At 69.9% G+C, this 57671-nt stretch carries 50 protein-coding genes, 1 pseudogene and 1 riboswitch (1 of these 52 cut by a window edge); of the genes and pseudogenes, 24 read left to right on the top strand and 27 right to left on the bottom strand.

Annotation, left to right across the window (positions count from 1 at the left end; genetic code table 11):
- Positions 1–16 precede the first annotated feature (16 nt).
- The 3 genes from pheA (at position 17) to ACIGJO_RS11075 (ending at position 3652) form a co-directional block, all read left to right on the top strand.
- The gene (gene pheA, locus ACIGJO_RS11085) at positions 17–952 is read left to right on the top strand and encodes a prephenate dehydratase (protein WP_399955343.1); all 936 of its coding nucleotides are present in this window, start codon (positions 17–19) and stop codon (positions 950–952) included.
- Between the two features lie 613 nt (positions 953–1565).
- A complete protein-coding gene (gene serS, locus ACIGJO_RS11080; protein ID WP_399955339.1) occupies positions 1566–2843 on the top strand; it encodes a serine--tRNA ligase in 1278 nt (425 codons plus the stop codon).
- Positions 2840–3652 carry an HAD family hydrolase gene (locus ACIGJO_RS11075; RefSeq protein WP_399955337.1) on the top strand — a complete coding sequence of 271 codons (813 nt, stop codon included), beginning with the start codon at positions 2840–2842 and terminating at the stop codon, positions 3650–3652. The genes serS and ACIGJO_RS11075 overlap by 4 nt, the downstream gene beginning before the upstream one ends.
- Before the next feature lie 177 nt (positions 3653–3829).
- On the opposite strand, the gene ACIGJO_RS11070 is transcribed toward ACIGJO_RS11075, so the two are convergent.
- From ACIGJO_RS11070 to ACIGJO_RS11050, 5 genes are all read right to left on the bottom strand, one after another.
- A complete protein-coding gene (locus ACIGJO_RS11070; RefSeq protein ID WP_399955334.1) occupies positions 3830–4525 on the bottom strand; it encodes a hypothetical protein in 696 nt (231 codons plus the stop codon).
- Positions 4526–4873: 348 nt separating this feature from the next.
- The gene (locus tag ACIGJO_RS11065) at positions 4874–5593 is read right to left on the bottom strand and encodes an ABC transporter permease (RefSeq protein WP_399955331.1); all 720 of its coding nucleotides are present in this window, start codon (positions 5591–5593) and stop codon (positions 4874–4876) included.
- A gap of 30 nt (positions 5594–5623) precedes the next feature.
- A complete protein-coding gene (locus tag ACIGJO_RS11060; RefSeq protein WP_399955328.1) occupies positions 5624–6535 on the bottom strand; it encodes an ABC transporter ATP-binding protein in 912 nt (303 codons plus the stop codon).
- The gene (locus ACIGJO_RS11055) at positions 6532–7443 is read right to left on the bottom strand and encodes an ABC transporter permease (RefSeq protein WP_399955325.1); all 912 of its coding nucleotides are present in this window, start codon (positions 7441–7443) and stop codon (positions 6532–6534) included. Before ACIGJO_RS11055 ends, ACIGJO_RS11060 begins: the two co-directional genes overlap by 4 nt.
- Positions 7430–8461, bottom strand: coding sequence for an ABC transporter ATP-binding protein (locus ACIGJO_RS11050; RefSeq protein ID WP_399955692.1), 1032 nt, complete (start codon positions 8459–8461; stop codon positions 7430–7432). The genes ACIGJO_RS11055 and ACIGJO_RS11050 overlap by 14 nt, the downstream gene beginning before the upstream one ends.
- 234 nt (positions 8462–8695) lie before the next feature.
- Between ACIGJO_RS11050 and ACIGJO_RS11045 the strand changes: the two genes are divergently transcribed.
- From ACIGJO_RS11045 to ACIGJO_RS11030, 4 genes are all read left to right on the top strand, one after another.
- Positions 8696–9547 (top strand): M24 family metallopeptidase, encoded by an 852-nt coding sequence (locus tag ACIGJO_RS11045; RefSeq protein ID WP_399955322.1) that lies wholly within the window; start codon positions 8696–8698, stop codon positions 9545–9547.
- On the top strand, positions 9544–11316 hold the full coding sequence (locus ACIGJO_RS11040; protein WP_399955319.1) for an SDR family oxidoreductase: 1773 nt from the start codon (positions 9544–9546) through the stop codon (positions 11314–11316). The genes ACIGJO_RS11045 and ACIGJO_RS11040 overlap by 4 nt, the downstream gene beginning before the upstream one ends.
- Complete coding sequence (locus ACIGJO_RS11035) at positions 11313–12263, top strand: MerR family transcriptional regulator (protein ID WP_399955316.1); 951 nt, start codon at positions 11313–11315, stop codon at positions 12261–12263. Before ACIGJO_RS11040 ends, ACIGJO_RS11035 begins: the two co-directional genes overlap by 4 nt.
- A gap of 165 nt (positions 12264–12428) precedes the next feature.
- On the top strand, positions 12429–12971 hold the full coding sequence (locus ACIGJO_RS11030; RefSeq protein ID WP_399955313.1) for an RNA 2'-phosphotransferase: 543 nt from the start codon (positions 12429–12431) through the stop codon (positions 12969–12971).
- 84 nt (positions 12972–13055) lie between these two features.
- Here the strand turns inward: ACIGJO_RS11030 and ACIGJO_RS11025 are convergent, their stop codons facing one another.
- Positions 13056–13346 carry a hypothetical protein gene (locus ACIGJO_RS11025; protein ID WP_399955310.1) on the bottom strand — a complete coding sequence of 97 codons (291 nt, stop codon included), beginning with the start codon at positions 13344–13346 and terminating at the stop codon, positions 13056–13058.
- A gap of 218 nt (positions 13347–13564) precedes the next feature.
- On the opposite strand from ACIGJO_RS11025, the gene ACIGJO_RS11020 reads away from it, so the two are divergent.
- The gene (locus tag ACIGJO_RS11020) at positions 13565–14461 is read left to right on the top strand and encodes an LLM class flavin-dependent oxidoreductase (protein ID WP_399955307.1); all 897 of its coding nucleotides are present in this window, start codon (positions 13565–13567) and stop codon (positions 14459–14461) included.
- 122 nt (positions 14462–14583) lie between these two features.
- Positions 14584–15429 (top strand): Cof-type HAD-IIB family hydrolase, encoded by an 846-nt coding sequence (locus tag ACIGJO_RS11015; RefSeq protein ID WP_399955304.1) that lies wholly within the window; start codon positions 14584–14586, stop codon positions 15427–15429.
- 37 nt (positions 15430–15466) lie between these two features.
- Here ACIGJO_RS11015 and ACIGJO_RS11010 read toward each other — a convergent pair whose 3' ends face one another.
- From ACIGJO_RS11010 to hisC, 6 genes are all read right to left on the bottom strand, one after another.
- Positions 15467–16504 carry a M23 family metallopeptidase gene (locus tag ACIGJO_RS11010; RefSeq protein WP_399955301.1) on the bottom strand — a complete coding sequence of 346 codons (1038 nt, stop codon included), beginning with the start codon at positions 16502–16504 and terminating at the stop codon, positions 15467–15469.
- 238 nt (positions 16505–16742) lie between these two features.
- Entirely contained in the window at positions 16743–18449 is a 1707-nt protein-coding gene (locus ACIGJO_RS11005; RefSeq protein ID WP_399955298.1) for a GAF domain-containing sensor histidine kinase, read from the bottom strand.
- 159 nt (positions 18450–18608) lie between these two features.
- Positions 18609–22244, bottom strand: coding sequence for a thiol reductant ABC exporter subunit CydD (gene cydD / locus ACIGJO_RS11000; RefSeq protein WP_399955295.1), 3636 nt, complete (start codon positions 22242–22244; stop codon positions 18609–18611).
- Positions 22245–22339: 95 nt separating this feature from the next.
- Positions 22340–23341 (bottom strand): cytochrome d ubiquinol oxidase subunit II, encoded by a 1002-nt coding sequence (gene cydB, locus ACIGJO_RS10995; protein ID WP_399955292.1) that lies wholly within the window; start codon positions 23339–23341, stop codon positions 22340–22342.
- Positions 23342–23359: 18 nt separating this feature from the next.
- A complete protein-coding gene (locus ACIGJO_RS10990; RefSeq protein WP_399955289.1) occupies positions 23360–24871 on the bottom strand; it encodes a cytochrome ubiquinol oxidase subunit I in 1512 nt (503 codons plus the stop codon).
- Between the two features lie 478 nt (positions 24872–25349).
- Complete coding sequence (hisC, locus tag ACIGJO_RS10985; RefSeq protein ID WP_399955286.1) at positions 25350–26429, bottom strand: histidinol-phosphate transaminase; 1080 nt, start codon at positions 26427–26429, stop codon at positions 25350–25352.
- A gap of 357 nt (positions 26430–26786) precedes the next feature.
- On the opposite strand from hisC, the gene ACIGJO_RS10980 reads away from it, so the two are divergent.
- The 3 genes from ACIGJO_RS10980 (at position 26787) to ACIGJO_RS10970 (ending at position 30166) form a co-directional block, all read left to right on the top strand.
- On the top strand, positions 26787–27899 hold the full coding sequence (locus ACIGJO_RS10980) for a LacI family DNA-binding transcriptional regulator (RefSeq protein ID WP_399955283.1): 1113 nt from the start codon (positions 26787–26789) through the stop codon (positions 27897–27899).
- A 159-nt stretch (positions 27900–28058) separates the two neighbouring features.
- A complete protein-coding gene (locus tag ACIGJO_RS10975; RefSeq protein ID WP_399955689.1) occupies positions 28059–29132 on the top strand; it encodes a metallophosphoesterase in 1074 nt (357 codons plus the stop codon).
- Between the two features lie 182 nt (positions 29133–29314).
- The gene (locus ACIGJO_RS10970) at positions 29315–30166 is read left to right on the top strand and encodes a hypothetical protein (protein WP_399955279.1); all 852 of its coding nucleotides are present in this window, start codon (positions 29315–29317) and stop codon (positions 30164–30166) included.
- A 144-nt stretch (positions 30167–30310) separates the two neighbouring features.
- Here ACIGJO_RS10970 and ACIGJO_RS10965 read toward each other — a convergent pair whose 3' ends face one another.
- Both ACIGJO_RS10965 and thiC read right to left on the bottom strand, forming a co-directional pair.
- Positions 30311–30667, bottom strand: a complete 357-nt coding sequence (locus tag ACIGJO_RS10965; protein ID WP_399955276.1) for a DUF805 domain-containing protein — start codon at positions 30665–30667, stop codon at positions 30311–30313.
- A 324-nt stretch (positions 30668–30991) separates the two neighbouring features.
- Positions 30992–32812 (bottom strand): phosphomethylpyrimidine synthase ThiC, encoded by a 1821-nt coding sequence (gene thiC / locus ACIGJO_RS10960; RefSeq protein WP_399955273.1) that lies wholly within the window; start codon positions 32810–32812, stop codon positions 30992–30994.
- Positions 32805–32938: riboswitch (TPP riboswitch) on the bottom strand. Its footprint overlaps the gene before it by 8 nt.
- A 71-nt stretch (positions 32939–33009) precedes the next feature.
- On the opposite strand from thiC, the gene ACIGJO_RS10955 reads away from it, so the two are divergent.
- Positions 33010–34341 carry a YibE/F family protein gene (locus tag ACIGJO_RS10955; protein WP_399955270.1) on the top strand — a complete coding sequence of 444 codons (1332 nt, stop codon included), beginning with the start codon at positions 33010–33012 and terminating at the stop codon, positions 34339–34341.
- A 164-nt stretch (positions 34342–34505) separates the two neighbouring features.
- Here ACIGJO_RS10955 and ACIGJO_RS10950 read toward each other — a convergent pair whose 3' ends face one another.
- From ACIGJO_RS10950 to ACIGJO_RS10935, 4 genes are all read right to left on the bottom strand, one after another.
- A complete protein-coding gene (locus ACIGJO_RS10950; protein WP_266922139.1) occupies positions 34506–34943 on the bottom strand; it encodes an SsgA family sporulation/cell division regulator in 438 nt (145 codons plus the stop codon).
- 101 nt (positions 34944–35044) lie between these two features.
- The gene (locus ACIGJO_RS10945; protein ID WP_399955267.1) at positions 35045–35815 is read right to left on the bottom strand and encodes an IclR family transcriptional regulator; all 771 of its coding nucleotides are present in this window, start codon (positions 35813–35815) and stop codon (positions 35045–35047) included.
- Positions 35816–36101: 286 nt separating this feature from the next.
- Positions 36102–36314 carry a DUF5326 family protein gene (locus tag ACIGJO_RS10940; RefSeq protein ID WP_266927630.1) on the bottom strand — a complete coding sequence of 71 codons (213 nt, stop codon included), beginning with the start codon at positions 36312–36314 and terminating at the stop codon, positions 36102–36104.
- 126 nt (positions 36315–36440) lie between these two features.
- Positions 36441–36758: a cupin domain-containing protein gene (locus ACIGJO_RS10935; RefSeq protein ID WP_399955263.1), complete on the bottom strand. Its 318-nt coding sequence runs from the start codon at positions 36756–36758 to the stop codon at positions 36441–36443.
- A 69-nt stretch (positions 36759–36827) separates the two neighbouring features.
- On the opposite strand from ACIGJO_RS10935, the gene ACIGJO_RS10930 reads away from it, so the two are divergent.
- From ACIGJO_RS10930 to ACIGJO_RS10915, 4 genes are all read left to right on the top strand, one after another.
- A complete protein-coding gene (locus ACIGJO_RS10930) occupies positions 36828–37205 on the top strand; it encodes a phage holin family protein (protein ID WP_399955260.1) in 378 nt (125 codons plus the stop codon).
- Between the two features lie 87 nt (positions 37206–37292).
- Positions 37293–38417: a cystathionine gamma-lyase gene (locus ACIGJO_RS10925; protein ID WP_399955257.1), complete on the top strand. Its 1125-nt coding sequence runs from the start codon at positions 37293–37295 to the stop codon at positions 38415–38417.
- A 197-nt stretch (positions 38418–38614) separates the two neighbouring features.
- Positions 38615–39511 (top strand): LysR family transcriptional regulator, encoded by an 897-nt coding sequence (locus ACIGJO_RS10920; protein WP_399955254.1) that lies wholly within the window; start codon positions 38615–38617, stop codon positions 39509–39511.
- A gap of 52 nt (positions 39512–39563) precedes the next feature.
- On the top strand, positions 39564–40043 hold the full coding sequence (locus ACIGJO_RS10915; protein WP_399955251.1) for an NUDIX domain-containing protein: 480 nt from the start codon (positions 39564–39566) through the stop codon (positions 40041–40043).
- Between the two features lie 116 nt (positions 40044–40159).
- Here the strand turns inward: ACIGJO_RS10915 and ACIGJO_RS10910 are convergent, their stop codons facing one another.
- Positions 40160–41521: an FAD-binding oxidoreductase gene (locus tag ACIGJO_RS10910; protein WP_399955686.1), complete on the bottom strand. Its 1362-nt coding sequence runs from the start codon at positions 41519–41521 to the stop codon at positions 40160–40162.
- A gap of 58 nt (positions 41522–41579) precedes the next feature.
- Here ACIGJO_RS10910 and ACIGJO_RS10905 point away from each other — a divergent pair, with 58 nt between their 5' ends.
- Both ACIGJO_RS10905 and ACIGJO_RS10900 read left to right on the top strand, forming a co-directional pair.
- Positions 41580–42107 carry a DUF2269 domain-containing protein gene (locus ACIGJO_RS10905; RefSeq protein WP_399955248.1) on the top strand — a complete coding sequence of 176 codons (528 nt, stop codon included), beginning with the start codon at positions 41580–41582 and terminating at the stop codon, positions 42105–42107.
- Positions 42108–42112: 5 nt separating this feature from the next.
- Positions 42113–42997 (top strand): GNAT family N-acetyltransferase, encoded by an 885-nt coding sequence (locus ACIGJO_RS10900; protein WP_399955245.1) that lies wholly within the window; start codon positions 42113–42115, stop codon positions 42995–42997.
- A gap of 59 nt (positions 42998–43056) precedes the next feature.
- Here the strand turns inward: ACIGJO_RS10900 and ACIGJO_RS10895 are convergent, their stop codons facing one another.
- Complete coding sequence (locus ACIGJO_RS10895) at positions 43057–44268, bottom strand: MFS transporter (RefSeq protein ID WP_399955242.1); 1212 nt, start codon at positions 44266–44268, stop codon at positions 43057–43059.
- A gap of 139 nt (positions 44269–44407) precedes the next feature.
- Between ACIGJO_RS10895 and ACIGJO_RS10890 the strand changes: the two genes are divergently transcribed.
- Both ACIGJO_RS10890 and ACIGJO_RS10885 read left to right on the top strand, forming a co-directional pair.
- The gene (locus ACIGJO_RS10890) at positions 44408–44866 is read left to right on the top strand and encodes a MarR family winged helix-turn-helix transcriptional regulator (protein ID WP_399955239.1); all 459 of its coding nucleotides are present in this window, start codon (positions 44408–44410) and stop codon (positions 44864–44866) included.
- 28 nt (positions 44867–44894) lie between these two features.
- Positions 44895–45347, top strand: coding sequence for a GNAT family N-acetyltransferase (locus ACIGJO_RS10885; RefSeq protein WP_399955236.1), 453 nt, complete (start codon positions 44895–44897; stop codon positions 45345–45347).
- A 106-nt stretch (positions 45348–45453) separates the two neighbouring features.
- Here the strand turns inward: ACIGJO_RS10885 and ACIGJO_RS10880 are convergent, their stop codons facing one another.
- Entirely contained in the window at positions 45454–46836 is a 1383-nt protein-coding gene (locus ACIGJO_RS10880; protein ID WP_399955233.1) for a serine hydrolase domain-containing protein, read from the bottom strand.
- Between the two features lie 151 nt (positions 46837–46987).
- On the bottom strand, positions 46988–47572 hold the full coding sequence (locus ACIGJO_RS10875) for a dihydrofolate reductase family protein (RefSeq protein WP_399955230.1): 585 nt from the start codon (positions 47570–47572) through the stop codon (positions 46988–46990).
- Positions 47573–47741: 169 nt separating this feature from the next.
- Between ACIGJO_RS10875 and ACIGJO_RS10870 the strand changes: the two genes are divergently transcribed.
- Positions 47742–48317, top strand: coding sequence for a TetR/AcrR family transcriptional regulator (locus ACIGJO_RS10870; protein ID WP_399955227.1), 576 nt, complete (start codon positions 47742–47744; stop codon positions 48315–48317).
- Positions 48318–48614: 297 nt separating this feature from the next.
- Positions 48615–50762, top strand: a complete 2148-nt coding sequence (gene helR / locus ACIGJO_RS10865; RefSeq protein ID WP_399955224.1) for an RNA polymerase recycling motor ATPase HelR — start codon at positions 48615–48617, stop codon at positions 50760–50762.
- A gap of 62 nt (positions 50763–50824) precedes the next feature.
- Here the strand turns inward: helR and ACIGJO_RS10860 are convergent, their stop codons facing one another.
- Together ACIGJO_RS10860 and ACIGJO_RS10855 are read right to left on the bottom strand one after the other, a co-directional pair.
- Positions 50825–51199, bottom strand: a complete 375-nt coding sequence (locus ACIGJO_RS10860) for a DUF4259 domain-containing protein (RefSeq protein WP_399955221.1) — start codon at positions 51197–51199, stop codon at positions 50825–50827.
- Between the two features lie 104 nt (positions 51200–51303).
- Positions 51304–51786, bottom strand: coding sequence for a MarR family winged helix-turn-helix transcriptional regulator (locus tag ACIGJO_RS10855; protein WP_399955218.1), 483 nt, complete (start codon positions 51784–51786; stop codon positions 51304–51306).
- A gap of 109 nt (positions 51787–51895) precedes the next feature.
- Between ACIGJO_RS10855 and ACIGJO_RS10850 the strand changes: the two genes are divergently transcribed.
- A complete protein-coding gene (locus tag ACIGJO_RS10850) occupies positions 51896–52645 on the top strand; it encodes a dienelactone hydrolase family protein (RefSeq protein ID WP_399955215.1) in 750 nt (249 codons plus the stop codon).
- 183 nt (positions 52646–52828) lie between these two features.
- On the opposite strand, the gene ACIGJO_RS10845 is transcribed toward ACIGJO_RS10850, so the two are convergent.
- The 3 genes and pseudogenes from ACIGJO_RS10845 to dnaB form a co-directional block, all read right to left on the bottom strand.
- Positions 52829–55090 (bottom strand): PQQ-binding-like beta-propeller repeat protein, encoded by a 2262-nt coding sequence (locus tag ACIGJO_RS10845; RefSeq protein WP_399955212.1) that lies wholly within the window; start codon positions 55088–55090, stop codon positions 52829–52831.
- Between the two features lie 456 nt (positions 55091–55546).
- A pseudogene (locus ACIGJO_RS10840) lies at positions 55547–56058 on the bottom strand (MFS transporter); the annotation flags it as partial.
- A gap of 255 nt (positions 56059–56313) precedes the next feature.
- A protein-coding gene (gene dnaB, locus ACIGJO_RS10835; RefSeq protein ID WP_266922157.1) for a replicative DNA helicase crosses the window boundary here: on the bottom strand, positions 56314–57671 show its 3' portion. Its footprint extends 118 nt past the window's final position; the window shows 1358 of its 1476 coding nt (coding positions 119–1476); its start codon lies off the right edge, out of view; it ends in the stop codon at positions 56314–56316.

Genomic DNA, 57671 nt, shown 5'->3' with positions numbered 1-57671 from the left:
GCATTAGGGTGACCGTATGTCAGCCACGCGCTACGCCTATCTCGGCCCCGAAGGCACCTTCACCGAGGTCGCCCTCCGCACGCTCCCGGAAGCCGCCACCCGGGAGCTCGTCCCGATGGTCTCCGTACCGGCCGCCCTGGACGCCGTACGCAGCGGTGAGGCGGCGGCAGCGCTCGTACCGATCGAGAACTCCGTCGAGGGCGGCATCACCGCGACGCTCGACGAGCTGACCTCCGGCGAACCGCTGATGATCTACCGCGAAGTGCTGCTCTCCATCACCTTCGCGCTGCTGGTGCGCCCCGGGACCAAGCTGTCCGACATCAAGACGGTCACCGCGCACCCGGCCGCCCAGCCGCAGGTGCGCAACTGGATGGCGGCCCATCTCCCGCAGGCGGTATGGGAATCGGCCGCCTCCAACGCGGACGGGGCGCGGCTGGTCCAGGAAGGGCGTTACGACGCCGCCTTCGCGGGTGAGTTCGCCGCGGCGACCTACGGCCTGGAACCCCTCGTGACGGAGATCCACGACGCGGAGAACGCCCAGACGCGCTTCGTCCTGGTGGGACGGCCGGCCAGGCCCTCGGCCCCGACCGGCGCGGACAAGACGTCCGTGGTGATCTGGCTGGGCGACGACCGCCCCGGTGCGCTGCTCGAACTCCTCCAGGAGTTCGCCGTCCGCGGGGTCAACCTGATGCTCATCCAGTCGCGTCCGACCGGAGAGGGCATCGGGAACTACTGCTTCGCCGTGGACGCCGAGGGACACATCGCGGACCGGCGGGTCGGCGAGGCGCTGATGGGGCTGAAGCGGATCTGTCCGAACGTGCGGTTCCTCGGCTCGTACCCGCGGGCCGGAGTGACGCCCGACGAGGTGCCGCCGCTGCGGGCGGGAACCTCGGACCGGGAGTTCACGGACGCCTCCGACTGGCTGGCGCGCAGCCAGGACGGCCGGGTCTGACCCCGTCCGCCGTACGGGATCGCCGGGGCGAGGGCCGCGCGGAGCGTTCCGCTCCGGTCCGACCTGCCGATTTTCATTCACCCACAGAGTTATCCACAGGGTGGTGGCTCGGCCTGGGGACAAGTCGACACCGCAATGCGACATGGTCGACAAATCGCCCAGCGATCCCGGATGCACCCAGGGGAGCCCGGGGCCTCTGATGTCATCCCAATTCCCTTGATCAACTCTTTGGGGCGAGGAATTCCCACCCGAATGAGTGTGTGGGGCGGGTTTGGGAGGGGATTCCATGAGCCTTCACCCAGCCCCCGGAACGTCCGCTTCCAGCATCCACAGAACTTCTTCACAGCCTGTGGATAACTAATTCTCCACAGACCCCCTGTGGACAACATCGGGTCGGGCGCCCCTCAACTCCCCTTACAGGGAAGGCCAGTACGTCAAGACAGGTCACCCCTTCTGCCCTGTTCAGGGGAATACGCTCCCCAAATTGACGTCTCTACCCGCCCCGTACCCGGCGATTCCTCCTCAGGATTATCAATTCCGGCAATACGGGCAAAGTGACACGCACGGCAATATCGGTTCGAGCGCCAGAAGCGCGCACCGGTAGCCTGGAGGGGTGATTGACCTTCGCCTGCTCCGTGAGGACCCCGACCGTGTTCGCGCCTCCCAGCGCGCCCGTGGAGAGGACGTCGCGCTCGTCGACGCCCTGCTCTCCGCCGACGAGCTGCGCAGGTCGTCCGGCGTCCGCTTCGACGAACTCCGCTCCGAGCAGAAGTCGCTCGGCAAGCTGATCCCCAAGGCCTCCCCCGAGGAGCGCGCCGAGCTGCTGAAGAAGGCCGATCAGCTCAAGGCCGACGTCAAGGCGGCCGACGCCGCCCAGGACGCGGCCGACGCCGAGGCCAAGCGGCTGCTGCTCCAGCTCGGCAACATCGTCCACGAGGACGTGCCGGTCGGCGGCGAGGAGGACTTCGTCGTCCTGGAGACGCACGGCACCATCCGCGACTTCGGTGCCGAGGGCTTCGAGCCGAAGGACCACCTGGAGCTCGGCGAGAAGCTCGGCGCCATCGACATGGAGCGCGGCGCCAAGGTCTCCGGTTCGCGCTTCTACTACCTGACGGGTGTCGGCGCGCTGCTGGAGCTCGCCCTCGTCAACGCGGCGATCGCCCAGGCCACCGAGGCCGGGTTCATCCCGATGCTGACCCCGGCGCTGGTCCGTCCGCGCGCCATGGAGGGCACCGGCTTCCTCGGCCAGGCCGCGGAGAACGTGTACCACCTGGAGAAGGACGACTACTACCTGGTCGGCACCTCCGAAGTACCCCTCGCCGCATACCACATGGACGAGATCATCGACGCCGACAAGCTGCCCCTGCGGTACGCGGGCTTCTCCCCGTGCTTCCGCCGCGAGGCGGGCACGTACGGCAAGGACACCCGGGGCATCTTCCGCGTCCACCAGTTCGACAAGGTCGAGATGTTCTCGTACGTCGACCCGGCGGACGCCGAGGCGGAGCACCGCCGGCTGCTGGACTGGGAGAAGCAGTGGCTCACCGGTCTCGGGCTGCCCTTCCAGGTGATCGACGTCGCCACCGGTGACCTCGGGTCCTCGGCCTCGCGCAAGTTCGACTGCGAGGCCTGGATCCCGACCCAGGGCAAGTACCGCGAGCTGACCTCCGCGTCGAACTGCGACGGCTTCCAGGCGCGCCGCCTCTCCGTCCGGATGCGGGACGGCAAGAAGGTCCAGCCCCTCTCCACGCTCAACGGCACGCTCTGCGCCGTACCGCGCACGATCGTGGCGATCCTGGAGAACCACCAGCTGGCCGACGGTTCGGTCCGGGTGCCCGAGGTGCTCCGTCCGTACCTGGGCGGGCGCGAGGTCCTGGAGCCGGTCTCCAAGTGACCTTTCCCTACAAGCTCGTCGCGACCGACCTGGACGGCACGCTGCTGCGTGACGACAGCACGGTCTCGGAGCGCACACGTGAAGCGCTGGCCGAGGTCACCGCGGCCGGCGCGGCGCACATCATCGTCACCGGACGCGGCGTGCCGTGGACCCGCCACATACTGGACGACCTCGGCTACGAGGGCATCGCGGTCTGCGGCCAGGGCGCACAGGTCTACCACGCGGGCGAGCACAAGCTGCTGACCTCGCTGACCCTGGACCGGCAGCTCGCGAGGCTCGCCCTGTCCAGGATCGAGGCGGAGATCGGCCCGCTGGCGCTCGCCGCGAGCCGGGACGGGCTCGACGGCGAGGTCCTGTTCGGCCCCGGCTACCGGATCCAGGAGGGTCCGCTGCCGGCCGTCTTCGTGGACGACGCGACCGAGATGTGGGCCGCCCCGCTGAACAAGATCTACATCCAGCACCCGGAGCTCGACGACGACGCCCTCGCACGGTCCGCCCGGGAAGCCGTCGGCAGCCTGGTGGACGTGGTCATGGCCGGTCCCGGTGTCGTGGAGATCCTGCCGCTGGGCCTGAGCAAGGCCACCGGCCTCTCGCTGGCCGCGCGACGGCTGGGCGTGAAGGCCGCGGACACGCTGGCCTTCGGCGACATGCCGAACGACATCCCGATGTTCGGCTGGGCGCGGCACGGCGTGGCGATGGCCAACGCGCACGACGACCTGAAGGCCGTGGCCCACGAGGTCACGGCATCGAACCAGCACGACGGCATCGCTGTGGTGCTGGAGGAGCTGCTGAGGACGTCCCGCCCGTAACGGTGCCCGTTTCGCGGTGCTGCCTCGATCGCGGTGCTGTCCGTTTCGTGGTACTGCCTGGTTCTCCGTGCTGTCCGTTTCGCGGTGCTGTCCGTTTCGCCGCCACGCCGCTCCGACTGCCCGCGACCGCGAAGGTCGCGGGCAGTCGTCGTTCTGGCCGGCCCTGCGGACCGGGGGTCAGCGGCGCCTGCTACGGCGGCGCAGCTCCTTCAGCTGGTGGACGAAATCGTCCATGCGCGCGTCGATGCGCGTGATGTCCTGCGAGACGTCCGACAGCCTGACGCCGATGGCGCCGACCACCTGATGCGTCGCTTCCAGCTTCCGGTCGAGACTGTCGAACCGCTCCGACATCCGGCACAGCACCGGCCCGAGCTCCTGGAGCGCACTGCCGACTCCGGCGAGGCAGCTCTCGATCCGCGTGACGCGCCGGTCGAGCGAGTCGTACCTCGTCCGCAGGTCCGCCTCCACGTCGAGGAGATACGTACGGACGCAGCGGGCAATGTCGCTGTCGCGAAGAAGCATGGCGATGTTGAGCACGGTGCGGCGGGTGTAGAGCCGCAGCCGGGTGGCAGCCTGTGGATAACTTTCCCCCCGCTCCGCTGTCCATAGCGACATCATGTCGCTATGGAAGGTGTGCAGCTCAGAGCCATGCAGCAGACGCATCCCGTTCTCGGTGAACTCCTGCTGATGCCGGTCTGTGAGCTTCCTGACCGAGGCTGTGGATACTTCGAAGTAACGAGCGACATCCTCTGTGCGAACGTGAATTCCGTCCGGGAGCATGACAAGGCTCTTCACCTTGTCGAGGACGTCGACGCGCCCCATCCGCTCGACGCGCAGGGCGCGCGATTCGAGCAGGGCGAGTTCCGTGGGCATGGGCATGCCTTTCATACGGGAACGACGATGACCGCCCGGTCCCCGGGCTTCAGGGGTGGAGAACGCTCACGGTTGCCACTCACTCGATGACCGGCCCGACGGGCGGGGTCCCCACCCGTGCCGGCACTCCCCGATTTCACGAAAGCTACGACGCCACAGAATCCAGTTGCCTCCACGCACCCTGCACAACGAAACGAGAACCGCACAGTTACGCGGTTGACGGTCCGCTCATAGGACAACCCCCGCCCAAAGGACGGGGGTTGTCCGCGTGACCGCGATGATCCGTGCGCGTACGCGCGTACCGCGCCGGGAGGGGAACCGGGCCGCCGGTCCGCTATCGCGAGCCGCTCACTCCTCGCCGGCCAGCTTCAGCGCACGCAGCTTCTGGCCCGCGTACCAGGTGGCCGCCACCGTCACGGCGACCAGCAGCACCGTCGCGAGCGGCAGACCCACGTCGGAGGTGATCGCGCCTTCCCGGCCGACCTTCTCGGCGACCGCGAGGGACCACTGCTGCACGCTCAGCGTCCGCGCTCCCGGCACCAGGCTGCCGAACAGGGCCTCCCACACCAGGGCGTACACCAGGCCGAGCACCACCGCGTGGCGGCTGATCGTGCCCAGCAGCAGGAACAGCGCGCTGTACGCGATCGAGGCGACCAGCGCCGCGATCGTGTAGGCCACGGCGATCTGCTGCCCGTTGCCGTTCAGGATCAGTCCGGCGACGAGGGTCGGCAGGGCGGAGAACACCATCGTGACGGCGATGGCCACGATCAGCTTCGTGAAGATGATCGTCGGCCGCTTCACCGGCTTGGCCAGCAGATAGACGATCGAACCGTCGTCGATCTCGGGGCCGATGGCGCCCGTGCCCGCGATCACACCGATCAGCGGCACCATCGTGGCGATGGCGAAGCCGCCGAGCACGTTCGCGGCGACCTGGTCATCGGCCCCCGCGAAGGCGCGGACGGCCACGGCGATGGCCACCAGCAGCGCGGGCAGGACGAACAGGATGGCGGCCCGGCGCCGGCCGAGCAGGGCCCGGTAGGTGAGCCGGGCGACTGTGGGGTCGTACATGACGCTTCACAGCTCCTTTCAGGCCACTACTCAGGCCGCTACGAGATAGGAAAAGACCGATTCGAGGGACTCGTCGGACGGCGAAACGGTCAGCAGCCGGATGCCCTGTTCACGTGCCACCCTGGGCAGCAGTTCGGTGAAGCGCCCGAAGTCGACGGCCTGGATCCGCAGGGCCTGTTCGCTCAGGTCGACCTCGATCCCCGCCGTGGAGGGGTCGGCGATGAGCGCGGCCGCGAGAGCCCGGTCGTCGCTGGACCGTACGAGATAGCGGTGCGGCCGGTCCGTCATCAGACGGCGGATCTTCCGGAAGTCACCGGACGCGGCATGCCGCCCCGCCACGATCACTTCGATGTGCGTGGCGAGCTGCTCGACCTCTTCGAGGATGTGGGAGGAGAACAGGACCGTACGGCCCTGTGCTCCCATCTGCCGCAGCAGCTCCATCAGCTGCATCCGCTGGCGCGGGTCCATCCCGTTGAACGGCTCGTCCAGCAGCAGCACGGACGGCTCGTGGACCAGGGCGGACGCCATCTTCACGCGCTGGCGCATGCCCTTGCTGTACGTCGAGATATTGCGGTCCTGCGCGTACTCCATCTGGACCGTCGCCAGCGCCCGCTGCGCCTCCGCCGCGCCCAGGCCCTGGAGTTCGGCGTTGGCGAGGACGAACTCCAGGCCGGTCAGGAAGTCGTACATGCCCTCCCGCTCCGGGACGATGCCGATCTCCTTGTAGACCGACTCGTTGCGCCAGATCGTCCGGCCGTCGAGCGTGACCGTGCCCGTGGACGGGGCGAGGAACCCGGCCATCATGTTGATCAGCGTGGACTTCCCGGCACCGTTGGGGCCGAGCAGCCCGGTGACACCGGGCCCCACGGTCATGCTCACGTCGTTGACGGCGACCACATTGCCGAACCAGCGGGAGGTGTGGTCGATCTCGATGGTGGTCACAGCCCGACCCTCCGGTAACGGCGCATCAGGACGGCGTACGAGCCGGCGACGAGCGCGAGAACAACGATCAGGTAGACCACCCCGGCGCCCGCACCCGGACCTTCCCCTCCGGGGAAGGCCGAGGTGGCGCCGAGGAACGCGGTCTGGACGCCGTCGATCAGGGTGATCGGCGAGAAGAGCCCCAGCCACTGCACGGCTCCCGCGGAGCCCGTCTCCCAGGCGATGGCCTGGACCGTGGAGACCGCACCGTAGGAGATGGTCAGTACGGCGATCACCGCGGCGACGCCGAAGCCGCGGCGCGGGGTGAGCGCGGCCATCACCAGTCCCAGACCGGCGAACAGCACGGACAGCAGCGCCACCGACACCAGCCCCTGGCCGAACCACGTGGTCTGATCGGCGAAATCGAACTTCGCGAGCAGGGAGCCCACATACAGGACGAGCAACGGCACTCCGGTGAGCACGAACAGCGCCGTTGCCATGGCCGCGAACTTGGCGACCACGTAGTCGACCCGTTCGATCGGCCGCGAGAAGTACAGGGGCACGCTCTTGAAACGGAGGTCCCTGGAGACGGCCTGCGGCGCCTGGGCGGCGATGAAGAGGCCGATGACGGCCTGAAGGTAGATCGCGTACGACGTGTACTTGACCACCAGCTTCGTCGTGTCCGGGGCGGCCATGGAGACCGCCACCAGGATCGCCGCGACCAGCGTCATCACACCGAACAGCAGCATCGGCAGCACCTTGGACTTGGCGGAACGGCCCAGTCCGAAGGAGCCCCGCAGGGTCTGCGAGTAGAGCGAGCGGCGGGCATAGGCGCGGCCCAGGCGCGGCCCGTCGTACGAGCGGTACCCGATGTTGTGGATCCGGGAGGTGTCGCTCCCGCTCACGGCCCCGGTCTCAGTACTGCTCATCGTGACCGTTCCCCTTCTGCTGTACGGCCCCGGCCGTCGCGGACGCGGCCCCTGCCACGTCCCGGTCGGCGGGAGCCTGTTCGGTACGGAAGACCTCGGCGATGTGGTGGCGCCGCTGTTCCATCCGTACGAGGCCGAGTCCCAGCCCGGCGACGCTGTCGCGGACGATGTCGTACGTCTCCTCGCCGGTCGCCTCGACCAGCAGGATGTGACCCGCGCCGGGCAGCCCTTCCGCGTCGAGTCCGTCGTGGCCGATGAGCGTGACCCCGGCCGCGCTGAGCGCCCCGCGCAGGGCGTCCGTGCCGTCGGGGTAGGTGTCGCTGTCGGTCACCTCGACCGCGAGGGTGGTGGTGGTCTGGGTGAAGTCGCTGGTGGAGCTGGACCTCAGCAGAGCGCCGCCGTCGATGACGACGACATGGTCGCAGGTGCGCTCCAGCTCGCCCAGGAGGTGCGAGGTGACCAGCACGGAGATGCCGAAGTCGGTGTGGATACGGCGGATGAGGCCGAGCATCTCGTCGCGGCCGACCGGGTCCAGGCCGTTGGTCGGCTCGTCGAGCAGGACCAGCTTCGGGTCATGGACCAGCGCCTGGGCCAGCTTCACGCGCTGCTTCATACCGGTCGAGTACCCGCCGATGGGGCGGTAGCGCTCCTCGTAGAGGCCGACGTGGCGCAGCGTGTCGGCGGTGCGCTCACGCGCCGCAGTCGGCGGCAGGCCGGACATCCGGGCCATGTGCACGACGAACTCGGTCGCCGAGACGTCCGGCGGCAGGCAGTCGTGCTCGGGCATGTAGCCCACCCGTTCCCGGATGGCGGCGCCGCTGGTCGCCACGTCCAGTCCGAGCACTGCGGCCCGGCCCTCGGTGGCGGGGGAGAGACCCAGCAGGATCTTGATCAGTGTGGACTTGCCGGCTCCGTTGGAACCCACCAGGCCGGTCACACCGGTTCCGATGTCCAAGGAGAGCCGGTCAAGAGCGGTCACCCGGGGGAACCGCTTGCTCAGGCTTTCGGTCGCGATCACAGTCACGTCTACGAAGGTAGTGGCGCGGGCCACAGCGGTCGTCAGCCCTGGCGGCTGGATCCGCCTCAGACTCCAGGTGTACGGACCCGTAGGGGACCCCACGGGGGAGGAGACCGGGGAGTTGTCCACAGGTCGTCGCACGCCCCTTGACGTAGCCGCCGGACATTGTCACATTCATCAGTGTCACGTTACGGGCACGTACCGCACACGGCAGGGAACGGACGGTGGCACGGCATGACCTCGGCGGTGAAGGACGGAACGGCCCCGGAACTGCGGGGGTTCACAGAGGTGCAGCGCCTCGCCTACGACTGCGCGGAGGCGGTCGCCGCCCAGCTCCGGCCGGGGGTGACGGAGCGCGAGGCGGCGCGGATGCAGCGGGAATGGCTGCGCCGGAGGGGGGTGCGGGACTGGTTCCACCTCCCCTTCGCCTGGTTCGGGGACCGCACGGCGTTCGCCGGCTTCAAGGTGCCGCTCCAGTTCTTCCCGACCGACCGGAGGCTGGAGCCGGGAATGCCGTTCATTCTCGACATGGCCCCGGTGTACAAGGGATTCACGGCGGACATCGGGTACTCCGGCTGTCTCGGTCCCAGCCCCCTCCACGACAAGCTGATGGCCGACCTGGAAGCCCATCGTGAGCTGATCCTGCGCGAGGTGCGCGAACGCCGCTCGCTGCGCGACATCTACGAGGACGTCGAACGCCTCATGGTCAGGCAGGGCTACGCGAACCGGCACCGCGCCTACCCCTTCGGCGTCATCGCCCACAAGGTGGACCGGGTCGCCGAGAAGCGCTGGTCCCCGCAGGTGTTCGGGTTCGGCACCCAGTCGCTCAAGGGTCTGGTGAGCGACGCGCTGCACGGGCACCGGGACGGCTGGTCGCCGCTGTGGAGTCCGTACCGCTTCTCCGACCATCCCCCGCGGCCCGGACTGTGGGCGGTCGAACCCCACCTCGGATTCCGGGGTACGGGCGCCAAGTTCGAGGAGATCCTGGTCGTCACCGACTCCCGGGACCCCGAAGAGAGCGCCTTCTGGCTGGACGACGATCTGCCGCACGTGCGGCGCTGGGCCGAGGAGAAGGTGGCGGCGTGAATCTTTCAGGAGCCCGCGAACGCCGGGTGCGTACGGGCGGAATCGAGCTGTGCGTCGCCGAGTTGGGCGATGAGCGGCGTCCGACGGTGGTTCTGGTGCACGGCTACCCGGACAGCAAGGAGGTCTGGTCGGACGTCGCGGTGCGACTGGCCGAGCACTGGCATGTGGTGCTGTACGACGTGCGGGGGCACGGCAGGTCCACGGCGCCGAAGCCGCTGCGCGGCGGCTTCACGCTGGAGAAGCTCACCGACGACTTCCTGGCGGTCGCCGACGCCGTCAGCCCGGACCGGCCGGTGCATGTGGTGGGACACGACTGGGGGTCCGTCCAGTCGTGGGAGTTCGCCACGGTCAAGCGCACCGAGGGCCGGATCGCCTCCTTCACCTCGATGTCCGGTCCCTCCCTGGACCACTTCGGACACTGGATCAAGCAGCGCATGACCCGCCCCACCCCCCGGCGCGTGGGCCAGCTCCTCGGCCAGGGCGCCAAGTCCTGGTACGTGTACATGCTGCATACGCCGGTGCTCCCGGAGCTCGCCTGGCGCGGGCCGCTCGGCAAGCAGTGGCCCCGGATCCTGGAGCGGATGGAGAAGGTGCCCGCGGGCGACTATCCGACGCCCTCCCTGCCCGACGACGCGGCGCACGGCGCCTGGCTCTACCGCGACAACATCCGCTACCGGCTGCGCAGTCCGCGTGCCGACGCCTACGCCCATGTGCCGGTCCAGCTCATCACACCCACCGGGGACGCCTTCCTTTCGGAGACGCTCTACGACGACCTGGAGCACTGGGTCCCGCAGTTGGTACGCCGCTCCCTGCCGGCCAAGCACTGGGTGCCGCGGACCAGGCCGGACCAGCTCGCGTCCTGGATCGGTGAGTTCGTCACGGCCAACGAGGACGCCCGGCACGAGGGCCGGCCGGTGCGGGACACCACGGCCAGGAGCGTCTACGCCGAGCGGTTCGCCGGTCAGCTGGTGCTGGTCACCGGCGCGGCGGGCGGCATCGGGCGGGCCACCGCCTTCGCGTTCGCCGAGGCGGGGGCCCGGGTGGTGGCCGTGGACCGGGACGGCGAGGGCGCGGCCAGGACGGCGGAGATGGCCCTGCTCATCGGCGCCCCGTCCGCCTGGGGCGAGACGGTCGACGTGAGCGACGAGCAGGCGATGGAGAAGCTCGCGGAGAAGGTCGCCGCGGAGTACGGAATCGTCGATGTCCTCGTCAACAACGCCGGAATCGGGCTGTCCGGCCCGTTCCTGGAGACCACCAGCGAGGACTGGAAGAACGTCCTCGACGTCAATCTGTGGGGAGTCATCCACGGCTGTCGGATCTTCGGCAAGCAGATGGCCGAGCGCGGCCAGGGCGGCCACATCGTCAACACCGCCTCGGCGGCGGCCTACCAGCCCTCCCGGGCGCTGCCCGCGTACAGCACGTCCAAGGCGGCCGTGCTGATGCTGAGCGAATGCCTGCGGGCGGAGCTGGCGGAGCGGTCCATCGGGGTCAGCGCGATCTGCCCCGGCATCGTCAACACCGGCATCACCTCGGCCACGCACTTCGCGGGTGCCGACGAGGCGGAGGAGAAGCGCCTCCAGCGGCGGACCAGCCGGCTGTACGGGCTCCGCAACTACCCGCCGGAGAAGGTGGCCGACGCCATCCTCAAGGCCGTGGTGCGCAACCAGGCCGTGGTGCCGGTGACACCGGAGGCCCGGGGTGCCCGGCTGCTGTCCAGAATCAGCCCCGGGGTGCTGCGCGGGATCGCACGGCTGAAGCCGCCGCTGTGAGCGGGCCGACCGCGCCCTCGCCGGCAGAGGCCCGGGCCGGGGCGGAGTACCGGATCGAGGATCTGGCGCATGCGAGCGGCGCCACGGTGCGCACGATCCGCGCCTACCAGGACCGGGGGCTGCTGCCCACGCCGGAGCGGCGCGGGCGGGCCAATGTGTACCGGGAGACCCACCTCGCCCGGCTGCGGCAGATCGCCGACCTGCTGGACCGCGGCTACACCCTGGCCAGCATCAAGGAGCTGCTGGAGGCGTGGGACGCGGGGCGCGGTCTCGGCGGGGTGCTCGGGCTGGTCGCCGAGGTGCACGGACCGTGGACCGACGAGGAGGCCGACCGGATCACCCGGGCCGAGCTGGACGCGAGGTTCGGCGGAGCACAGGACGACGAGGCGGTCGCGGAAGCGGTGGAGCTCGGCATCCTGGAACGTGTTCCGGGCCGGGAGGACGAATTCCTCGTACCGAGCCCCCAGGAGCTGGCTGTGGCCGTGGAGTTGCACGCCGCGGGAGTCCCGCTGCCCGCAATCTCCGGGCATCTGCGGGAGCTTCGCGGGCAGGTCGAGCACATAGCGTCCCGTTTCCTGGAGTTCACCACCGAGCATGTCTTCGCCCGCTATCTCGGGCATCGCCCCCCGAAGGACGCCGACGCGGCGGAAGCCGCCTCGATGGTGCGCAGGCTCCGCCCGCTGGCCCAGCAGACCGTCGATGCCGAACTGGCCCGCGCCATGCGGACCTTCGCCACCCGGCATCTGCACCACCACCTCGGCGCGGAGGACGCCTCCGCCGACCCGCAGGGGCCGCGCCCGGTGCTCCTGCCCGCTCGCACAACGCAGGCGGTCCAGGCACTCGTTGGTGCACAGAACGTAGCCGCCTTTGTCGCCGCCGCGACCGAACGAGAAGTACAAGCACGGACATTGGACGCACTTGCCTCATCTAGCACAAATTATAAGTAGATTCACCAAATGGATTAAATCCAAGGTCACTTGTCCACAGAATCGCCAAATTACCTGTGGATAACCCTAGTTGGCTGTGGATCAAACCTGGGGACAGAAATTACTGCCCGAACGCCGAAAGAAATCCCGATGCGCCGGAAAGTGTGTTGAGGGCACCCTGACACGATGGATGAACAACGCACCGTGAAGGTGTCGAAGTACCTCTCGAAGCATCTGCGGCACCGGCCCGAGCGGATCGGCATCACCCTCGACGCACACGGCTGGGTGACCGTCGATGAGCTGCTGCGCGCGACGGCCCGGCACGGCTTCGCCCTGACCCGCGCCGAGCTCGACCATGTCGTCGCCGTCAACGACAAGCAGCGCTTCACCCTGGACGGAGACCGCATCCGCGCCAATCAGGGGCACACCGTCGCCGTCGACCTGGACCTCCCGCCGGCCGAACCGCCCGCGTACCTCTACCACGGCACGGTCGCCCGGGTCCTGGACGTGATCCGCGCCGAGGGACTGCGCCCCATGGACCGCCACCACGTCCATCTCTCCGCCGACCGCGAGACGGCCACCCGCGTGGGCGCCCGCCGGGGCCGGCCCCTCGTCCTCTCCGTGGACGCGGGAGCCATGCACCGCGCGGGCCACACCTTCCGGGTCAGCGCCAACGGTGTCTGGCTCGCGGACGCCGTACCCCCGCGGTTCCTGCGCCTGCCCGGCTGACGCGTCACAGCCGCTCCCGGGCCCCGGGGCCAGGTCCACGGCATGCCGCTGTCCGTGCACACCATCGGTAAGAGGCCGTCGCGCCTACCGCGCCAGGTTCGACAGACCGATACGGAGATCGTCGAGATTCATGACCGGCTGCAGGCTCACCTTGGCACCGGCCTGGAAGAACCGCTCGCTGATCGGCGGCATCTGCGCGGACTCCTGCATGTCGAACACGAGCATGCACGTACGTACGCCGTCGACGGGGGCGAAATACGCCGCTTCGGGCTTGAGGTGCTCGACGACCTCATCGATGATCTTGGTCATCGACCCGTCGTTGACCGCCCGGTTCGCGGCCTCGGTCTCCATTTTTGCGGTGAGCAGCATCCTCATGACGTCTCATCCTTCCGGCGAACCACGCCCCGGCGCCGCGCACTCGCACGCGAATATCCCGGTCGGGCTCGCCTCCAGCGTCCCGCCGGGGATGCTCGGCGGCAACCACTGTTGCCGGACCCCGCCACGTATTACGGCCCGGCCCCACCACACGGGACGAAGGCCCCGCAATACGGCGGCCACGCCCCTTGCGACAACAGCCGCCGTATCGTCGAGCCATGCGTCTGAGCACTGTCATTCTCCCCATCCACCGCTGGACCGAAGGCCGAGAGGTCTGGCAGCGCGCCGAGGAGCTGGGTTTCCACGCCGCGTACACCTACGACCACCTGTCCTGGCGGACCTTCCGTGACGGCCCGTGGTTCGGTGCGCTTCCGACCCTGACCGCGGCGTCCCTCGCCACCGAGCGGCTGCGGCTCGGCACCCTCGTCACCTCGCCCAACTTCCGGCACCCGGTGACGCTCGCCAAGGACCTCATGACACTGGACGACGTCTCCGGGGGCCGGATCACCCTCGGGATCGGCGCGGGCGGCAACGGCTTCGATGCCACGGCCCTGCGCCGCGGCGACGAGGAGCCGTGGACGCCGCGCGAGCGGGCGGATCACTTCGGTGAGTTCGTGCCGCTCCTGGACAAGCTGCTGCGCGAGCCCTCGGTGACGTACGAGGGCGAGCTCTACTCCGCGAACGAGGCCCGCAACATCCCCGGCTGTGTCCAGCGCCCCCGGCTGCCCTTCGCGGTCGCCGCCACCGGTCCGCGCGGGCTGAAGCTCACCGCGCGGTACGGCCAGGCATGGGTGACCACCGGCGACCCGAAGGTGTTCGAGACCGGGACCCCCGAGCAGTCCGTGGCAGCCATCCGCGGACAGTTCGCGAAGCTCGGGGCGGCCTGCGAGGAGGTCGGACGGGACGTGGCGGAGCTGGACAAGATCCTGCTCACCGGGTTCACCCCCGACCGCCCGCTGGACTCCTTCGACGCGTTCGTCGACTTCGCCGGAACCCACTTCGCGCTGGGCTTCACGGAGATCGTCCTCCACTGGCCGGTACCGGGGTCCGACTTCGCCGCGGACGAGAAGGTCTTCGAGCGGATCGCCACCGAGGGGCTGGCCCAGCTCGCCTGACACGGAGCAGCGTCGCCGCCTTCCGGCATATGCCGGAGGAACGTTTCGCAGTACAGGGGCGTGCGTCCTCAGATGCGCGCCCCTGCGCACGCCCGTGCACCCTCGTACGCGAGAATGAACCGGTGACCCCAGCTACCGACTCGCCTCCGCCTGCCCCGACCCGGCTGATCGCCACCGATCTGGACGGCACCCTGCTGCGCGACGACAAGACCGTGTCCGAGCGCACGATCGCCGCCCTCGCAGCAGCCGAGGAGGCCGGGATCGAGGTCTTCTTCGTCACGGGCCGGCCGGCCCGCTGGATGGACGTCGTCAGCGACCACGTCCACAGCCACGGACTGGCGATCTGCGCGAACGGTGCGGCCGTCGCCGATCTGCGTGCCGACGGCAAGCTGCTCACGGTCCGCCCCCTGGAGCGCGACGCCGCCCTCCACACCATCCACACCCTCCGCGAGCGGGCCCCCGGCACCTCGTTCGCCATCGAGCTGACCACCGGTATCAACTACGAACCGGCCTACCCTCCGTTCCATCTGGACCCGGCCGCCGCGGTGGCCGTCGCCGAGAAGCTGCTCCACGAGGACGCGCCGGGCACCGGTGCCCCCGTGCTCAAGCTTCTCGCCCACCACACCGAACTCGCCCCGGACGACTTCCTCTCGCTGGCCCGCGCGGCCGCCGGTGACCGGGCCTCCTTCACCCGGTCCAGCCCCTCCGCGCTCCTGGAGGTCAGCGGCCTCGGGGTCTCCAAGGCCAGCACCCTGGCCGAATGCTGCGCGCAGCGCGGCATCTCCCCCGCCGAGGTCGTCGCATTCGGTGACATGCCCAATGACGTGGAGATGCTCAGCTGGGCCGGTGCCTCGTACGCGATGGACAACGCCCACCCCGCGGCCCTGGCCGCCGCGTCGGGCCGGACCCTCACCAACAACGAGGACGGCGTCGCGGTCGTCATCGAGCGGATCATCGCCGCGCTCTGACCTTCCCGTACGGGGCCGGGCCCGGCCCCGTACCGGGTCAGATCCGCACGCCGTGCCCGCGCAGCCAGCGTGCCGGATCGACGCCGGAACCCAGCTGGGGAGTGAGTCGCACCTCGAAGTGGAGGTGCGGGCCGGTCGAGTTCCCCGTGGTGCCCGACCTGCCGACCCACTGGCCCGCGTGCACCTGTTCGCCCTGGTCCACGGCGACGCCCGCCAGATGCGCGTACTGCGTGTAGTAGTCACCCAGGTGTCGCACCAGAACCTCGACGCCGAACGCGCCCCCACAGGAGACCGACACCACCCGGCCCGCGCCCACCGAGCGCACCGGCGTGCCGATGTCCACGGCGAAATCCTGCCCCGTGTGCCGGTTCGCCCAGTGCGCGCCCGCGCTGTCGAACCCCGCCGACAGCTCGTACGTCTCCACCGGCGCGACCCAGCTCCGCCCGTCGGGCGGGCCCTTCGGCTGCTCGACACGTACGGCACCGGCGCACTTCCCGGCCGCCACACTGCGTTCCGCCTCACGCTGGAGCTGCCATTGGGCCGCCTCCAGTCTGTCCGCGATGCCCCGCTTGACCTCGGCCAGCCCGATCATGCGTACGTCCAGGTCGTGCCAGGCCTTCCGCGCGCGCTGCTCGGCGGTGGCCAGCGCGCGTTCCGCCCGCCGGGCACGCTCCAGCAGCCGGGTCACCGCCCGCTCCGCCTGCCCGGCCAGCCGATGGGCGCGCAGCAGCTGTTCGGGGTCATCGGCGAGCAGGATCCGTGCGGCGTACGGGAGACCGGCCCTCTCGCCCCGGTACTGGGCACGCGCCAGCCGCCCCAGGTCCGCGTCGATGGCCGCGAGGGTGCGCCGATGCGCCGTCAGCGCCTTCTCGTACCGTCCCGCCTCCGCCCGCCGCACGTCGGCGGAACGTCTGCCCCGCTCGTACGCCTCGGCCGCCCTCGCGGCTTCCGCGTACAGCCGGGTGACCACGGCACCGGCGGTGGGCGTGCCGGACGGGCCGGGCGGCCGGGGAGGCCCGTCGGCGGCCGCGGCGGGCAGGGTGAGGAGGGCGAGCAGAGCACAGACCAGCAGCACGGCCGGCCGGCCACGGCCACGGCCACGGCCACGGTCACGGTCACGCCGAGGACGAGAGCGAGGACGAGGAGCGGTACCCGTACTGGTACGACAGCGACTCAGTGCGGCGGAAGCCATCTCCGGATGGTCACCCCCGGCCGCCGCGATTCCCGGGACCGCGAGGTGTCGTACGGCCAACCGGCCCACAACCGCCGGAACGACGGAGCACCCGAGCCGCCGCCCTCCGCCGGCCCGCCCGTCAGAGCGGGGCCTGCCACACCACCGTCGTACCGCCCCCGTCCTCGCCGATCCCCGGTCCGAACCAGCTCGCCCCGCCCAGCGACTCGGCGCGGCGGGCCAGATTGCGCAGTCCGCTGCGGCGGCCGTCCTGCGGGATGCCCACCCCGTCGTCGGCGACCGAGAGGCGTACCGCGTCACGCCCGTCCGGCAAGGTGGCGGTCGCGTCGACGACCACGTCGATGAGGGAGGCGTTCGCGTGCCGGAAGGCGTTGGACAGGGCCTCGCGCAGGGCGGCGATGAGATTCTTGCCGGTCAGCTCACCGACGAGTGAATCGACGGGGCCGAGGAAACGGTGCGACGGCTTGAAGCCCAGCGGCACCGCCGCCATGTTGATCTCGCGCATGACGCGGGTGCGCAGCCCCGAAGGCGCTTCGGCGGGTTCCTGCTGGAGCGCGAAGATGGCGGTGCGGATCTCCTGGATGGTCACGTCCAGTTCGTCGACCGCCCGCCCGACGCCGGTCTGCACCTCGGGAACCTCCGAGCGGCGCTGCGCGCTCTCCAGCATCATCCCGGTGGCGAACAGCCGCTGGATGACCAGGTCGTGGAGGTCGCGGGCGATCCGGTCGCGGTCCTCGTACACGGCGAGCCGTTCCCGGTCCCGCTGTGCCTCGGCCATCATCAGCGCGAGCGCGGCCTGGGAGGCGAACTGGGTGGCCAGCGTCCGTTCGGTCTCCGTGAACGGGCGGCCGCCCCGGGCCCGGGGGGTGGCCAGCGCGCCGAGCACCCGGCCCCCGCTGTGCAACGGCAGCAGCATGCTCGGGCCGAACCGGTCGGCCAGCCTGGTGATCATGCGGGAGTCGGTGGCCGAGTCGTCTATGAACACCGGGTCGCCGTCGAGCAGCGTGGCCACCACCGGGCTCTCCGCCGGAATGATCACTCCGAGCGACGCGGTGGGGTCGTCGGCGGAGACGGCGACGATCTCCAGACCGCCCTCGGCGGCCGGCAGCAGCACGATCCCGGCGGCGGAGTCGGCGAGATGGCGGGCCTGTTCGGCGACGACGGCCAGGGCGTCGTCGGCGTCCCCGCCGGAGAGCAGCGCGGTGGTCACGGCCACCGAACCGTCGATCCACCGCTCCCGCTGCCGCGCCTCCTCGTAGAGGCGGGCGTTGCCGATCGCGATGCCCGCCTCGGTCGCGAGCACCCGCACCATGTGCAGGTCGTAGTCGTTGAACTCGGCCCCGTCGTGCTTCTCGGTCAGATACAGGTTGCCGAAGATCTCTCCCTGCACCCGGATCGGTACGCCGAGGAAGGTACGCATCCGGGGATGTCCGGGCGGGAAGCCGGCGGACCTCGGATCGGCCGTCAGATCGGCCAGCCGGACGGGGACGGGGTCGTGGATCAGGGCGCCGAGGAGACCCCGGTGCCCGTCGGGCCTGCGCCCGATCGCACGCGCCACCTCGTCCGGGACCCCGAAGGTGACGAAGTCGGAGAGCCCTTCGCCCGCTTCGTCGACGACGCCGATCGCGGCGTAGCGGGCGTGCGCGAGTTCGGCCGCGGTCTCGCAGATGCGGTCGAGGGTGGAGTGCAGTTCCAGGCCCGTGCCGACGGACCGCATCGCCTCCAGCAGCTGCGGGACGCGGGCGGTGAGCTCGGTGGAGAGCCCTCGCAGGCTGCGTGTCGCCTGTGTCGCGGCTTCGAGTGAGTCCTTCGGGTCCTGCTCCGGCATGCACCGAGCCTAATTAGTCCTGATTGGCAACGAAAGTCGGGCCTCCCGTCCGGCCTCCGACGGCAGGGGCGCCACACCCCCCGGGATGCCAACAGCATCCCCCGGTGTGACGCCCCTGCGCGGGTCCGTACCGAGCCCCTGCGACCGAAAAGTCCCCGGCTACCGGCTGCTTCCCACGCTCTCCCGCGCGGCCTCGCGCGCCGCCGCTCCCCCCACCGTCGTCTCCCGTTCGCGCTCCAGCATGCGGCGCAGCGGCCCGTCCTGGGCCACGAGATCGGCGTACGGGCCACGCTGCACCACCCGGCCCGTGTCCATGACCAGCACCTCGTCGACGGCCTCCAGGCCCTCGATGCGGTGGGTGATCAGCACGGTGGTCCGTCCCCGGGTCGCGGCCAGCAGATCGGCGGTCAGTGCGTCCGCGGTGGCCAGATCGAGATGTTCGGCGGGCTCGTCGAGGACGAGCACGGGGAAGTCGGCGAGCAGCGCGCGGGCCAGCGCGAGCCGCTGGCGCTGCCCGCCCGAGAGCCGGGCGCCGTGTTCGCCCACCAGCGTGTCCAGCCCCTCCGGCAGCGCCTCGGCCCAGTCCAGCAGCCGGGCCCCGGCCAGGGCGTCGCGCAGTTCCGCGTCGGTCGCACCGGTCCGGGCCAGGCGCAGGTTCTCGCGGATGGAACTGTCGAAGACATGGGCGTCCTGGGCGCACAGCCCGACGAACGCGCGGACCGTGTCCCCGTCCAGCTCGAAGGCGTCGGTCCCGCCGATCCGGTACGTCCCCTCCCCCGCGTCCAGGAAGCGGAGCAGTACCTGGGCCAGCGTGGTCTTGCCCGCACCGGAGGGCCCGACGACGGCCACCCGCCTGCCGGGCACCAGGGTCAGGTCGACGGACTCCAGAGCGTTCCGCCCGGCCCCCGCGTATCCGGCCGTCAGCCCGCGTACCTCCAGCGGGAAGGGCGAGGAGGGCGGCTGTGCCGGGCTCGCGGGCTCCCGCACCGGTACGGGGGCGTCGAGCACCTCGTAGACCCGCTCCGCGCTGCGGCGGACCCGCTGGCGGTACTGCACGGCGAGCGGCAGCCCGGCCACGGCCTCGAAGGCGGCGAGCGGGGTGAGCACCACCACCGCGAGCGCGACGCCCTCCAGCCGTCCGTCGTACACCGCGGGTACGGCGACGAGAGCGGCGGCCACCACGGTAAGCCCGCAGATCAGGGCGGAGAACCCGCTGCCGAGCGCGGTCGCGGCGGCGGCCCGGGAGGCGATCCGGGTGAGCAGACCGTCCGCCTCGCGCACCCGGGTGTGGCGGCGGGGCAGCGCCCCGGCAACGGTCAGTTCGGCCGTGCCGCCGAGCAGATCGGTGACGCGGGTGGCCAGTGCGGCACGGGCGGGGGCGAGCTGTCGTTCCGCGTGCCGGGCACAGGCGCCACTGACCAGCGGTACGCCGACCCCGGCGAGCAGCAGTCCGACGGCGAGCACCACACCTGCCTCCGGGAGCAGCCAGCCGGTGAAGCCGGCCGCCGCCGCGCCGACGACGACCGCGGTGCCCACGGGCAGCAGCCAGCGCAGCCAGTAGTCCTGGAGCTCGTCGACGTCGGCGACGAGCCGGGACAGCAGGTCGCCGCGGCGCGCCGTGCGCAGACCGGCGGGCGCGATGCGCTCCAGTCCGCGGTAGACGGCCACCCGCAGTTCGGCGAGCATCCTGAGCACCGCGTCGTGGGAGACGAGCCGCTCCGCGTAGCGGAAGACGGCCCGGCCGATGCCGAAGGCGCGGGTCGCGGTGACGGCGACCATCAGATAGAGCACGGGGGGCTGCTCGGAGGCGCGGGAGATCAGCCAGCCGGATACGGCCATGAGGCCGACGGCCGAACCCACGGCGAGACTGCCCAGCAGCAGGGCGAGCGCCAGCTGTCCGCGGCGCGCGCCGGCGGCCTCACGGACCCGGGCCAGCACCCGGCCGCCGAGCCGGGGCGCGGTGTCGCGCAGCACGGGTTCGAGGACGTCCCGCGAGGCGACGGCGGTGAGCGGCTCGGTACCGGCGGGGCTCCGCCGCGGGAGCGCCTGGGGGGCTTCCGCCGGCCTCCCGGCGGCCGTGGCGGACCGCTCCCCGGGCTCCCCGTCGACGGCCGCGACAGGCCGGTCCCCGGGCTCCCTGGGCTCCCTGGGCTCCCTGGGCTCCCTGGGCTCCAGCGTCACCACGCGGTCGGCGACCGCCAGCAGCGCCGGGCGGTGCACCACCAGCAGCACGGTCCGTCCGGCCGCCAGCCGCCGTACGGCCTCGACGATGCCCGCCTCCGTCTCGCCGTCCAGGCTCGCGGTCGGCTCGTCGAGCAGCAGCAGCGGCCGGTCGGCCAGGAACGCCCGCGCGAGGGCGAGGCGCTGACGCTGGCCGGCCGAGAGCCCGGCACCGTCCTCGCCCAGCGGCGTTTCCGCCCCTTCGGGCAGTTCCGCGACGAAGTCGTACGCCCCGGCGTCCCGCAGCGCCGCCGCCACCGCCTCGTCGTCCGCGTCCGGCCGGGCGAGACGCACGTTTGCGGCGATCGTGCCCGCGAAGAGGTGCGGGCGCTGCGGCACCCAGGCGATCCGTTCGCGCCAGAGCTCGGGGGAGAGCTCCGCGAGATCGGTGCCCCCGACCCGTACCCGCCCCTCGTCGGGCACCGCGAAGCCCAGCACCACATTGAGGAGGGTGGACTTGCCGATACCGCTCGGGCCGACCAGGGCGACGGTCTCCCCCGGCTCGACGACCAGGGACGCGGCGTCGAGCGACGGTTCGCCGCGGCCGCCGTGCCGGACCGTCACGTCCTCCAGCTCCAGCCGCAGCGACGCGGGGACGGCCTGGGTGCCGTCGGCCCGCGGTTCGGTCTCCAGGACCGCGAAGATCTCCTCGGCGGCCGAGAGGCCCTCCGCCGCCGCGTGGTACTGCGCCCCCACCTGCCGGATCGGCAGATAGGCCTCGGGCGCGAGGATCAGGACCACCAGTCCGGTGTAGAGGTCGAGATCACCATGGACGAGCCGCATCCCGATGGTGACGGCGACCAGCGCCACCGACAGCGTCGCCAGCAGCTCCAGGGCGAAGGAGGACAGGAACGCGATCCGCAGCGTCCGCATGGTGGAGCGGCGGTACTGCGAAGTGATCGTGCGGATCGCCTCCGCCTGCGCCTTGGCCCGCCCGAAGACCTTCAGGGTCGGCAGCCCGGCGACCACGTCCAGGAAGTGCCCGGACAGCCGGGAGAGCAGCTGCCACTGACGGTCCATGTGGGACTGGGTGGCCCAGCCGATCAGGATCATGAAGAGCGGAATGAGCGGCAGCGTGACCACGATGATCACGGCCGACACCCAGTCCTCGGTGACGATCCTCGCCAGAACCGCCACCGGCACGACCACCGCGAGTCCGAGCTGCGGCAGATAGCGGGCGAAGTAGTCGTCGAGGGCGTCGACCCCGCGGGTGGCCAGCGCCACCAGGGAGCCGGTGCGCTCGCCGCTCAGCCAGCCGGGACCGAGCCGCGTGGCCCGCTCCAGGAGCCGGCCGCGCAGTTCGGACTTGACCGCCGCGCTCGCCCGGTACGCGGCCAGCTCCGTGAGCCAGGCGACGAGCGCCCGCCCCAGCGCGACCGCGGCGAGCAGAAGCAGTGGTGTGCGGAGTTCGGAGACCGTCATCCGGCCTTCGAACCCGCCCACCACCACCTCGGCGATGAGCATGGCCTGGGCGATCACCAGCGTCGCACCGACGAGTCCGAGTCCCACCACGGCCGCCAGGAAGAAGCGGGTGGCCCTGGCGTACCGGAGCAGGCGCGGGTCGATCGGTTTCACGTGAAACATCCCCCAGAGGGCTCGGTGCGTGTCGACACGTACACGTACATACGCGTCGGTACCTCCATGTATACGCACACGTTCATGCGGGTACGTCAGTGCGCGTCGGCGATGTGCTGTGTGCCGATGCGCTTACGGAACACCCAGTACGTCCACCCCTGGTACATCAGCACCACGGGCGTCGCGATCCCGGCGCACCAGGTCATGATCTTCAGGGTGTACGGGCTGGACGAGGAGTTGGTGACCGTGAGGTTCCAGGCCTCGTTCAGCGAGGACGGCATGACGTTCGGGAAGAGCGTCAGGAAGAGCATCGCGACCGCCGCGGTGATCGTCACTCCCGAGAGCGCGAACGACCAGCCCTCGCGTCCCGCCGCGATGGCGCCGATCGCTCCGACCAGCGCCACGACGGCGATGATCATCGCGAGCAGGCTCCAGCCGTCGCCGTTGTCGGCCTGCGTCCAGATCAGGAAGCCCAGCGCGAGCACCGCGGTGGCCAGGCCCAGCTTCAGAGCGAGCTTGCGCGCCCGTGTCCGGATGTCCCCGACCGTCTTGAGCGCGGCGAACACCGAGCCGTGGAAGGTGAACAGGAAGAGCGTGACCAGTCCGCCCAGGATGGAGTACGGGTTGAGCAGGTCCCAGAAGTTCCCGACGTACTCCATGTCGGCGTCGATCTTGACGCCGCGCACGATGTTCCCGAACGCCACTCCCCACAGCAGTGCGGGAATCAGCGAGGTCCAGAAGATCGCGTTCTCCCAGTTGGTCTGCCACCGCTCCTCGGGCCGCTTGGCGCGGTACTCGAAGGCGACCCCGCGCACGATCAGGCACAGCAGGATGATCAGCAGCGGCAGGTAGAACCCGGAGAAGAGGGTGGCGTACCACTCCGGGAAGGCCGCGAAGGTCGCGCCGCCCGCGGAGAGCAGCCAGACCTCGTTGCCGTCCCAGACGGGCCCGATCGTGTTGATCAGGACCCGCCGCTCCTTGCGGTCGCGGGCCAGCAGCTTGGTGAGGACCCCGATGCCGAAGTCGAATCCCTCCAGGAAGAAGTAGCCGATCCAGAGGACGGCGATGAGTACGAACCAGACGTCGTGGAGTTCCATCTCTCAGCTCCTCTGCTCTCAGTAGGAGAAGGCCATGGGCCGGTCGGCGTCGTCATGGTCGCGTCCGCCGATCTTGGTGGGCGGGTTGAGGTCGGATTCCGTGAGTTCCGGGGGTCCGGCCTTGATGTACTTCACGAGCAGCTTGACCTCGATCACGGCGAGCACCGCGTAGAGCAGGGTGAAGACGATCATCGATGTGAGGACCTCGCCCTGCGAGACACCGGGGGAGACCGCGTCACGGGTCTGGAGGACGCCGTAGACGACCCAGGGCTGACGCCCCATCTCGGTGAAGATCCAGCCCCAGGAGTTGGCGATCAGCGGGAAGAGCAGGGTCCAGAGGGCGACGATCCAGTAGAGCTTGGTGAGCTTGGGGCTCAGCGCCTTGTTCTTGAACAGGACCAGATGCGGCACTTCGTCCTCACCGGTGCGCATCCCCGGTGGCAGCATGAACTTCCTCCGGGTCAGCCACAGCCCCAGGATGCCGAGGCCGAAGGACGCCATCCCGAAGCCGATCATCCAGCGGAAGCTCCAGAAGGCGACGGGGATGTTCGGCCGGTAGTCGCCGGGCCCGTACTTCTCCTGCGCTGCCTTGTTGATGTCGTTGATGCCGGGGACGTACGAGTTGAAGTCGTCGTCCGCGAGGAAGGACAGTACCCCCGGGATCGAGATCTCCACGGAGTTGTGGCCCTTGCTGACATCCCCGTACGCGAAGACCGAGAAGGGCGCGGAGTTCTGGCCGTCCCACAGCGCCTCGGCCGCCGCCATCTTCATCGGCTGCTGCTTGAACATCACCTTGCCCAGCCGGTCACCGCTGACGGCGGTGAGCAGCCCGGCGATCACGACCGTGACCAGACCCAGCCTCAGCGAGGTGCGCATCACCGCGATGTGCTTCTTGCGCGCCAGGTGGAAGGCCGCGATGCCGACCATGAAGGCGCCACCCACGAGGAAGGCGGCCGTGATGGTGTGGAAGAACTGGGTGAGCGCCGTGTTCTGCGTGAGCACGTGCCAGAAGTCGGTGAGCTCGGCGCGGCCGCGTTCCTCGTTGATGCGGTAACCGACCGGGTGCTGCATCCAGGAGTTGGCCGCCAGGATGAAGTACGCGGAGAGGAACGTGCCGATCGAGACCATCCAGATGCAGGCGAGGTGAACCTTCTTCGGCAGCTTGTCCCAGCCGAAGATCCACAGCCCGATGAAGGTGGACTCGAAGAAGAACGCGATCAGCGCCTCGAAGGCGAGTGGCGCACCGAAGATGTCGCCGACGAACCGCGAGTAGTCGGACCAGTTCATCCCGAACTGGAACTCCTGGACGATGCCGGTGACCACGCCCATGGCGATGTTGATCAGGAAGAGCTTGCCCCAGAACTTGGTGGCCCTGAGGTACTTCTCGTTGTTCGTCCGGACCCAGGCGGTCTGCAGGCCGGCGGTGAGCGCGGCGAGCGAGATCGTCAGCGGGACGAACAGGAAGTGGTAGACGGTGGTAATGCCGAACTGCCATCGCGCCAAGGTCTCCGGCGCCAGAGCTAGGTCCACGTCGTCTTCTCCTTAAATCGCCGTGGTCACAGCCGCAGTTTGCCCCTTTAATCCCACAAAACAGGGGATGAACCAGGACACGCTTGTGAACGCGTTCACATTCACAAACATTATGGCGCACAGACTTTCGGGACCTTCGTGCGGGGTACCCCTCTTCGGGCTTTCGGCATGATCCCGCCCCCAATCCACCCAGATACCCGGGCAGGACGGGGCCGGGCAGACGGGTACCCACAGAGGACGGGGGCCGGGCAGGACGGGGCCGGACAGACGAGCAACCGCAGAGGACGGTGCTCGCGGACGCCCCGGTAATCCCGGACGCGCCGGCGCTCGCGGACAGCTCGGCGGCCGCCCCGGACATGCCGGTGGCCCCGGACCTCACCGATCGAGGTCCGGGGCCACCGGCACACAGCGTCCGCTCACCGCCGGGGCACGGCCGCTCCCACCGCCGGGGCACGGCCGCTCCGCGGCAGGGCTCGGCCTACAGCCGGCTGCGGTACTCCTCCGCGACCTTCAGGAACAGGTCGTTCGCCTCGCTCTCGCCGACTGTGACCCGCACCCCCTCGCCCGCGAACGGGCGCACGACCACACCGGCCCGCTCACAGGCCGCGGCGAAGTCGACCGTGCGCTCACCGAGCCGCAGCCAGACGAAGTTGGCCTGGGACTCCGGAACGGTCCACCCCTGCCCCACCAGCCCCTCGTACACCCTGGCGCGCTCGCCGACCAGAGTGCCGACCCGCCCCAGCAGTTCGTCCTCGGCGCGGAGCGAGGCGACCGCGGCGTCCTGCGCGAGCTGGCTGACGCCGAACGGGACAGCCGTCTTCCGCAGCGCGGCGGCCACCGGCTCATGGGCCACCGCGAACCCGACCCTGAGCCCCGCGAGGCCGTACGCCTTGGAGAAGGTCCGCAGCACGGCCACATTGGGCCGGTCCCGGTAGATCTCGATGCCGTCCGGCACCTCGACATCACGGACGAACTCCTTGTACGCCTCGTCGAGGACCACGAGCACATCGCCCGGCACCCGGTCGAGGAACCGTTCCAGCTCGGCCCTGCGCACGGCGGTGCCGGTCGGGTTGTTCGGGTTGCAGACGAAGATCAGCCGGGTCCGGTCGGTGATCGCGTCCGCCATCGCGTCGAGGTCGTGCACCTCACCGTCGGTCAACGGCACCTTCACCGAGGTCGCCCCGCTGACCTGGGTGATGATCGGGTACGCCTCGAACGAGCGCCAGGCGTAGATGACCTCGTCGCCGGGGCCCGAGGTGGCCTGGAGCAGCTGCTGCGCCACACCGACCGACCCCGTGCCCGTGGCCAGGTGCGAGAGCGGGACACCGAAACGGTTCGCCAGCTCGTTCATCAGGCCGGTGCACGCCATGTCCGGGTACCGGTTGAACCGCTCGGCCGCGGCCAGGGTGGACTCCAGCACACCGGGCAGCGGCGGGTACGGATTCTCGTTGGAGGACAGCTTGAAGGCGACCGGTCCGTCCGCAGCGGCCGGCTTGCCCGGCACATAGGCGGGAACACCGTCCAGCTCAGCACGCAGCTTGGGGCTCGTCTCGCTCACCGCAGGTCCTCCTAGGCCATCAGTACGGATCAATACTGCTCACCTTATGAGGATTGGGCGCCGCTGCGAATGGCGGAGCAGGGAATCGTTTCCCGGGGGGAGCATTTCCCGTCCCGGCGCGCGCCGGTGGCTCACTCCGTGGCGCGCGTCCCCCGAAGAGGTGAGTTGAGACCTCTTCGAAACATCGAACATTTATGAGGCCCACGCCGGTCCACGCATGACACACTTACGCCCAGGCGGCCAACACCCTTGATTTGCAAGGTATTTGGTTACGGATGACCATGCAGAAACGTGCCTGTCAACGCGTGCATATGCGACCGGACCGACCGCCCTCCGGAGCCCTACTATCGGCTCGCCATGACAGCAGCAGGGAAGCACCAGGTGAGCCGGACGGAGACACCCCGGCGCAACGGCCGGCCGGGACGGGCGGGGATCCGTGATGTGGCCGCCGCGGCCGGGGTCTCGATCACGACCGTCTCCGACGCGCTCAACGGCAAGGGCAGGCTCCCGGAAGCCACCCGCCGCCATGTCCGCGAGGTCGCAGAGCGCCTGGGCTACCGCCCGTCGGCCGCGGCCCGAACCCTCCGTACGGGCAGATCCGGCCTGATCGGCCTGACCGTGACCACGTACGGGAATGAACCTTTCACCTTCACCGAATTCGCGTACTTCGCGGAGATGGCCAGAGCCGCGACCTCCGCGGCCCTCGACCGCGGGTACGCCCTCGTCATCCTCCCCGCCACCTCCCGCCACGACGTCTGGTCGAACGTCGCGCTCGACGGCACCGTCGTCATCGACCCCTCCGACCAGGACCCGGTCGTCACCGAACTCGTACGCCAGGGCCTGCCCGTCGTCTCGGACGGCCGCCCGGCCGGCACGCTTCCGGTCACCGCCTGGGTCGACAACGACCACCGGGCCGCCGTGCTCGACCTCCTGGACCATCTCGCCGCCGCCGGGGCGCGCCGCATCGGCCTGCTGACCGGCACCACCACCGACACGTACACCCGGCTGTCCACCACCGCGTATCTCCACTGGTGCGAGCGGGTGGGCCAGGACCCGGTCTACGAGTCCTACCCGGCCCACGACCCCTGCGCGGGCGCGGTCGCCGCCGACCGCCTCCTCGCCCGCCCGGACCGGCCGGACGCCGTGTACGGGCTCTTCGACCCCAACGGGACCGATCTGCTGGCGGCCGCCCGCCGCTACGGTCTGCGGGTCCCGGAGGACCTGCTGCTGGTCTGCTGCAGCGAATCCACGGTGTACGCGAGCACCGAACCGCCCATCACGACACTCTCGCTCAAGCCGCGCCGCATCGGCACAGCGGTCGTCCAGCTTCTCATCGACGCCATCGAAGGCGTCGAGCACGACGGTCCGGTGGAGCAGGTGATACCGACGGAGCTCATCGTCCGGACCTCCTCGCAACGCCGTCCGCCCCGCACCACGGTCAGCGCGCCACGATCTCCGAGCGGGGACTGATCGTACTATTTCGGACCAAACGGCGGGTGAACCGTGAGTGCGCCCGGATTCACCACCCCTGGTGCGTCACACAGCACGATCCGCATTCCTATGATGGGCGCACGACACCGCGGACCACCTCTACCAGGCACGGCCCGTCAGGTGTACGGCGGCGCGACGGTGGTGGAGGGGTCGATGACTCAGGGGGCCGGTCAGGAACCCGTAGTGCGGACGGCGACGTTGCGCGACTTCCGCGTACCTCCGTACGCGCGGACACCCGTGCCCCCGCACCCACCGCATCCCGGCAACGCCGTGGTGGGCGAGGAGCCGCCGGAGGGCTACACGCCCACCGAGCGCGACCTTCCCGTCATCAACCGCGGTGACACGGTCCAGGTGCGGGCCACCCCGGTCCCGCGGAGTGCCGCGGAGTCGGAGCGCGGCCCGCTGTACGTCGTCGGGGACGTCCACGGCTATCTGGACGAGCTGCTGGCCGCCCTCGCCGAACAGGGTCTCGTCGACGCCGACGGCAACTGGACCGCGGGCAACGCCCGGCTGTGGTTCCTCGGCGACTTCACCGACCGCGGGCCCGACGGCATCGGCGTCATCGACCTCGTCATGCGGCTCTCCGCCGAGGCCGCGGCCGCCGGCGGCTACTGCAAGGCGCTGATGGGCAACCACGAGCTCCTGCTGATCGGCGCCAAGCGGTTCGCCGACACCCCGGTCAACTCCGGAGCCGGCACCGCCACCTTCCAGGCGGCCTGGCTGCTCAACGGCGGACAGAAGACCGACATGGAGCGGCTCCAGGACGTCCACCTCCAGTGGATGTCCCGGCTCGACGCGGTCGTCGAGGAGGACGGGCATCTGCTGATGCACTCCGACACGACGGCCTACCTCGACTACGGGTCCACCATCGAGGACGTCAACGACACGGTCCACGCCATTCTCACGCGCAACGACGCCGACGAGTGCTGGGACCTCTTCCGCAAGCTCACCAAGCGGTTCGCCTTCCGCGACGAGGGCGGTGCGCAGGCGGTGCGGGAGCTGATGTCGACGTACGGCGGACAGCGCGTCGTCCATGGTCACAGTCCCATTCCCTATCTGCTCGGCGAGGTCGGCTCGGAGGACGGCGAGAACGGCGCGGGTCCGCTCGTGACCGGTCCGCATGTGTACGCGGACGGGCTCGCCATCGCCATGGACGGCGGAGTGACCATGGCCGGAAAGCTATTGGTGGTCCAACTCCCCCTGCATGACTGACGGCTGCCGGGGAAGACGCATCATCGACCTGACTGCTCCGATCACCGGGCCTATTTACGGAAACCCCCTGTCACCCCGTGCCGTGGGCGCTCTACCATCGGCGTATCAGTAGCAGGCTCTCCTCCGTTTCCGCCCGAACGCCCGGTCCACGCGGGCAGTCAGGCCCTACGGAGCATCGGGGGATGCACATGAACAGCGCTCCGCACCTGCTGGCCGAGGACCGACCCGAGTACGAGCGGATCCTGGGCGACGCACTGCGCCATGCTCATGAACGCCCGGATCTGGACGGCGTCGGGGACCGTCTCAACACGGAACAGCTGCGCACCATGGCACTGAACGCGACGGACCTGATCACCGGGGCCGCCGCCACCGAGTACGACCACTATGTGCGCGCCCGCGGTGAGCTGCGCAGGCCCACCGGCGCGGCGGACCAGGACCCGGACGACGAGCAGGGCCAGGGCCCCGCCCCCGGTGACGCGGGGCCGGACGGGGCCGCGCGTACGGGCGCGGGCATAGGCGCGGTCGTCACGGTCCTGGCCCCGGTCCTGGCGGGCACTGCGGCCGCGATCTTCCTGCTGCTCGGCTATCTGCTCAAGGCCGTCAGCCCGTCCCTCGCCTTCGCCGGCACGATGGTCACGGCCGGCTGGTTCTTCGCGGCCGCCGCCGCGGCGGCCATCCTCGTCGCCGCCGTGGGGCTGCTGATCACGGCTCTGCGCAACGGGGCGACCTCGCTCTCCGCCGAGAACGAGGAACAGGAGCTTCCGGAAGAGATCGCACGGGCCCGGGAGGCCTGGCGCCATGCCCTGCTGGAGCGCGGCATCCTGCCGTTCCTGCGGGACGCCCTGGACGACCCCACGGCCGGACCCGCGGCACGGACCCCGTACCGCTCCCCGAACCGCATCCCCAGGATCGGCTACAGCAGCCCGGACTTCTCCGGTCCGGAGGGCGGCCCCGCAGCGGGTCCGAGGCCGACGTTCACGAGCCCGGATTTCACCAGTCCGGACTTCGGCGGCCCCGAGCACCAGCCGAAGTAACGCTCCTGCGCGCGGAGTCCCCGCGCACGCGGAATCCTCGCGCGGGCGGTCCCCGGCCCTCGGACACGGCAAAGGCCGGGGCAGCTCGCGCTGCACCCGGCCCGTGCGGTGCTCCGGCCCGTCACGGCGCCGGAGCGGTGAGAATCAGACGCCCTGCGGCGACAGCTTCGGGTTGGCGCCGTACTCGTTCGCCTCGTACTTGCCCTCGGTGGCCAGGAAGACGAGCAGGATGATGCCGCCGACCAGCGGGACGAGCGAGATCAGGATCCACCAGCCCGAGCGGCCGGTGTCGTGCAGACGGCGCACGATGACGGCGAGCGACGGGACGATGACGGCGACGATGTAGATGTAGTACGGGACCTGCGTGCCTATCGCCGCACCGATGGCCATCAGGATCACGGCCGCGATGATGTTGAAGAGCACGAACATCCAGTACTCCTTGCGGCGTGCGCGACCGCTGAAGCCTGCGTAGTTCTTGAGTACGTCCAGGTACCAGTTCATGGTGATTCCCTCCCCGGGCCCCCCGTGCGAGGGCTCACATTTTTCGGCCAGGCATGCCGGAAAGTAAGGCACAGATAAGGAGACGGTCAAGCTCTGGTGGACCCTCGGCGGAACGTACATCCAGCTGCAGCACTACCGTGTCCATACCGTCGCTCAACCTGCATGAAAAACCGGGCCGGATGGCCACCGACCGGCTCAAATGGCGCGTACAAGACAAACGTTGCCGTCCTTCGCACACGGAGCACGGCGCCGCTCCCGGCGGAAGACCCGCCCGGAACAGCGCCGTTCATGCCCTCGATACGCCGTCGGAGGCCCGGCCGGCCGTCAGTCCGCGATCGGCAGATAGACCCGGTTTCCGGCCGCGGCGAACTCCTTCGACTTCTCCGCCATCCCCGCCTCGATCTCCGTCCGCAAGCCCCCGTGCTCACGCCGGATGTCCTGTGAGATCTTCATCGAGCAGAATTTCGGCCCGCACATCGAGCAGAAGTGCGCCGTCTTGGCCGGCTCGGCGGGCAGTGTCTCGTCGTGGAACTCCCGCGCCGTGACCGGGTCGAGGGCCAGATTGAACTGGTCCTCCCAGCGGAACTCGAAGCGCGCGTCCGACAGCGCGTCGTCCCAGTCCTGCGCCCCCGGGTGCCCCTTGGCGAGGTCCGCCGCATGGGCGGCGATCTTGTAGGTGATCACGCCGGTCTTCACATCGTCCCGGTTGGGCAGCCCCAGGTGCTCCTTGGGCGTGACGTAGCAGAGCATCGCCGTGCCCCACCAGGCGATCATCGCCGCACCGATACCGGAGGTGATGTGGTCGTACGCCGGGGCGACATCGGTGGTCAGCGGGCCGAGCGTGTAGAACGGCGCCTCCTCGCAGATCTCCTGCTGAAGGTCGATGTTCTCCTTGATCTTGTGCATCGGGACATGGCCCGGCCCCTCGATCATCGTCTGCACACCGAACCGCTTGGCGATCGTGTTCAGCTCGCCCAGCGTGCGCAGTTCGGCGAACTGCGCCTCGTCGTTGGCGTCGGCGATCGAGCCGGGGCGCAGACCGTCGCCCAGCGAGTACGTCACGTCGTACGTCGCGAGGATCTCGCACAGTTCCTCGAAGCGCTCGTACAGGAACGACTCCTTGTGGTGCGCGAGACACCAGGCCGCCATGATCGATCCGCCCCGGGAGACGATGCCGGTCTTGCGGCGGGCGGTCAGCGGGACGTACGGCAGACGCACGCCGGCGTGCACCGTCATGTAGTCGACGCCCTGCTCGGCCTGCTCGATGACGGTGTCCTTGTAGATCTCCCAGGTCAGCTCCTCCGCCCTGCCGTCGACCTTCTCCAGGGCCTGGTAGAGCGGGACGGTGCCGATCGGCACCGGGGAGTTGCGCAGCACCCACTCACGGGTGGTGTGGATGTTGCGCCCGGTGGAGAGATCCATGACCGTGTCGGCGCCCCACTGGGTGGCCCAGGTCATCTTGTCCACCTCCTCCTCGATCGAGGAGGTGACCGCCGAGTTGCCGATGTTGGCGTTGACCTTCACCAGGAACCGCTTGCCGATGATCATCGGCTCTGTCTCCGGGTGATTGACGTTGGCGGGCAGCACGGCCCGGCCCTCGGCGATCTCCTGGCGCACGACCTCGGGCTCGACGTTCTCCCGGATCGCGACGAATTCCATCTCGGGAGTGATCTCACCCCGCCGGGCGTACGCGAGCTGGGTGACGGGCCGTCCGTCCCGGCTGCGGCGCGGCTGGCGCGGCCGGCCCGGGAAGACGGCGTCGAGGTTGCGCAGCCCGCCACGCGGCGAGGTGTGCTTGAGCCCGTCGTCCTCGGGGCGGGCCGGACGGCCCGCGTACTCCTCGGTGTCGCCGCGGGCGGTGATCCAGTTCTCCCGCAGCGGTGCGAGCCCGCGGCGGACATCGGTGTCGACGGACGGATCGGTGTACGGCCCCGATGTGTCGTACAGCGTCACGTCGTTGCCGTTGGTGAGGTGCACCTGGCGGACCGGCACCCGGAGGTCCGGGCGTGAGCCCTGGACGTATCCCTTGTGCCAGCCGATGGACTTCCCGGCCTCGTCGTCCGGTGCGCCCTGACCGACGCGCACATTCTGCGCTTCCTGGTCATTCCGCTTCGAGGCAGGCGTGCGTGCGTCCGATGTGGTCATGAGACCTACTCCCTACGCCGGCATTACCCGGTAACAGGTTCGGCGGTCGACGCAGCATGTCCCGTACAGATGTACGGAGATCAGCGTCCTCTCAGCCCGGTGCTCCGAGCTCCCGCGTGTGCAAAGGTGCCACCACGCTAGCGCCCTTCGTGGCGAGCTGACCAGAGGCCCCCTCCCGTTCTTGCGATGATCGCCCCGTGACTTCCCCCCAAAGCGACCCCGCATCCCAGGGCCACGCACATGGCCACTCGCACAGTCACGGCCCCGCCGCGCCCGTCTCCAAGCATCTGCGCAAGGTCATCGCGGCCGTACTGATCCCCTTCGCCACCGCGGTCGTGGTCGGTCTCGTGGCCTTCTGGCCCGGCGGCGTCCCGGCGCACGAGCGCACCGGCGTCGGCTTCGACCGGCAGACCCAGGAAGGCACAGTGGTGCAGGTCGACAAGGTCGACTGCAAGGACGTCAACGCCGCACAGGTGCCGCCGACCGGGGGCACCTCCACTCCGTCCGGACGGGAAGCGGTCAACGAGCAGTCGGGGCAGTGCGAGAAGGCCACGATCGAGGTGACCACCGGCAACGACAAGGGCCGGAAGTTCGTCGAGGTGATCCAGCCCGACGCCCCCCGGCAGCTGCGTGAGGGACAGGGCGTGGTCGTGGCGTACGCGCCCGACGCGCCGCACGACCTCCAGTACTCGGTCATCGATGTGGACCGGACGGTCCCGATGGCTCTGCTCGCCGGGATCTTCGCCCTCGCGGTCGTCGTCGTGGGAAGGCTGCGCGGGGTGATGGCACTGGTGGCGCTCGCCGTGTCCTTCGCCGTACTGACCCTGTTCATCCTGCCCGCGATCCTTCAGGGGTCGAATCCGCTGGTCGTCGCGGTGATCGGGGCCAGCGCCATCATGCTGGCGGCCCTCTACATGTGCCACGGGCTGACGGCCCGTACGTCCGTCGCGGTCATCGGCACACTGATCTCACTGCTGCTGATCGGGCTGCTCGGCTCGCTCTTCATCGGCTGGGCGAGCCTGACGGGCAACACCGACGACAACACCGGCCTCATCCACGGCCTGTACCCGGAGATCGACATGAGCGGCCTGCTGCTCGCCGGGATCATCATCGGCTCGCTCGGCGTGCTCGACGACGTGACCGTCACCCAGACCTCGGCCGTCTGGGAATTGCATCAGGCGGACCCGCGGATGGGTTGGCGGGCGCTGTACCGGGCAGGGATCCGTATCGGAAGGGACCACATCGCCTCGGTCGTCAACACCCTGGTGCTCGCCTACGCGGGCGCGGCACTGCCGCTGCTGCTGCTCTTCACCATCGCCCAGAGCAGTGTGGGATCGGTCGCCAACAGCGAGCTGGTCGCTGTGGAGATCGTCCGGACGCTGGTCGGATCGATCGGACTGGTCGCCTCGGTACCGGTGACCACGGTGCTCGCCGCTCTGGTCGTCTCCGCGGACCGCACAGGGCTCGGCGCGGAAGCCGGAGCTCCTGCACCCGTACGGACCGGGAGAGGCCGTCGTCGCAAGGCATGACCGCGAACGACCGGCGTACCACCCGCTCGACCGGCACTCAACCGCGCTTCAACCGGCACCTCGCCCCTGCCGGCGACAACCACCCCATTTCTCCCCGCGGACGCCGCGCCGCCCCTCGGCAGGCGTCGAGCCGCTCTCCTGAACCGGCAAGGGACCTGTCCGTATCAACCGGCGTTCTGCTCCTCGGCGAGGATCCGGCCGAGCGCCTCTTCGAGGTTTCCGTCGAAGTCACCCAGCGTGTGTTCCTGCCCCAGCGGCACCAGCTTGTCCGTCCGGTCGAGAAACGCCACGAGGGGCGCCGTACCGGCCCGGAACAAGGCGCGGTCCGCGCCGACCTGCAAACGGATGTGCACATCGCTCAGCCCTTCGGGCTCCGTCGGCCCGATGTGCACATCACCGTCCCCACTGGGACTGTTCAGACCGTCCAACAGCAACTCACGGCCGAACGCCCAGGTCACAGGGGCGTCGCCGGGCAAGTGGAACGTCATTCGGATCGCGTACGGATCACCGACCTCGTAGCGAAGCTCCACCGGAATTCGGAAAGACAGCTCCTCGGAGACGAGGAAGCTCATCATGACCTCTGCTTGAACCGACTCGCGCATCGTTCAACCCCGCAGTAGATGAAACTGGCCAGGAATGATCCCCCCTGACCCTATTGACGCCATCGTGGTGCACGCGATAGCAGATCACAAGGAGTGATTTTTCAGATACTGATAGAGAACACGAACGAACGCAAGAGGCTCGTCACTTCGCCACGTAGCTGTTCGACTGCGGGGAGCAACCGATCCGCCTGGTCAAGGGGTAAGGAAATGGCCACTGCGGCGACCGTGGAACCTGCGGTGATGGGGATGGCGGCGCACACCGTGCCCAGTGCGTACTCCTGTCGCTCGATGACAGGTTCCGTACGCTCCATCGTTCTGAATCGCTCAAGAAGCGACTCACGATCTCGCACTGAGTAACGGGTGAGCGGTTGGACCGGATGGCGGTCGAGATGTTCCTCGCGGGCCTTCTCGTCCAGCTGGCTCAGCAGACACTGGCCGATCGCGTGTGCGTGCCCCGTCTCCCGGAACGAGGCCCACTCGTTCACGGCGGGAGCGGCCGGGGTGTCCGCGACGGCGATGAGTTCGACCTCACCCTCGCGGTAGACGGCGCAGTAGACCGGGGCACCGATGACATCGCGCAGATGCGCCAGCGAGTCACTGACGGAGCTGCGACGATTCTGCACCGCCTGCAGCCCGGTCAGCTTCTCGGCGGCCGCGCCGAAGACGAAAACGCCTTTCTCCCTGCGGAGATAGCCCTCATGGGTCAGGGTGCGCAACAGGTGGTACGCGGTGGGAAGCGGAAGGCCCGCCTCCCGCGCGAGCTGCTTCGCTGGTGCCCCGTCCCGATGGGTGCCCACAGCCTCCAGCAGCCTCAGCGCCCGCTGAACCGAACCGATCAGTGTCGGGACAGCGGCATTCGTTGCCGTGGTCAAAGGTCACCCCCAGGCATGGTGACGGGCGGTCAGCCCTCCCGTGGGGGCCGCCCCCACGGGCCTGCCGCGATCCTGGGGTCCGGCAAACGGACTGTCATACAAACCACTGGTCAGGGTGGTGACGGACTGTGACATCCCAGATGGCGGCAGCGGTACCCCACTGTATCCGTACCGCCCGTTTCGGGATGCAGTTTCCTGGGCGACTTAGCTCAGCTGGCCTAACCGTCGTCGCTCTGCGTGTTCATCGGAGCTGCGCCGCGCCTGCCGCCGCGCGGCGCAGGTCTTCCTACCAGTCGCCGCGCGACGAGGACGACGACATGAACTTCCGGACGATGAAGACGACACCGCCGACCAGGACGACGAAGACCAGCACCTTGAAGAGCAGGCCGATGACGAACCCGACCACGCTGGCGATGAGCCCGCCGAACACGACGATCGCGATGACGGGCACCGCGACCCACTTCACCCACCACGGCATCCCCGCGAATATCTCCCGCACGGCCATCGCTCTACCTCGTCTCTGTGAGTTCCTGCCTCGATGCTAGGGGCGCGAGGTGGCCCGGCGGGGGCTCCGCAGCCCTTGGAGTCCCCTGATCGAACCCCTAGGGAACCCGGGGTTCCGGGCTCAGCTCTCGGGCGGGGAGAAAACCACCATCACCCGGAGGTCCTCGGTGATGTGGTGGAACTTGTGGGCCACCCCGGCGGGGACGTACACGACGCTTCCCCGGCCGACCTGGGTCGTCTCCATGCCGACCGTGATCGACGCCCGGCCGCTGACCACGAAGTACACCTCGTCCTGCTGGTGCGGCTGCTGGGGGTCGAGCTCACCGGCGTTCAGCGCGTACAGGCCGACGGACATGTTGCGTTCCCGCACGAACTGAAGATACGCGCCGTCGTTGGCGGCCCGCTCCGCCTCCAGCTCGTCCAGTCTGAATGCCTTCATGGCCTGTCCGCCCCTTTGTACCTGTCATGCCGGTGTCGGCCACCGATCGTGTCTGCCACGATCAGACACATGATGAATTTCCTAGTCAAGACGATCGCGAACGCGGGCGCGCTGGCCGTGGCCATCTGGCTGGTCCAGGACATCACGCTCGACGGAGGGAGCACCGGGCGCAAGGCGCTCACCCTGATAGTGGTGGCTCTGCTCTTCGGGCTGGTGAACTTCCTCGTCAAGCCCGTGGTGAAGCTGCTCACGTTCCCGCTGTTCATCCTGACGCTCGGGCTGATCACCCTGGTCGTCAATGCCCTCATGCTGATGCTGACCTCATGGCTGGCCGGCCTGTTCGATCTCAGTTTCCATGTCGACGGGTTCTGGACTGCCGTACTCGGCGGCCTGATCATCTCTGTCGTGTCCTGGGCACTCAACGTCGTCCTGCCCGAGGAGGACTGACCGAGGTGCCGCCGAAGCCCGCTCCGGGGGACCTGGAACAGTGCTGAGCGGACCGGTGACGCCGGGAGAGAGAAGCGAGGAATCAGCATGAGCACGATGGGCGAGGGGACACGGGCGGTACGGGCGGGGCTTCCCGAACCGGAGCAGTACGAACCCACCCTGCCCGGTCCGGTCTTCGCCGCACACTTCCATCTGTCCGGCGAACCGGTCGGCCCGTACACCTACGGCCGGGACTCCAATCCGACGTGGACCCATCTGGAGCGGGCCATCGGCGAGCTGGAGGCGCCGGGGGAGGACGTCGGGACCACGGTGTTCGCCTCCGGAATGGCGGCCATCTCGGCGGTGCTGCTGTCCCAGGCGCGCACGGGTGACACCGTGGTGCTGCCGGACGACGGCTACCAGGCGCTTCCGCTGGTGCGTGAACAGCTGGAGGCGTACGGCGTCGGGGTACGGACCGCGCCGACGGGAGGCGATGCCCAGCTCGCCGTCCTGGACGGCGCGAAGCTCCTGTGGATCGAGACCCCGTCCAATCCGGGCCTCGATGTCTGCGACGTACGACGGCTCGTCGCTGCCGCGCACGCGGCGGGCGCGCTGGTCGCCGTCGACAACACCCTGGCCACCCCGCTGGGCCAGCGGCCGCTGGAACTGGGCGCCGATTTCTCGGTGGCCAGTGACACCAAGGGCATGACCGGACACGGCGACCTTCTCCTCGGCCATGTGACCTGCCGTGATCCCCGGCTGTCGGCAGGGGTACGGCGCTGGCGCAAGGTCGTCGGGGCGATCCCGGGACCCATGGAGGCCTGGCTCGCGCACCGCTCGCTGGCCACCCTGCACCTGCGGATCGACCGGCAGTGCGCCACCGCTCTCGCGCTCGCCGAGGCCCTGGGCAAGCGTCCGGAGGTAACCGGGCTGCGGTATCCGGGACTGCCCGGCGACCCCTCGTACCCCAACGCCGTGCGGCAGATGCGGCGCTTCGGTTCCGTGGTCTCGTTCGTGCTGGCCGACCGGGAGACCGCCGAGCGTTTCCTGGCCGGGCTGCGGCTGGTGGACGACGCGACGAGCTTCGGCGGCGTGCGCTCCACCGCCGAACGCCGGGGCCGTTGGGGTGGCGACGCCGTACCGGAGGGCTTCATCCGCTTCTCGGCCGGCGCGGAGGACCCGGAGGACCTGCTGGCCGATGTGGAGCGGGCGCTGGACGAGGCGGTGCGCTGAGGACCGGCGCCAAAGCGTCGCCCGGCGGTCCGAGCCTCCCCCCTCGTGGCTCGGACCGCCCCGGTTCTCCGCGCGAAGAACCGTCTGGACAAGGCTAGTTGACTCTGCGTCAGTGTCCAATCACAGTAGCGACAGCGACCTATCGACAAATCTATCGTTGTCCGGATCCACACGGTGCGCGGCTGGGAGGGGACGGCATGGACCTGGCCCTGCTCCGTACGTTCGTCACCGTGCACCGGGCGGGCTCCTTCACCCGGGCCGCCGCCCTCCTGGGGCTCTCCCAGCCCGCCGTCACCTCACAGATACGCACCCTGGAACGGCAGCTGGGCCGCCCCCTCTTCCTGCGCAGGGCCCGTGGAGTCACCCCGACCAGCATCGGCGACGAACTCGCCCACCGGGCGGCGCCCCATCTGGACGCGCTGATCGAGATCGCCGGAACCGGGCTCGACGAGGAATCGGGCGTGCGCACCCTGCATCTGGCCGGCCCGCCGGAGTTCACCTCCGTACGCGCGCTGCCCGCGCTGACACCGCTGGTCTCGCAGGGCCTCGCACTGCGCAGCGCCTTCGTCCCGAACGCCGAAGAGACGCTGGAGGGCCTGGCCGCCGGCCATCATGACCTGGCCATCACCACGGCCCGGCCGCGCGGCGGGCTGCTCACCTCGACAGCCCTCTGCGACGAGGAACACGTCCTGGTGGCCGCACCGCGCTGGGCCGGACGGCTGGGACCCGGGACGCTGCGCCACAAGGACCCCGTGGTGCTGGAGCAGCTGCCGGTGGTCGAGGTGCACGAGAGCCTGCCGCTGGTCTCCCGCTACTGGGCCGCCGTCTTCGAGAGCCGGCCCGCCGCGTCCGCCGCCGTCGTCGCTCCGGATCTGCGGGCGGTCCTGGAGTGCGCGGTGGCGGGTGCCGGGCTCGCCGTCCTGCCGCGCTACCTCTGCGAGCGGGCACTCGAACGGGGCGAGGTCGTGGCCCTGCTCGATCCTCCGGTGCCACCGCTGCGGACGTACTTCCTCGCCGTACGGACCGGCACACTCGCCCTGCCTCACCTCGCGCGGGCGCATGAATCGCTGGTGCGCGCTGCCAGCGCCTGGTGACCCGGCGGGCCCGGGGAGTTTCGGAACGCGTTTCCCGGGCCACGCTCTTGCCATGACCGAACGTCCTGTGGTCAAGCGCACCGCACGCGCCATCCTGCTCGACGGCGAGGACCTCGTCCTCATCAAGCGCACCAAGCCGGGGGTGGATCCGTACTGGCTGACGCCCGGCGGCGGGGTCGAACCGGAGGACGCGACCGTGGTGGACGCCCTGCACCGGGAGGTCGACGAAGAGCTCGGCGCCAAGATCGTCGACGTCGTGCCCTGTTTCGTCGACACCGTCGAGCACATCGCGGACGGCGGGGTGACGGGCGTGAAGGTCCAGCACTTCTTCGTCTGCCGACTGGAGTCGATGGACCCCTCGCGACGCCACGGCCCCGAGATCGACGACCCCTGCGGAGCGTACGAGATCGTCCGGGTGCCGTTCAGCAGGGTCGGGATCGCGGCGGTCCATCTCGTACCGCTGTCGCTGCGGCACTATCTGGACGGCAACATCGAGGGCGTACGGGCCATGCACGCACCGGACCTCGGCTGACGCACCGGCCGTCGCGCGGCACAGGGCTTCAGGGCTTCAGGGCTTCAGGGCTTCAGGGCTTCAGGGCTTCAGGGCTTCAGGGCTTCAGGGCTTCAGGGCTTCAGGGCTTCAGGGCTTCAGGGGGATGGTGCGGCAGCCGTCAGTTCCTCGACCGCGTCGTGGCGTATGCGATCGGCGGGCATGCCGATGTCCCTGAGCACATCCACGCCGCTGCGGATCATGCCCGGCGGGCCGGACAGATAGGCCTCGTACCCCCTCCATGGACCGCCCTTCCGTACCGCTTCGGGAAGCAGTCCCGCCGTCCCCGGCCCCGGGCCCCCGGGCACCACGGGGTGGACCGCGAGCCACGGGTGGGTCCGCTGGAGGCGCAGCATCGTGTCGATGTCATAGAGGTCGCGTTCGCTGCGCGCCCCGTAGAAGACCTCGACCGGACGCCGGTCACCGTATTCGGCGACATCCTCGACCAGTGCCCTGATGGGGGCGATGCCCGTCCCGCCGCCCACACAGAGAAGGCCGTGGTGCGTGCTGTGGTCGACCGTCATCGAACCCGTCGGCGCCCCCAGCCGCAGGATGTCGCCCGGCCGGGCGCGGTGCACCAGCGCGTTCGACACCCAGCCCGCCGGAACCGCCCTGACGTGGAACGAGAGCAGCCCGTCCGTCCGGGGTGCCGACGCGAACGAGTAGTGCCGCCAGATTCGCGGCCACCAGGGCGTCTCCAGGGCCGTGTACTGACCGGCGAGGAACGGATAGGCCTGGTCGGGACGGACGGTGAGCACCGCGATGTCCGACGTTCGCCGGTCGTGCGAGACCACCTCCGCCTGCCACCAGGCGGGCGCCCGGCTCTCGTCCTCGGCGGCCGCGTCGATCATGATCTGAGAGATCCCGGTGTAGGCGCGCACCCAGGCCGCCTCGGTCTCGCCGTCCCAGGTGGTGAGCGCGTAGCGGCTGAGGGCTCCCAGCAGTGCCTCGCCGACGGCGGGATAGTGCGCGCTGCGCGTGCCGTACTTCCGGTGGCCGCGCCCCAGCCCACCGAGGTACCCGACGAGCGCCGCCTGATCGTCCAGCAGGCCGGCAGCGGTGAGGATCGCCCGGAACAGGCGGTCGCGCTGGGTGTCCATCGCCACCGGGAACAGGTCCCTCAGCTCCGGGTGCCGGACGAACAGCAGGGCGTAGAAGTACGAGGTGGCCCGGTCCGCGACGGGACCGACCTCGGCGAGGGTGCGATGGATCAGGACCGCGTCGGCTGACGGGGAGGGCGCCGAGGGTCCGCGTGTCCCGGTGGTGGCGGCCGATGTGGAGCTGGCCGGAACATCCATATCTGTGCCTCGCCTCGAACGTCTGCTGATGGTCGGACCCGCGGCGCGGAGTACCGGGCGGGACCGAGCGGACACGGTCCAGGCTCTCCTGCCCCACGGCCGTGCGGGTAGCCCCCGCACACCCGGGGCCGAGGGCAGCGGTTCGTACTCCAAGGCCAGTATCGACGGATACTCCCCTCGGCAGACGACCCGACGCCTCTCGTTCGGCACCGTGTTTCACGTGAAACCACTCAAGCGTTCCGCCCGCCGACGTCTCCTCGTCGTCCATATCGCCGTCTCAGTGAGCTGGCTCGGCCTCACCGTCGGTCTGCTGACGCTCGCCCTCGCGGCCTTCCTCACAGGTGACGTCACGACCGCCGAGGCGGCCACACGTGCCATGAAGATCTTCGGGGACTGGCTGGTCGTCCCCGTCGCCCTCCTCGCGCTTCTCAGCGGCCTGGCCCTCGCCCTCGGCACCGCCTGGGGACTGGCGCGGCATCGCTGGGTCTGGACGAAGTTCTGGCTGACCCTCATCACGGCGGGACTGTCGATCTTCTCGCTGCGCCCCGGGATCAACCACGCCGCGGCGAGCAGCACCGTGGACATCGATCTGGTCGTCGCACCCGCGGTGGCCACGGCGACCTATCTCTTCATCACCGCCGTCTCGGTGCTCAAGCCATGGGGCCCGACCCGTCGCGGGCGACGGCCGCGCCGACCTGCGAGTTCCGCCAAAGGGGTGGACGGGCGATCATCGCGTCGGACAGCCTGACCTCTATGCACCGCCCACAGCCCCGGCCGCTCGCCGAACTGCCCATCAGGCGTCTCACCCGGGCAGACCTGGTCGCCTGCGCCGATCTCTGCGAGGACCGCGGCTGGCCGCGCGATGAGCCCCGCTGGGGTCTGCTGCTCTCCGCCGGTACGGGATACGGCATCGATGACCCCGACGGCAAAGGTCTCGTGGCAGCCTGCGTGGTGACCTCGTACGGGCCCCGGCTCGCCGCCATCGGCATGCTGCTCGTCGCCGGGCGCTGCACCAGACAGGGCGTCGCGCGAAGGCTGATGAAGCATGTCATCGACGCCGCGGGCGGCACACCGCTCTCGCTGTACGCGACGGCTCAGGGACAGCCTCTCTACGAGCAGCTCGGCTTCGGGCTCCTGGGCTGGTCGAACCGCGTCGGCGGATATTTCCGCCCGCGCGGTGACGCGCACGGTGCGGCGGCTGCGGCGTCCGTCACCACCCGCCCGGCCGCGGCCGACGACCTTCGGGCGATGGTCCGGCTGGACCACACGGTCTTCGGGACCGACCGGACGCCCATGCTCGCCCGGCTGCCGGCCTTCTCCGACAGGCTCCGGGTCGCGGAGGCCGACGGCGAACTCGTCGGTTACGCGGCGCTCTGGCCCAGCGGGAACGCACATGTGGTCGGTCCGCTGATCGCGCGGGACACGGCCACGGCCAAGGCCCTCGTCGCCTCGCTGGCCGCGACGACGGACCGTCCGCTGCGGGCGGATATCGACGCGCGCCACACGGAGCTGCTGGACTGGTTCGGGGAGCACGGCCTGGAGCCGGGCTCCCGTACGGCTGTGATGACGTACGGGGGGCACGACCTGCCGGGGGACTGGACCCGCCGGTTCGCCCCGCTGACCGTGGCGACGGGCTGACCCCGCGCGGTCATACGGTGCCACCCGTCCGGTCGGTCGGGCCGGGTGGCCGGGGTGTTTCAGTCCCGGGCCGCCGCGACCGCGGCCGGCTCGGGAATGTGCGAGGCGACGATCCGGCTGCGGGCGGTCGTACGCCGCTCCAGGGTGCCGGAGACGACTGCGAGCACCAGCGCCGAGGCAGCCAGGGCGGCGCCGACCCAGTTGGCCGCGGTGTATCCGAATCCCGCCGCGATCACGATGCCGCCGAGCCAGGCGGCCAGGGCGTTGCCGAGGTTGAAGGCTCCGATGTTGACGGCGGAGGCGAGGGTGGGTGCGCCCGCCGCCTGGTCGAGCACCCGCTTCTGGAGCGGCGGTACGGTCGCGAAGCCCAGGGCGCCGATCAGGACGATGGTGAGGGCCGCGGCGGTCTTGCTGTGGGCGGTCACGGTGAAGAGGCCCAGAACCACGGCGAGCGCGCCGAGCGACACGTACAGCATCGGCATGAGGTGGCGGTCGGCGAACCTGCCGCCGACCAGGTTGCCGCCGACCATGCCGATCCCGAAGAGGACCAGCAGCCAGGTGACGGACGATGCGGAGTATCCAGCGGCCTCGGTCATCATCGGGGTGATGTAGGTGATCGCGGCGAAGACTCCGCCGAAGCCCAGGACGGTCATCGCCATCGCGAGCAGGACCTGCACATTGCGGAACGCGGCCAGTTCGTGCCGGAGACGTACGCCTTCGGCCCTGGGCTGTTCCGGTACGAGCTTCGCCACTCCGAGGAGTCCGAGCACACCGAGTCCGGCGACGATGAGGAACGTGGTCCGCCAGCCGGCGGTCTGTCCGATGAAGGTGCCCAGAGGTACGCCGACGACGTTGGCGACGGTGAGTCCGGTGAACATCATGGCGATGGCCCCGGCCTTCTTCTGCGGGGCGACCAGATCGGCCGCGACGACCGACCCGATGCCGAAGAAGGCGCCGTGTGCGAGCGAGGCGATCACCCGTCCGGCGAGCATGACACCGAAGGCGGGAGCGACGGCGGACACCACGTTGCCGACGATGAACAGCCCCATCAGGAGCATGAGCATGCGTTTACGGGTGATCCGGGTGCCGAGCATCGCCATCAGCGGGGCACCGAGCACGACACCCAGTGCGTACCCGGTGACCAGGAATCCCGCGGTCGGGATCGATACCTGGAAATCCGCGGCAACCTCGGGGAGCAGCCCCATGATCACGAACTCGGTGGTTCCGATACCGAATGCCCCGATGGCGAGGGCGAGGAGCGCGAGCGGCATGGGTTCACCTTTCCAGGAGATTGCGCCTGCACCTTACGAGCGCCCACAATAATTGCAGACGCCGTTTATTTGCAAACGCTGGCTATTGCGGACGTCCCCTATCCTGTAAGCACGCAGCTCCCGCACGGAGGAGAGACCCATGACAGCGAACGACCCCGCACTGACGGCCCTCGCCCAGGGCTGGTGCGCGCTCTCTCTGCTCCACGGGAAGATCGAGGCACACATCGAACGGGCACTGCAGTCCGGCCACGGCCTCAGCGTCCGTGAGTACTCGCTGCTGGATGTCCTGAGCCGGCAGCACGACGGGCCGGGCGGGCATCTCCAGATGAAGCAGGTCGCCGACGCCGTCGTCCTCAGCCAGAGCGCCACCACCCGGCTGGTCACCCGCATGGAGGACCGCGGACTGCTGACCCGGTATCTCTGCGACACGGACCGCCGGGGCATCTACACCGATGTCACCGAGGCCGGTCTCGCCCTGCTCGACCAGGCCCGGCCCACCAATGACACCGCGCTGCGCACCGCGCTGGACGAGGCCGGCGGCAATCCCGGACTGGCACCGCTCGTCAGGGCGGTCGAAGGACTGAAGGTCCCCGTGTAGCCATGGCGGGCTGCGTATTCTGCCGATCATGAGTGATCTTGAGATACGCCCTGCCGTCCTCACGGACCTCCCGGCCGTCGTGGCCATGCTCGCCGACGACCCGCTGGGCGCCCAGCGCGAATCGCCCGATGACCCGACCCCGTACCGGGCCGCTTTCCAGCGGCTGGACGAGGACCCGAACCAGCATCTCGTCGTGGCCGTGCGCGAGGACCGCGTCGTCGGGACCCTGCAACTGACCGTCGTCCCCGGGCTGTCCCGGCGTGGAGCCACCCGCTCGATCATCGAGGGTGTCCGTATCCACGGCGACGAGCGCGGCAGCGGCCTGGGAACCCGGCTCATCCAGTGGGCGGTGGACGAATCACGGCGTCAGGAATGCCAGTTGGTGCAGCTGACCTCGGATGTCACTCGTACCGACGCGCACCGCTTCTACGAGCGGCTCGGTTTCACGGCCAGCCATGTGGGCTTCAAGCTGGCGCTCTGACCGGGCCGTTCGGGCGGGACGGGGTGCGGCCGCTCGGGCCGGACGGGGTGCGGCCGTTCGGGCCGGACGGGGTGCGTGTTTCACGTGAAACACGCACCCTCAGGATTCAGCTGCCGAGCCCGCGCCAGCCGCCCTCGTCCACACCGCCGGGAATGGCCGCCCCCGCGTCGTACGGCTCACGGGTGAAGACGAACGAGCCCAGGTCCAGATGATCCACCGTCCCGTCGTCGGCGCGAACGATACGAAGGGTCTCCCCCGCGTAGTAGCCGCTGAGACCCGTCCAGGTTCCGTCCCGCTCGGCGCGGAAAGCCGCACCGCGGCCGGTGGCGCGCAGCGGCCGGAGCTCCAGCCCGCGGTCAGCGTTCAGCTTCAGCACGAAGGTGTGGGTGCCCCAGTACCAGAGCCCGGTCAGGGCCAGCAGCTGCCCGTCGACCCCGGGCAGCGGACGCCACGGTTCGGGGATCCGCGGCTCCGCCTCGGCGACGATCCGTACGAGGTCGGCGGCCACTTCACCGGTGGGCGGCCCGGACGTGGCGTTGCTGAGCACGACAGCGGCGACGTCGTCCTCCACGCTGAACCACAGGGCGGCGAGGAAGCCGGGGAGCGACCCGGTGTGCCCGATGAGGGTACGGCCGCCCGGCCGTGCGATCTGGACGCCCAGACCGTAACCGCTCTGCGAGTCACCGGACTCGGACGGCGCCGAAGGTTCGCGCATCTCCCGTACGGAAGCGGCACACAGGACTTGTTCGTCCCCCTCCGCGAGAAACGCGGCGAACCGGAGGAGATCGGACGCGGTCGACCAGAGCTGACCGGCCGGCGCCATCAGACCGAGGTCCTCGACCTGCTCGGGCATCAGGACATCGGCCCAGGGGTGCACGGCCCAGCCTCCCGCGTGCGGGGCCTGCGGCTGGGCGGACGTACGCCGCATGCCCAGCGGCTCCAGGATCTCGCGGCGCAGCACCTCTTCCCAGGACGCTCCGCGCACCGCCTCGATCAGTGAACCGAGCAGGGTGTAGCCGGGGTTGGAGTAGTGGTGCCGGTGGCCGGCCGGGTGTGGCCGCGGCTTCTCACCGAGGACATCGGCGAGCTCCGGACGGATGGTCCCCGGGGTCCGCTCCCACCAGGGGCTGGGCGTCTCGGCCCCCAGCCCCGCACTGTGTCCCAGGAGCTGGTAGACGGTCACGTCGCCCGCCGCCGTGCCGGGAAGGTGCTTCTCCAGCGGGTCGTCCAGATGGATCAGGCCCTCGTCGCGCAGCCGCATCACCAGTACGGCGGTGAACGTCTTGGTGATCGAGCCGATCCTGAACTGCGTATCGGTATCCGGGGCATGCCCTTCGACACAGGTACGGGCGCCGCTCCAGACAGGCTGCCCCTGTCGCTGGACCGCGGCCACGAGCGAGGGGGTACGCCCTTCGGCCTGCGCGGTGGCAGCGCGGTGCAGCAGGGCACGCCGGGTGCTGGGGAGCAGTTCTTCACTGGGGGAGGTCATGGTCCACACATACCCGGCCGCCCGGCCTGTGACGAGCCCTTTTCGCTGGGCGCCGAAGGGCCCGCCGACGGTCGGCGGGCAGACGGGCCACGGGGGAGGGCGGCAAGCACCTGAGCAACGGCAGGCAAGCGGGACCAGGGGGCAGCAGGCCTCAGCCCTTGCGGCTGTACGTCCTGACCAGCACCCCGTTCTCGAAGGAGCGCACGTCCTCCAGGGTGAATTCGGTGACCGCGAAGTCCGACCCGAACATCGGCATCCCGCTCCCGTACACCAGCGGATACGTCTTGATCACCAGCTCGTCGATCTCGTCGAGCAGTTCTCCCGCCAGCTGCGAGCCACCGCAGAGCCAGATGTCCAGCTCGCTGTCCTCGGCCTTGAGCTCCCTGACCCGGGCGACCAGGTCCTCGGAGATGATCTCCACATTCGGGTCCGGCGACTCGGCGAGTGTCCGGGACGCCACCAGCTCCCTCAGATGGCCGTACGGGCTGGTGATGCCCAGGTCCAGCGCCAGCTGATAGCTGGACCGCCCCTGGATCACGGTGTCGAAGCGCTGTTGCTTCGCGTCCTGGAGTCCGTGCGCCTCGCGGCCCTGGACCGCGATCGTCTCCGGGTACCCCGAGGTGAGGAATCCGAGGAACTCCTCGCTGACGAAGGGATACATCGTCGAGGCATCGCCCTGGGGATCTCCGATGAACCCGTCGATCGAGCAGGCGATGAAGTACGTGAGCTTTCGCATGTGTTCCCCGTTCCACGTTCGGCACAGGCCGAAGAGTCCTGTTCAAGGTGACGGTCACGGCAGTCACGCACCGCGCCTCAACCACTTCGCTTATAGTGCTTCATGTGTAGTGGTTAAGCAAGCCTCTTTTACGGGAGGCGATCAGCGGAGACCGGCGAGGAGAAGGACGATGGCGAAGAACCCCGAGCGCAGAACGGCGCTCACGGACGCGGCGATCGAGGTGCTGGCGCACGAGGGAGCACGCGGGCTCACCTTCCGCGCGGTGGATGCGCGGGCCGGTGTGCCGGTGGGCACGGCCTCCAACTACTTCAGCAGCCGCGACGACCTGTTCATGCAGGCGGGCGCCCGCATCAACAGCCGTATGACACCCGACCCGGACCGGGTCGAGCAGGCGATGCGCCCCGCACCCTCCCGCGAACTGATCGCCGATCTGATGCACTGGCTCGTCCAGCGCATGGCCGATGACCGCACCGGCTATCTGGCCATGCTGGAACTCCGGCTGGAGGCCACCCGCCGGCCCGCCCTGCGGGCGCAGCTGACCCGGACGGTGCGCGCGGCATTCGACGACAGCGCCCGGTTCCACCGGGACGCGGAACTCCCCGGCGACAACGACGCGTTCCTCGTCCTCTACCTGGCCATGACCGGTGTGCTCCTGGAGCACTTCACCCTGCCCGACATGCTCGCCGACACCGAACTGGACCAGGTGGTGGAGACCGTCGTCACGCGCATCATGCCCCTGCGGTAGACGGTAGACGGCCACGAGGCGACGGCGCGGCACATCACCCGCGGCGGACCGGGACAAGGTACGGGCGCGCACAGGCGCGGGGGCTTCTTGCGAGGAGGGTGTCGCCGACAGCCGGCGAACGAGAGGGGAAAGGGGAGTACCCACTCCTTTCCACTCTCAACATATAGCGCATGGGGGGCCTTGCGGCAAGGCCCCCTCCGTACCGCAGAATCGTCCGCCGAGGCCACCGCCGCCCCGGACGCCCCGGACGCCCCGCCGGACGCGACGGCTGCAACGGCCTCAGATCGGAGTCATGCCGTGAACCCCCTGACCACCAGCGCGTTCGACCTGCCCGACCGTCTCTCCCCCAAGGCCGACCCGGCGCTGATCGCCGCCGACGAGCGCCACTTCGCGGCCATCGCGGACTGCCTCGAAGCGTCGCTCGCCGAACTGTCCGACCGCCTCGACGCCGAACGCAGGGCGCCCGGCGTCATCGGCCGGCAGGCGATGGACCGGGACCTGGAGATCCACCGGCTGACCGCGCGCCTGCGCGCACTGCGCCGCTTCGGCCTGGACCTGTGCCTCGGGCACATGGTCAGCGAGGAGAGCGGCGAACCCGTGTACATCGGACGGTTCGGCCTGACGGACAGCGCGGACCGCCGGCTGCTGCTCGACTGGCGCTCCCCCGCGGCCGAGCCGTTCTTCGGGGCCACCCACGCCAACCCGATGGGGCTGACCAGCCGCCGCAGATACCGCTGGACCCGCGGCCGGGTCAGCGACTACTGGGACGAGGTGTTCACCTCGGACGGGTTCGCCGGCAACGCCGCACTCGACGACCAGTCCGCCTTCATCGCCAGCCTGGGCAGCAACCGGTCCGCCCGGATGCGCGATGTGCTCGGCACCATCCAGGCCGACCAGGACGCCATCATCCGCGCGGGCTCCCGCGGCGCCCTCGTCGTCGACGGCGGGCCCGGCACGGGCAAGACCGTCGTCGCCCTGCACCGCTCCGCCTACCTCCTCCACTCCGACCCCCGCCTCGGTCACCGCCGTGGCGGCGTACTGTTCGTCGGCCCGCACCAGCCCTACCTGGCCTACGTCGCCGATGTCCTCCCCAGCCTCGGCGAGGAGGGCGTGCAGACCTGCACCCTGCGGGACCTCGTCACCGAGGGAGCCGCGGCGACGGCCGAGACCGACCCGGCCGTGGCCCGGCTGAAGTCCTCCGCAGACCTGGTCAAGGCGGTCGAGACAGCCGTCAGGTTCTACGAGGATCCGCCCGCCGTGGGAATGACGGTCACGACCCACTGGTCCGACATCCCGCTGAGCCCCGGCGACTGGGCCACCGCGTTCGAAGCGGCGGAACCCGGTACGCCGCACAACGAGGCGCACGACCAGATCTGGGAGGAACTGCTCACGATCCTGGTGGACAAGCACGACGGCGACGCCCCGGACGACCAGCTCCGCAGGTCGCTGACGCGGAACAGGGAACTGCGCACGGCCTTCAACCGCGCGTGGCCGCTGCTCGAAGCGGCCGACATCGTCGGAGACCTGTGGTCGGTACCCGCCTACCTGCGGAAGTGCGCTCCCTGGCTCGGCTCCGACGAGGTGGCGCTGCTGCAGCGTGGCGACGTGCGCGCCTGGACGGTGTCCGACCTGCCGATCCTGGACGCGGCACGGCAGCGGATCGGCGACCCGGAGGCGTCACGGCGCAGGCGGCGGCACAGAGCCGCGGTCGCCGCCGAACGCGAGCACATGGACAAGGTCGTCGACGCCCTGCTCGAAGCCGATGACGACGGGGAGGGCCTGGTCACGATGCTGCGCGGAAAGGACATCCAGAACACCCTGGTCGACGAGAGCGCACCGACCGGCATCGAGCCGGACCCGCTCGCCGGCCCGTTCGCGCACATCGTCGTGGACGAGGCCCAGGAGCTGACCGACGCGGAGTGGAAGATGCTGCTGCTCCGGTGCCCTTCCCGGAGCTTCACCATCGTCGGCGACCGGGCCCAGGCCAGGCACGGCTTCACGGAGTCATGGCAGGAACGGCTCGAACGGGTCGGCCTCGACCGGATCGGCCTGGCCTCCCTGAGCGTCAACTACCGGACACCGGAAGAGATCGTGGCGGAAGCCGAACCGGTCATCCGCGCGGTACTCCCGGACGCCAACGTGCCGGTCTCGATCCGCAGCAGCGGCCTCCCCGTCATCCACGGGTCCGTCGCGGAACGGGATTCGGTCCTCGGCACCTGGCTCGCCACGCACGCCGACGGGATCGCCTGCGTCATCGGTGATCCCGCGTTCCCGGAGACGCCGCGCGTCCGGTCGCTGACTCCGGAGCTGTCGAAGGGACTCGAATTCGACCTGGTCGTCCTCATCGACCCGCAGACGTTCGGCGAGGGCATCGAGGGAGCGGTCGACCGGTATGTCGCAATGACCCGGGCCACCCAGCAACTCGTCATCCTCACGAGCGGCTGAGGGCTGTCCCGCACCGCTGTTCCACGTGTGCGGCAGCGGCTGTTCCACGTGAGCGGCACCGGCTATTCCACGTGTGCGGCAGCGGCCTCGGCCAGCTGGTCGAAGGTGCGGACCAGTACCGCCCGACGTTCCTCCTTGTAGTCCCGCGAGGGCCCCAGATCGTCGATCGTCCGCTCCCAGACGGGTATGAACTGCTTCTTCCACTTCTCCACCTGCTCCGGCCGCAGCAGCGTGTCCGAGGTGTGTCCGGCCCGGGTGAGGACGGTCAGCAGCTCCAGCTGGCACGGGACGGCGACACCCCAGTACTCGTCGGGCTCGATCTCGACCGGATCGCCGTCCATCACCTCGGCGACCTCCGCGACGAGCCGGTCGATGAAGGACGACAGGTAGTCCATGGCCGTGTCGCTCTCGAAGTTCCCGCTGCCCCAGGTACCCATGGCTTCTCCTCCGCGTGGTGACGTCACATCACGATGGGGCCATCGAAGCAGGGAGCACTGACAACGCGGCCCGGAGCGGGGCTTCACGGCGGCACGGCGAACGCTCAGACGGTACGGGTGTGGTGGTCCAGCAGGCATGTGAGCAACCGCGTGAACTGCTCGCGCTCGGCCGGGGTCAACGGCGCGAGCAGTTCGTCGTGGAGGCCGTCCAGGACGTTGTCGAGAAGGCGGAGCTGACGGCGGCCCCGGGCGGAGATCGTGATGACGTTGCGGCGCCGGTCGTCGGGATCCGGTGCCCGCTCGGCGAACTCGCGCTCGGCCAGTTCGTTGAGCACGCCGACCATGTCGCTGCGGTAGATGCCGGTGCGCCGGCTCAGCTCCGCCTGGCTGCCGGGCCCCAGATCCTGAAGGGAGGCGAGCACGGCGTAGTGCCACTTACGGGTGCCGACCCGGGCCAGCCCCTCGGAGATCAGCCGGTCCGACCGTACGGTCAGCTGCGACAGCAGCCGGCTCGCCCGCCGGCGCAGCCTGTCGGGCGTCCTGAGCGCGCCGTCGTCGGGCAGGTCCGCGGCCTCGGCTCTGATCATGGCGCCCATCCTACTCATTGCGTTAGCCAGACTAACGATGTATGTTCGCTCGCGCCAAGATCGTTAGTTAGACGAACGTTGTTCGAGCGGACTCCAAGGAAGGAAGATCTTGCCCACCACGACAGTGCGGATTCCCACCCCGGACGGCCGGGCCGACGCTTTCGCCGCGTTCCCCGACGGTGGCGAGCGGCACCCGGGGGTGCTGCTGTACCAGGACGCCTTCGGCGTGCGGCCCGAGTTGGAGGACAAGGCCCGCGAACTGGCCGCGCACGGCTACTACGTGCTCGTTCCCAACGTCTACTACCGGCACGGCCCGGCACCGGTGACCGAGCTTCCCGGGCACATCGGAAAGGAGATCCGGCCCGCGGTCATCGACCGGCTGATGCCCCTGATCACGGCACACACCACCGAACGGGTCCTGCGCGACGCCGACGCCTACCTCACGTTCCTCACCAGCCGGCCCGAGGTCACCGCCGGACCCGTCGCCGCGATCGGCTACTGCATGGGAGGCGCCCTGGCCGTACGCACCGCGGCGGCCCACCCCGGCCGGGTGGCCGCCGTCGCCGGATTCCACCCCAGCCCCTTGGTCACCGACGCACCCGACAGCCCGCACCACCTCTTCGGCGAACTCACCGCACAGGTCCATCTCGGCCTCGCCGAGGGCGATATGACCCCCGGGACCACCAGTGAACTCCTCCGGGCCCTGGATGCCGCGGGTGTCGAGCACACCACCGAGATCTACCCCGGTACCGTCCACGGCTTCACCATGTCCGACACCGACGCATTCAGCCCCTCAGCGGTGCAGCGCCACTGGGACCGCCTGCTCCTGCTGCTCCGCCGGACGCTGACCGCCGTGTAGGAGCTCCGTCGCCCGTGGCACAGGCCGTGCCGGCCGAGCAGCGGTTCTTCCGCTGTCCCAGGTCGATGGCACAGCCGCTCAGCCTCACGGACGTGGCACTTCCTCGACGTCCCGGCCGGAGCCGGTCGGCGCTGCGGCCCGGCCGGCGTCCCGCACCACCTCGGCGGGAGGCTTCAGGCCGGGTCAGAGCCGCAGGGCCCACAGTGTTCCGCTCGCCTCGGCGACGAAGCCCCGGCCCTTGGTGAACGCGGGCTCGTTGGCGAAGGCGTTCGCGAATTCCCCTGCCCACACCTCGCGGCCGTCAGCGGCATGCAGGACGTGGGCCCGTCTCCAGGTGGTGAACAACCGCTTGTGGGTCTCGCTGATCAGGACGTACGTGTCCGTGCCGTCGATGCGTCCCTTCGTGCTGTGCCAGCGCTCCTTGCCGTCGTCGGTGCCCAGGCACACGGTCCTCTCCCCGGTGGGCAGGACGAATCCGCCGGCGACGGCCAGCACGTTCCGGATGCCCCGCACGCGTTTCGGCTCATTGCCGTCGTCGAACTCGAGCGCCCGCTCGTAGGGGCCGCCGTAGGTCCACTTCACCCTGCCGCTGGCCACGTCCACGGCGGTGGGTTCTTTCCGGCCCCCGGCTGCCAACGGCAGGAAGACGGTGGTGCCCGACACGAGCGCCTCCCAGGCCGCCCGGGACGTACCCGTCTGTTCCTCCCGGTCGTTGAACGGCGTGCGCCACAGCACTTCGCCGGTACGCGCCGACCGGCAGACGAGATCGGTGGCGGCCGGCCTGCCGTTCTCGTAGCAGAGCAGGAACTTCCCCGGAGCATGGGCCAGGTCGCCCTTCGGGGAGAAGCCGGCCTGCCGCCACACGGCCTTCCCGGTACGCCCCAGCAGCGCGGCATCCCCGAAGAGCACCAGGTCTCCGGCGGGCAGAGCCGATCCTGGGATGTCGGAGGTGTACTGCCACCGCTCCTCGCCGGTTCGCGGGTCCAGACCGCTCACGGCCGTGTCGCTGTGAACGAGCAGCAGGCCGCTGGGCCGGTGCACGGCCCAGCTCCCCGACTCCGGTTCCCGACGCCACAGCAGCTTGCCGCTGTCCACGTCGAGGGCATCGAACCGGGGGCCGTCCCCGTCCGCCGGCCTGGTCCTGACGACGACGGCACCGCCGACCACGGCGAGCCGGGGGCTGCCGTCCCCGTAGTCGTAGTCCCCGTTCACCGTCGCTTTCCACAGCCGGGTTCCCCGGGCCGCGTCGAAAGCGTGCACCACCACAGGGCCGAGGCCGGCGGCCACAAACCAGCGGCCGCCGCCGACCGCCATCGCGGAATCGCTCCCGTCCAGCTTCTGGGAGTCGCCGATGCCCCGCGACCAGACGAGCGGCCCCTTGTCCGGATCGTCCGTCAGATACAGGGCCGCACCGGTACCGGCCGCACCGAGCACGGCAACCGCCGCTCCGAGCCGCAACGCGTCGCGTCGTGTCCTCGGGCGGGAACCTGCGGGAGGGGACACGTCGGCCGTGGGAGCGTACGGGGAGGGCTGCGGCCTCGCTCCGCCGGTATCCACGACGGTCGGCGTGCGCTGGGCCGGCACCGGCGCGCCCCGGTCCGTCCCGCCGCGCAGCGCACGAAGCTCAGCACCCAGCTCACCGGCGCTCCCGTAGCGGCGTTCGGGATCCTTCTCCAGCAGCCGCAGCACCAGCCTGTCCCAGGCGGCCGGGATACCGGGCAGGACACTGCTCGGCGCCGGTGGCACATCATGCAGATGCGCGGTCAGAAATCCCAGCGCGTCCGGAGAGCTGAACGGAAGCCTGCCGGTGAGCAGCTCGAACAGCAGACAGCCCACCGCGTACAGGTCGCTGCGCCGCTCCGGCCGGCCACGGGCCTGCTCCGGCGCCATGTACGCGGCCGTCCCCACCACCATCCCGGTGCGGGTCAGCAGATCCCCGGTCGCGGAGGGGTCCGCGGCGCGGGCGATCCCGAAGTCCAGCACCTTCACGCCGCCGGACGCCGTGATGAAGATGTTCGCCGGTTTGATGTCCCGGTGCAGGATGCCCCCGGTGTGCGCCTCGGTCAGCGCGTCACAGATCTGCGCACCCCACCGGGCAACCTGCTCGCGGGCCACGGGGCCACGGCGTGCCACCGCCTCAAGACCCTCGCCGCGCAGGAACTCCATCACCAGGTACGGCGCCTGACCGTCCGGGGTGGCGGCCTCCCCGAGATCGTGCACAGCCACGATACGAGGATGCTCCAGCGCCGCCGTGATCCGGGCCTCCCGCAGGAACCGGACCCGCAGTTCACCGGCCGCGGTTCCGCCGCCGGCCAGCAACGAGACGACCTTGACCGCGACCTTGCGCCCGAGCCGCTCGTCGAACGCCTCCCACACCTCGCCCATGCCGCCGCGGCCGACGCACCGCTCCATCCGGTACCGCCCGGCCAGCACCCGCTCGACCACTTCGCTCCCCGCCCCCACCGACCGACCTGGCGAACCGCATGCTAGCCCCACGCCGCTCCCGCGGCATCGGCTCCCGCTCAACCTCCACCGACCATCCAGATCACGGGGACGAATCCGTAAAGATCCGCACCACGTGCGGGGTCGCCCCGGTCAGCGAGCGGGGTGGCCGGGGAGTCTCGGATCGATGGCCGACCGGCCACGAAGCGGCCGAGAGCCGTGAGATGCGGCCGTGCGGTCCGGGATCCCACAGCGCCCCCTGTGGGATCTCCACGCCCGCTTCATGGCGCGAGGCTGTGGCTGCCCCGGCCTGCCGCGACGGCGGCGAGGGCGGCGAGGGCCCTGGTCCGTGGCGCGTACGGAGCTGACGCGGCGGTCGGGCGGGTTTGCGGGGCGGTGGGTGGAGCGTGGTCTCGCGGTGGTGCGCTGTTCGGCGCCGACCGCGGCGGGCGTGCTGTCGCGCCGCAGGATCGCGAGGACGGCGCCGATGGCGACGAGGCCGGCGAGGGCCGCGTAGCCGTACGTGAGGGTGGCGATGGTGGCGACCCCGGCGACGAAGAGGGGGCCGCCGGCGTCGCCGAGTTCGCGGCCGAGTTCGGCGGCGCCCATGGTCTGGCCCATGCGTTCCTCGGGGGTGCTCGTGGCGAGGGTGGTAAGCCGAGGGGGGTGATCAGGCCGGTGCCGGCGCCGATGAGGGTGGCGGCGGTGAGGACGCCGATCAGGCCGGGCACCATGGCGCAGGCAAGCCCGGCGGCGGTGAGGGTCAGGCCGACGGCCAGGCCGGTGCGCGTGGTCAGTCGCCCGTTGTCGAGGGCACGTCCGGCGGTGGGCTGGACAAAGGCGGCGGTGGCCGCGAGGACGGAGACGGCTGCGCCGGTGGCGACGGTGCCGAGCCCTGCGGCGGCGCCGGTGACCGGCAGGAACCCGACGCCGACGGACAGGGCGGCGGTTGCGGCGGCGAGGGCGGCGGTGGACCGTCGCCGCCCCGTACATGCCGGAATAGTGCTTCTGCCCGTGTGCCAGCGGCACCCCCAGGCCGGACTGGCGTCCGCAGCACGATGCCCCCGTCGACACGCCGACGAGGGCACACCTTCACTGCTTCACCCGAACAGGCGAGAGTCACCAACCGCGGGTCTCAACGCCATGTCGCATCCGACTCCGATCCGGCATCCACTCCGAGGCTCCGAGACTCCGACAGGAAAGGTGAGGCCCTACGCGCCGGCCGATCAGGTCTGCGCCATGTCGACGAAGCGGGAGTAGTGGCCCTGGAAGGCCACGGTGATGGTGGCCGTCGGGCCGTTACGGTGCTTGGCCACGATCAGGTCCGCCTCGCCGGCCCGGGGCGACTCCTTCTCGTACGCGTCCTCGCGGTGCAGCAGGATGACCATGTCCGCGTCCTGCTCGATGGAGCCGGACTCACGCAGGTCGGAGACCATCGGCTTCTTGTCCGTACGCTGCTCCGGTCCACGGTTCAGCTGCGAGAGGGCGATGACCGGGAGCTCCAGCTCCTTGGCCAGCAGCTTGAGGTTTCGGGACATGTCCGAGACCTCCTGCTGCCGGCTCTCGGCGCGCTTCGCGCCGCCGGACTGCATCAGCTGGAGATAGTCGATGACCACGAGCTTGAGTTCGTTGCGCTGCTTGAGGCGACGGCACTTCGCGCGGATCTCCATCATGGAGAGGTTCGGCGAGTCGTCGATGTAGAGCGGGGCGGCCGAGACGTCGGGCATCCGCCGGGCGAGCCGCGTCCAGTCCTCGTCGGTCATCGTGCCCGAGCGCATGTGGTGCAGAGCCACCCGGGCCTCCGCGGACAGCAGACGCATCGCGATCTCGTTGCGCCCCATTTCGAGCGAGAAGATCACACTCGGCAGGTTGCTCTTGATCGAACAGGCCCGCGCGAAGTCCAGGGCCAGCGTGGACTTGCCCATGGCGGGACGCGCCGCGATGACGATCATCTGGCCGGGGTGCAGCCCATTCGTCAGGGCGTCCAGATCGGTGAAGCCGGTCGGCACACCGGTCATCTCGCCGCTGCGCGAACCGATCGCCTCGATCTCGTCGAGCGCGCCCTCCATGATGTCGCCGAGCGGCAGATAGTCCTCGCTGGTCCGCTGCTCGGTGACGGCGTAGATCTCGGCCTGCGCGGAGTTGACGATCTCGTCGACATCCCCGTCGGCCGCGTATCCCATCTGCGTGATCTTCGTTCCGGCCTCGACGAGCCGCCGGAGGACCGCGCGCTCGTGGACGATCTCCGCGTAGTACGAGGCGTTGGCCGCGGTCGGCACCGACTGGACCAGGGTGTGCAGATACGGGGCTCCGCCAACCTTGGTGATCTCCCCCCGCTTGACCAGCTCGGCGGCGACCGTGATCGGGTCGGCCGGCTCGCCCTTGGCGTAGAGGTCGAGGATCGCGGTGTAGACCGTCTCATGGGCCGGACGGTAGAAGTCGTGGCCCTTGATGATCTCCACGACGTCGGCAATGGCGTCCTTGGACAGCAGCATGCCGCCGAGCACCGACTGCTCCGCGTCGAGATCCTGCGGCGGCACCCGCTCGAAGCCGGGGGAGCCACCGTCCCAGCCGTCCTCCGAGC

It is taken from the genome of Streptomyces sp. NPDC079020 (genome assembly GCF_044542225.1).
GTDB lineage: Bacteria > Actinomycetota > Actinomycetes > Streptomycetales > Streptomycetaceae > Streptomyces.
This window is presented reverse-complemented; position numbering and strand designations above follow the sequence as displayed.

Bases quoted from the DNA above. Each gene is read 5' to 3' on its own strand.
- pheA (WP_399955343.1), top strand. From the start codon at position 17: ATGTCAGCCACGCGCTACGCCTATCTCGGCCCCGAAGGCACCTTCACC.
- ACIGJO_RS11055 (WP_399955325.1), bottom strand. From the start codon at position 7,443: ATGAGCAGTACTGAGACCGGGGCCGTGAGCGGGAGCGACACCTCCCGG.
- ACIGJO_RS10925 (WP_399955257.1), top strand. From the start codon at position 37,293: ATGAGCACGATGGGCGAGGGGACACGGGCGGTACGGGCGGGGCTTCCC.
- ACIGJO_RS10965 (WP_399955276.1), bottom strand. From the start codon at position 30,667: ATGAACTGGTACCTGGACGTACTCAAGAACTACGCAGGCTTCAGCGGT.
- thiC (WP_399955273.1), bottom strand. From the start codon at position 32,812: ATGACCACATCGGACGCACGCACGCCTGCCTCGAAGCGGAATGACCAG.
- ACIGJO_RS11005 (WP_399955298.1), bottom strand. From the start codon at position 18,449: ATGCCGGAGCAGGACCCGAAGGACTCACTCGAAGCCGCGACACAGGCG.
- ACIGJO_RS10880 (WP_399955233.1), bottom strand. From the start codon at position 46,836: ATGACCTCCCCCAGTGAAGAACTGCTCCCCAGCACCCGGCGTGCCCTG.
- ACIGJO_RS10950 (WP_266922139.1), bottom strand. From the start codon at position 34,943: ATGCGCGAGTCGGTTCAAGCAGAGGTCATGATGAGCTTCCTCGTCTCC.
- ACIGJO_RS11045 (WP_399955322.1), top strand. From the start codon at position 8,696: ATGACCTCGGCGGTGAAGGACGGAACGGCCCCGGAACTGCGGGGGTTC.
- ACIGJO_RS11025 (WP_399955310.1), bottom strand. From the start codon at position 13,346: ATGAGGATGCTGCTCACCGCAAAAATGGAGACCGAGGCCGCGAACCGG.
- ACIGJO_RS10935 (WP_399955263.1), bottom strand. From the start codon at position 36,758: ATGAAGGCATTCAGACTGGACGAGCTGGAGGCGGAGCGGGCCGCCAAC.
- ACIGJO_RS10885 (WP_399955236.1), top strand. From the start codon at position 44,895: ATGAGTGATCTTGAGATACGCCCTGCCGTCCTCACGGACCTCCCGGCC.
- ACIGJO_RS11020 (WP_399955307.1), top strand. From the start codon at position 13,565: ATGCGTCTGAGCACTGTCATTCTCCCCATCCACCGCTGGACCGAAGGC.
- ACIGJO_RS11030 (WP_399955313.1), top strand. From the start codon at position 12,429: ATGGATGAACAACGCACCGTGAAGGTGTCGAAGTACCTCTCGAAGCAT.
- ACIGJO_RS10930 (WP_399955260.1), top strand. From the start codon at position 36,828: ATGATGAATTTCCTAGTCAAGACGATCGCGAACGCGGGCGCGCTGGCC.
- ACIGJO_RS10970 (WP_399955279.1), top strand. From the start codon at position 29,315: ATGCACATGAACAGCGCTCCGCACCTGCTGGCCGAGGACCGACCCGAG.
- ACIGJO_RS10875 (WP_399955230.1), bottom strand. From the start codon at position 47,572: ATGCGAAAGCTCACGTACTTCATCGCCTGCTCGATCGACGGGTTCATC.
- ACIGJO_RS10855 (WP_399955218.1), bottom strand. From the start codon at position 51,786: ATGATCAGAGCCGAGGCCGCGGACCTGCCCGACGACGGCGCGCTCAGG.
- cydB (WP_399955292.1), bottom strand. From the start codon at position 23,341: ATGGAACTCCACGACGTCTGGTTCGTACTCATCGCCGTCCTCTGGATC.
- ACIGJO_RS10890 (WP_399955239.1), top strand. From the start codon at position 44,408: ATGACAGCGAACGACCCCGCACTGACGGCCCTCGCCCAGGGCTGGTGC.
- ACIGJO_RS10900 (WP_399955245.1), top strand. From the start codon at position 42,113: ATGCACCGCCCACAGCCCCGGCCGCTCGCCGAACTGCCCATCAGGCGT.
- ACIGJO_RS10895 (WP_399955242.1), bottom strand. From the start codon at position 44,268: ATGCCGCTCGCGCTCCTCGCCCTCGCCATCGGGGCATTCGGTATCGGA.
- ACIGJO_RS11065 (WP_399955331.1), bottom strand. From the start codon at position 5,593: ATGTACGACCCCACAGTCGCCCGGCTCACCTACCGGGCCCTGCTCGGC.
- ACIGJO_RS10915 (WP_399955251.1), top strand. From the start codon at position 39,564: ATGACCGAACGTCCTGTGGTCAAGCGCACCGCACGCGCCATCCTGCTC.
- ACIGJO_RS10980 (WP_399955283.1), top strand. From the start codon at position 26,787: ATGACAGCAGCAGGGAAGCACCAGGTGAGCCGGACGGAGACACCCCGG.
- ACIGJO_RS10920 (WP_399955254.1), top strand. From the start codon at position 38,615: ATGGACCTGGCCCTGCTCCGTACGTTCGTCACCGTGCACCGGGCGGGC.
- ACIGJO_RS10860 (WP_399955221.1), bottom strand. From the start codon at position 51,199: ATGGGTACCTGGGGCAGCGGGAACTTCGAGAGCGACACGGCCATGGAC.
- ACIGJO_RS10870 (WP_399955227.1), top strand. From the start codon at position 47,742: ATGGCGAAGAACCCCGAGCGCAGAACGGCGCTCACGGACGCGGCGATC.
- ACIGJO_RS11070 (WP_399955334.1), bottom strand. From the start codon at position 4,525: ATGCCCACGGAACTCGCCCTGCTCGAATCGCGCGCCCTGCGCGTCGAG.